The 57671-nt window shown below is 43.7% G+C and carries 50 protein-coding genes (2 of these 50 running past the window's edge); 39 read left to right on the top strand and 11 right to left on the bottom strand.

Annotated elements, in window-relative coordinates; genetic code table 11:
• Positions 1 to 408, top strand: partial view of a phosphoenolpyruvate carboxylase gene (gene ppc, locus AC787_RS13665; protein WP_054025291.1) — the 3' portion only. The gene continues 2397 nt to the left of window position 1, outside the view; the window shows 408 of its 2805 coding nt (coding positions 2398–2805); the start codon falls outside the window, past its left edge; the stop codon is at positions 406 to 408.
• Between the two features lie 329 nt (positions 409 to 737).
• Here the strand turns inward: ppc and AC787_RS13660 are convergent, their stop codons facing one another.
• Positions 738 to 1520 carry a phytanoyl-CoA dioxygenase family protein gene (locus AC787_RS13660; protein ID WP_054025290.1) on the bottom strand — a complete coding sequence of 261 codons (783 nt, stop codon included), beginning with the start codon at positions 1518 to 1520 and terminating at the stop codon, positions 738 to 740.
• Between the two features lie 202 nt (positions 1521 to 1722).
• Between AC787_RS13660 and AC787_RS13655 the strand changes: the two genes are divergently transcribed.
• A complete protein-coding gene (locus AC787_RS13655) occupies positions 1723 to 2550 on the top strand; it encodes an AraC family transcriptional regulator (protein ID WP_161807540.1) in 828 nt (275 codons plus the stop codon).
• Between the two features lie 36 nt (positions 2551 to 2586).
• On the opposite strand, the gene AC787_RS13650 is transcribed toward AC787_RS13655, so the two are convergent.
• A complete protein-coding gene (locus tag AC787_RS13650; RefSeq protein ID WP_054025288.1) occupies positions 2587 to 3426 on the bottom strand; it encodes a phytanoyl-CoA dioxygenase family protein in 840 nt (279 codons plus the stop codon).
• Positions 3427 to 3555: 129 nt separating this feature from the next.
• Here AC787_RS13650 and AC787_RS13640 point away from each other — a divergent pair, with 129 nt between their 5' ends.
• From AC787_RS13640 to AC787_RS13540, 22 genes are all read left to right on the top strand, one after another.
• Positions 3556 to 4455: a helix-turn-helix domain-containing protein gene (locus AC787_RS13640; RefSeq protein ID WP_161807539.1), complete on the top strand. Its 900-nt coding sequence runs from the start codon at positions 3556 to 3558 to the stop codon at positions 4453 to 4455.
• A 140-nt stretch (positions 4456 to 4595) separates the two neighbouring features.
• Positions 4596 to 5744 carry a S1C family serine protease gene (locus AC787_RS13635; RefSeq protein WP_054025285.1) on the top strand — a complete coding sequence of 383 codons (1149 nt, stop codon included), beginning with the start codon at positions 4596 to 4598 and terminating at the stop codon, positions 5742 to 5744.
• 406 nt (positions 5745 to 6150) lie between these two features.
• A complete protein-coding gene (sigW, locus tag AC787_RS13630) occupies positions 6151 to 6717 on the top strand; it encodes an RNA polymerase sigma factor SigW (protein WP_054025284.1) in 567 nt (188 codons plus the stop codon).
• A 210-nt stretch (positions 6718 to 6927) separates the two neighbouring features.
• Positions 6928 to 7566, top strand: a complete 639-nt coding sequence (locus AC787_RS13625; RefSeq protein WP_054025283.1) for a zf-HC2 domain-containing protein — start codon at positions 6928 to 6930, stop codon at positions 7564 to 7566.
• 142 nt (positions 7567 to 7708) lie between these two features.
• Entirely contained in the window at positions 7709 to 8551 is an 843-nt protein-coding gene (gene cdaA / locus AC787_RS13620; protein ID WP_054025282.1) for a diadenylate cyclase CdaA, read from the top strand.
• Entirely contained in the window at positions 8544 to 9941 is a 1398-nt protein-coding gene (locus AC787_RS13615; RefSeq protein ID WP_054025281.1) for a YbbR-like domain-containing protein, read from the top strand. The genes cdaA and AC787_RS13615 overlap by 8 nt, the downstream gene beginning before the upstream one ends.
• A 62-nt stretch (positions 9942 to 10003) precedes the next feature.
• A complete protein-coding gene (glmM, locus tag AC787_RS13610) occupies positions 10004 to 11344 on the top strand; it encodes a phosphoglucosamine mutase (RefSeq protein ID WP_054025280.1) in 1341 nt (446 codons plus the stop codon).
• A 204-nt stretch (positions 11345 to 11548) separates the two neighbouring features.
• Positions 11549 to 11728, top strand: coding sequence for a hypothetical protein (locus AC787_RS33780; protein ID WP_152970632.1), 180 nt, complete (start codon positions 11549 to 11551; stop codon positions 11726 to 11728).
• A 167-nt stretch (positions 11729 to 11895) separates the two neighbouring features.
• A complete protein-coding gene (glmS, locus tag AC787_RS13605; protein ID WP_054025279.1) occupies positions 11896 to 13728 on the top strand; it encodes a glutamine--fructose-6-phosphate transaminase (isomerizing) in 1833 nt (610 codons plus the stop codon).
• Between the two features lie 273 nt (positions 13729 to 14001).
• On the top strand, positions 14002 to 14826 hold the full coding sequence (locus AC787_RS13600) for a heteromeric transposase endonuclease subunit TnsA (RefSeq protein WP_054025278.1): 825 nt from the start codon (positions 14002 to 14004) through the stop codon (positions 14824 to 14826).
• Entirely contained in the window at positions 14823 to 17027 is a 2205-nt protein-coding gene (locus AC787_RS13595; RefSeq protein ID WP_235560977.1) for a Mu transposase C-terminal domain-containing protein, read from the top strand. Before AC787_RS13600 ends, AC787_RS13595 begins: the two co-directional genes overlap by 4 nt.
• On the top strand, positions 17024 to 18694 hold the full coding sequence (locus AC787_RS13590) for an ATP-binding protein (protein WP_063847527.1): 1671 nt from the start codon (positions 17024 to 17026) through the stop codon (positions 18692 to 18694). Before AC787_RS13595 ends, AC787_RS13590 begins: the two co-directional genes overlap by 4 nt.
• A gap of 12 nt (positions 18695 to 18706) precedes the next feature.
• Positions 18707 to 20482 carry a TnsD family Tn7-like transposition protein gene (locus tag AC787_RS13585; protein WP_054025276.1) on the top strand — a complete coding sequence of 592 codons (1776 nt, stop codon included), beginning with the start codon at positions 18707 to 18709 and terminating at the stop codon, positions 20480 to 20482.
• The gene (locus AC787_RS13580; protein WP_054025275.1) at positions 20470 to 22083 is read left to right on the top strand and encodes a Tn7-like element transposition protein TnsE; all 1614 of its coding nucleotides are present in this window, start codon (positions 20470 to 20472) and stop codon (positions 22081 to 22083) included. The genes AC787_RS13585 and AC787_RS13580 overlap by 13 nt, the downstream gene beginning before the upstream one ends.
• Positions 22084 to 22210: 127 nt before the next feature.
• Positions 22211 to 23440, top strand: a complete 1230-nt coding sequence (locus AC787_RS13575) for a DNA cytosine methyltransferase (protein WP_054025274.1) — start codon at positions 22211 to 22213, stop codon at positions 23438 to 23440.
• Positions 23441 to 23472: 32 nt separating this feature from the next.
• A complete protein-coding gene (locus tag AC787_RS13570) occupies positions 23473 to 25515 on the top strand; it encodes a sensor histidine kinase (protein WP_054025273.1) in 2043 nt (680 codons plus the stop codon).
• A gap of 2 nt (positions 25516 to 25517) precedes the next feature.
• The gene (locus AC787_RS13565; RefSeq protein ID WP_054025272.1) at positions 25518 to 26201 is read left to right on the top strand and encodes a response regulator; all 684 of its coding nucleotides are present in this window, start codon (positions 25518 to 25520) and stop codon (positions 26199 to 26201) included.
• Complete coding sequence (locus tag AC787_RS13560; RefSeq protein WP_054025271.1) at positions 26198 to 27139, top strand: hypothetical protein; 942 nt, start codon at positions 26198 to 26200, stop codon at positions 27137 to 27139. The genes AC787_RS13565 and AC787_RS13560 overlap by 4 nt, the downstream gene beginning before the upstream one ends.
• A gap of 520 nt (positions 27140 to 27659) precedes the next feature.
• The gene (locus AC787_RS13555; RefSeq protein ID WP_054025270.1) at positions 27660 to 28247 is read left to right on the top strand and encodes a chloramphenicol phosphotransferase CPT family protein; all 588 of its coding nucleotides are present in this window, start codon (positions 27660 to 27662) and stop codon (positions 28245 to 28247) included.
• Between the two features lie 283 nt (positions 28248 to 28530).
• Positions 28531 to 30057 carry a glycoside hydrolase family 32 protein gene (locus AC787_RS13550; RefSeq protein WP_235560976.1) on the top strand — a complete coding sequence of 509 codons (1527 nt, stop codon included), beginning with the start codon at positions 28531 to 28533 and terminating at the stop codon, positions 30055 to 30057.
• 39 nt (positions 30058 to 30096) lie between these two features.
• Positions 30097 to 32955, top strand: coding sequence for a GH32 C-terminal domain-containing protein (locus AC787_RS13545; RefSeq protein ID WP_054025269.1), 2859 nt, complete (start codon positions 30097 to 30099; stop codon positions 32953 to 32955).
• 204 nt (positions 32956 to 33159) lie between these two features.
• Positions 33160 to 34269 (top strand): glycoside hydrolase family 99-like domain-containing protein, encoded by a 1110-nt coding sequence (locus tag AC787_RS13540; RefSeq protein WP_054025268.1) that lies wholly within the window; start codon positions 33160 to 33162, stop codon positions 34267 to 34269.
• Positions 34270 to 34378: 109 nt separating this feature from the next.
• Here the strand turns inward: AC787_RS13540 and AC787_RS13535 are convergent, their stop codons facing one another.
• Positions 34379 to 34981 (bottom strand): TetR/AcrR family transcriptional regulator, encoded by a 603-nt coding sequence (locus AC787_RS13535; RefSeq protein WP_054025267.1) that lies wholly within the window; start codon positions 34979 to 34981, stop codon positions 34379 to 34381.
• A 392-nt stretch (positions 34982 to 35373) separates the two neighbouring features.
• On the opposite strand from AC787_RS13535, the gene AC787_RS13530 reads away from it, so the two are divergent.
• From AC787_RS13530 to AC787_RS13505, 6 genes are all read left to right on the top strand, one after another.
• Positions 35374 to 36543 carry an MFS transporter gene (locus tag AC787_RS13530; RefSeq protein WP_054027057.1) on the top strand — a complete coding sequence of 390 codons (1170 nt, stop codon included), beginning with the start codon at positions 35374 to 35376 and terminating at the stop codon, positions 36541 to 36543.
• Positions 36544 to 36578: 35 nt separating this feature from the next.
• Positions 36579 to 37640 (top strand): LLM class flavin-dependent oxidoreductase, encoded by a 1062-nt coding sequence (locus tag AC787_RS13525; RefSeq protein WP_054025266.1) that lies wholly within the window; start codon positions 36579 to 36581, stop codon positions 37638 to 37640.
• A gap of 62 nt (positions 37641 to 37702) precedes the next feature.
• Positions 37703 to 38641, top strand: a complete 939-nt coding sequence (locus AC787_RS13520) for an alpha/beta hydrolase (protein WP_054025265.1) — start codon at positions 37703 to 37705, stop codon at positions 38639 to 38641.
• A gap of 265 nt (positions 38642 to 38906) precedes the next feature.
• Positions 38907 to 39470, top strand: a complete 564-nt coding sequence (gene cysC, locus AC787_RS13515) for an adenylyl-sulfate kinase (protein WP_054025264.1) — start codon at positions 38907 to 38909, stop codon at positions 39468 to 39470.
• 23 nt (positions 39471 to 39493) lie between these two features.
• Positions 39494 to 40216 (top strand): Stf0 family sulfotransferase, encoded by a 723-nt coding sequence (locus AC787_RS13510; protein WP_054025263.1) that lies wholly within the window; start codon positions 39494 to 39496, stop codon positions 40214 to 40216.
• Positions 40217 to 40389: 173 nt separating this feature from the next.
• The gene (locus AC787_RS13505) at positions 40390 to 40929 is read left to right on the top strand and encodes a hypothetical protein (protein WP_054025262.1); all 540 of its coding nucleotides are present in this window, start codon (positions 40390 to 40392) and stop codon (positions 40927 to 40929) included.
• A gap of 73 nt (positions 40930 to 41002) precedes the next feature.
• Here the strand turns inward: AC787_RS13505 and AC787_RS13500 are convergent, their stop codons facing one another.
• Entirely contained in the window at positions 41003 to 41776 is a 774-nt protein-coding gene (locus AC787_RS13500; RefSeq protein ID WP_054025261.1) for a DeoR/GlpR family DNA-binding transcription regulator, read from the bottom strand.
• A gap of 250 nt (positions 41777 to 42026) precedes the next feature.
• On the opposite strand from AC787_RS13500, the gene AC787_RS13495 reads away from it, so the two are divergent.
• Positions 42027 to 42470: a DUF3888 domain-containing protein gene (locus AC787_RS13495; protein ID WP_054025260.1), complete on the top strand. Its 444-nt coding sequence runs from the start codon at positions 42027 to 42029 to the stop codon at positions 42468 to 42470.
• A gap of 154 nt (positions 42471 to 42624) precedes the next feature.
• Positions 42625 to 42978 carry a hypothetical protein gene (locus AC787_RS13490; protein ID WP_054025259.1) on the top strand — a complete coding sequence of 118 codons (354 nt, stop codon included), beginning with the start codon at positions 42625 to 42627 and terminating at the stop codon, positions 42976 to 42978.
• A 143-nt stretch (positions 42979 to 43121) separates the two neighbouring features.
• On the opposite strand, the gene AC787_RS13485 is transcribed toward AC787_RS13490, so the two are convergent.
• On the bottom strand, positions 43122 to 44324 hold the full coding sequence (locus tag AC787_RS13485; RefSeq protein WP_054025258.1) for an MFS transporter: 1203 nt from the start codon (positions 44322 to 44324) through the stop codon (positions 43122 to 43124).
• Between the two features lie 105 nt (positions 44325 to 44429).
• Positions 44430 to 45005: a TetR/AcrR family transcriptional regulator gene (locus AC787_RS13480; protein WP_414730937.1), complete on the bottom strand. Its 576-nt coding sequence runs from the start codon at positions 45003 to 45005 to the stop codon at positions 44430 to 44432.
• A gap of 174 nt (positions 45006 to 45179) precedes the next feature.
• On the opposite strand from AC787_RS13480, the gene AC787_RS13475 reads away from it, so the two are divergent.
• Entirely contained in the window at positions 45180 to 46736 is a 1557-nt protein-coding gene (locus AC787_RS13475; RefSeq protein WP_054025256.1) for an ABC-F family ATP-binding cassette domain-containing protein, read from the top strand.
• A 71-nt stretch (positions 46737 to 46807) separates the two neighbouring features.
• Here the strand turns inward: AC787_RS13475 and AC787_RS13470 are convergent, their stop codons facing one another.
• The 4 genes from AC787_RS13470 to AC787_RS13455 are packed head-to-tail and all read right to left on the bottom strand — an operon-like array spanning position 46808 to position 49461.
• Entirely contained in the window at positions 46808 to 47131 is a 324-nt protein-coding gene (locus AC787_RS13470) for a winged helix-turn-helix domain-containing protein (protein WP_054025255.1), read from the bottom strand.
• Positions 47124 to 47720 (bottom strand): hypothetical protein, encoded by a 597-nt coding sequence (locus tag AC787_RS13465; RefSeq protein ID WP_054025254.1) that lies wholly within the window; start codon positions 47718 to 47720, stop codon positions 47124 to 47126. Before AC787_RS13465 ends, AC787_RS13470 begins: the two co-directional genes overlap by 8 nt.
• A 35-nt stretch (positions 47721 to 47755) precedes the next feature.
• Positions 47756 to 48502, bottom strand: coding sequence for an ABC transporter permease (locus tag AC787_RS13460; RefSeq protein WP_054025253.1), 747 nt, complete (start codon positions 48500 to 48502; stop codon positions 47756 to 47758).
• The gene (locus AC787_RS13455; protein WP_054025252.1) at positions 48499 to 49461 is read right to left on the bottom strand and encodes an ABC transporter ATP-binding protein; all 963 of its coding nucleotides are present in this window, start codon (positions 49459 to 49461) and stop codon (positions 48499 to 48501) included. Before AC787_RS13455 ends, AC787_RS13460 begins: the two co-directional genes overlap by 4 nt.
• A gap of 223 nt (positions 49462 to 49684) precedes the next feature.
• Between AC787_RS13455 and AC787_RS13450 the strand changes: the two genes are divergently transcribed.
• From AC787_RS13450 to AC787_RS34365, 3 genes are all read left to right on the top strand, one after another.
• Positions 49685 to 51235: a hypothetical protein gene (locus AC787_RS13450; RefSeq protein WP_054025251.1), complete on the top strand. Its 1551-nt coding sequence runs from the start codon at positions 49685 to 49687 to the stop codon at positions 51233 to 51235.
• 639 nt (positions 51236 to 51874) lie between these two features.
• The gene (locus AC787_RS13445) at positions 51875 to 52273 is read left to right on the top strand and encodes a VOC family protein (RefSeq protein ID WP_054025250.1); all 399 of its coding nucleotides are present in this window, start codon (positions 51875 to 51877) and stop codon (positions 52271 to 52273) included.
• Between the two features lie 37 nt (positions 52274 to 52310).
• Positions 52311 to 52460 carry a hypothetical protein gene (locus AC787_RS34365; protein WP_162531871.1) on the top strand — a complete coding sequence of 50 codons (150 nt, stop codon included), beginning with the start codon at positions 52311 to 52313 and terminating at the stop codon, positions 52458 to 52460.
• Positions 52461 to 52532: 72 nt separating this feature from the next.
• Here the strand turns inward: AC787_RS34365 and AC787_RS13440 are convergent, their stop codons facing one another.
• A complete protein-coding gene (locus AC787_RS13440) occupies positions 52533 to 53396 on the bottom strand; it encodes an AraC family transcriptional regulator (RefSeq protein ID WP_054025249.1) in 864 nt (287 codons plus the stop codon).
• A 209-nt stretch (positions 53397 to 53605) separates the two neighbouring features.
• Here AC787_RS13440 and AC787_RS13435 point away from each other — a divergent pair, with 209 nt between their 5' ends.
• The 3 genes from AC787_RS13435 to AC787_RS13425 all read left to right on the top strand — a co-directional run.
• Complete coding sequence (locus tag AC787_RS13435) at positions 53606 to 54391, top strand: SDR family NAD(P)-dependent oxidoreductase (RefSeq protein ID WP_063847526.1); 786 nt, start codon at positions 53606 to 53608, stop codon at positions 54389 to 54391.
• Positions 54392 to 54413: 22 nt separating this feature from the next.
• Positions 54414 to 55511, top strand: a complete 1098-nt coding sequence (locus AC787_RS13430; protein WP_054025247.1) for a mandelate racemase/muconate lactonizing enzyme family protein — start codon at positions 54414 to 54416, stop codon at positions 55509 to 55511.
• A 67-nt stretch (positions 55512 to 55578) separates the two neighbouring features.
• Positions 55579 to 57671, top strand: the 5' portion of a protein-coding gene (locus tag AC787_RS13425; RefSeq protein WP_054025246.1) for a glycosyl hydrolase family 95 catalytic domain-containing protein. It continues 235 nt past the right edge of the window; 2093 of the gene's 2328 nt are visible here — the first part of the coding sequence; the start codon lies at positions 55579 to 55581; its stop codon lies beyond the right edge, outside the window.

Here is a 57671-nt window from a genome sequence, read left to right as displayed (position 1 = left end):
ACGCTGCGTACGATGTACGAGAAGTTCCCGTTCTTCCGCTCGCTAATTGATAATCTTCAAATGGCTCTTGCGAAAGCAGATTTGCTTATTGCTAAGGAATACGCAGATATGATTAAGGACAAAACGATCCGCGATCGTATTTTTGAGCAAATCGAAGAAGAATACAAGCTGACATCTGAGCTTATTCTTAGCATTACGGGTCAAAAGGAAATTTTGGATAATGTTCCTGTCATCCAAGAATCGATTCGTCTGCGTAATCCGTACGTCGATCCGCTTAGCTACATGCAAGTACAGCTGCTAACCGAGCTTCGTGCGCTGCGTGATAACGAAGAAGATGATCCGGAGCTGCTCCGCGAAGTGCTTCTAACGATCAACGGCATTGCCGCAGGTCTTCGGAATACGGGCTAACCTTTCAAACCCATCGCTTAGGCGAATATAGAGTATTTAGAAAGCCAACCATGGTAATAACTGTGGTTGGCTTTCTTTTCGTTGATGCTGCAATTTGCTTTGTGACCATCAAATGATGAATGAAAGTGCTTGACGACAATCAGTAGGGGAGAGTTGAAGTTGCAGCGGCGGGAGCTGGTTAGGGTGAAGGGATGTTATTTGAGTGAACGTGTATAGGATGCAAGGCGTGAAGGTAAGTCGGAAATAGAGGAGGTTGGCACGAGCAAATCGAGCGTCTTGATTCAACTAGAGACTACCCCAAAATCAGAGTAGTCTCAACATTCCAATACCTAAAGTCCGAAATTCTCGCAGCCTATGAAGCTCATATGGCGAGACGAATCATATTTAGGAAGCGGCAAATAATTGTTCGGTACGTCACCCTTATTGCCTCGCAAGTGATAAATAGGGTGATTTCCTTTTGTAACCAGTGTACTCGTAGGAATATATCGAATGGTCAAACCGCAACGGCGCTCAGGAGACAGATTCGCTTTAGAGCCATGGATGATGTTCGGGTGATGGATGGAGACGCTTCCCGATTTTAATATGAGATCCACTGCTTTCGACTCATCGACGAATTTCTTCTCGATTTCTGAGCTCAGCACGTTATCGACTTCGAAGCTGCCTTTCATTTCCTGCAATTGTAGACGATGTGTCTCGGGGATGACCCGCATGCAACCGTTCTCTGTCGTAGAGTCATCGACCGCAAGCCATAACGTAATGACTTTCATGGGTTCCAAGGGCCAATAGCTTCCATCTTGATGCCATAACACAGGCTGGCCGGTGAAAGCTGGTTTACAAATGTAATGGGAAGCAAACAAAGCAATATCTGGTCCGATAAAGGTTTGCGCGATATCCAATAGCCGGTCATCGCTTATAAGCCGTAGCCAGAATGGATCATCGTGAATCAAATTAGTATGAAGCTGCTCTGGACGAAGATTCGAATTTTTATTGATCAGCCATTGCACATGCTCCTTAGCTTCCCCCATCAGCTCCGCATCAAGGACATCTGGAAAAGTAAGATACCCCTTATTCTCGTATTTATTGTGCAATTCTGAGACTATTAAGTCTGTCATCGTTATCTTCTCCTTTAAACATTATTGAATATCATCTTCTCTTTAAATCTATTTCAATTTCGCCTTCCAGTCTTTGTACCTTCATGCCCTTGTTTTGTATCAGTACGCCATCATATAATTTATATGAGTTATTTATAACGGAATGGAGGCGTGACCCATCAACATCAACCAACTCAATTCGATGATTCACGAACTCCGGGACTTGGAGGCTGCATATCATGTTCATTATTGGGGCAGTATTCCTGAGCATTACACCCATGCTCTCCATAAGCACTCCTTCTTCGAGATCTGCTATGTCACCCGTGGCGATGGATTTTATCTAGATAACGGCATTCGGTATCCGTTGTACCCTGGCGACATGTTTCTCTCGAAGCCAGGTGTATGGCACTGTATTGAAGGCGGAAGCTCTGGCATCGGGCTCGTCTATCTTGCATTTGAATTAACAGAAGAATTGTCGGTTTCCGATATCGTAAGCAGATATCGCCGATTATTGATCACAGAACGGGTTTACGTGCCTTCAGAAACCCCGTCCACTGCCGCCTCGTTATGGCAAACATTGATTGATGGTGAATTTAATGGCTTAGGCAATCAACAATTGCTGCAACATATCGCTCTGTCATTGATCTTATCCCTATTTCAGTTATTTCTTAATGAGGACAATCCTCAAAGAAAAACGTCTATGCCAAGCGAATCCGTCATACTATATCAGGCGAAGTTATATATAACCGACAATTTATCCATACGGATTAAGTTTCAGGATCTAGCCAAGCATTTGCATATTTCGGAAAGGCAGCTTTCCCGTCTCTTTAAGGAAGAGCTAGGAGAGAGCTTTTCGGAATTTTATCTCAAGGCCAAAATCCATGCAGCTAATTCTCGCTTGGAAACGACCGGATTCTCATTAAAGCAAATAGCCGAATCCACCGGGTTTTATTCCATCCATCATTTTACGAAAGCGTATAAACAAGCGACCGGTTATACCCCTGGGCAATGGCGGAAAATTAAACAAAGTGAGGAACGGCTCGAACATTAGTCGATCATACAAAAAAGACGTAACGGCATTATGCCGTTACGCCTTTTTGTATATGACCGGGTACATGTCTCCCTGAACGATATCGCCATCTTTACCGCCTGAAGCCATGAATTGTTTGGTCGACAAGTATTGGTGTCGCTCATCGTACCGGAAGCGCGTATCGCCGGTCATTAAGTGAAGAGCCGACGAGCGACGTACCCGATCCGAAATGTTAGGCCCGCTTCCGTGTATTGTCAAGCTGTGATGGAAGCTGACTTGCCCCGCTTTCATGACGATCGGCATAGTTCGAAACACTTGTCCCTCAGGCACGTTCATTCCATTCTTTTGATTGTCTAAATTTTGTTCGTAAAAGTCACTACCATTTAGAAGCCCCCATTGGTTGCTGCCCGGCACCATCATCATGCAGCCATTCTCTTCGTCAACGTCATCGTAAGCCACCCATGCCGTTAGCAACGTCTCTGGGTTCTGAAAGCACTTCCAATACGTATAGTCCTGATGCCAACCCACGTTTGAAGCATGTCCTCCGGATTGTTCAGGCTTATGCAGCAGTTGATCGGCCCAGAAACGGATTGTATCCGTCTCCGTCAAAGCAGCGGCAATCTCGCCGATCACTGGATCGTGGGCGAGTGCGCGGATCATTAAGTCGGCATAGCTCGCCATATCTGTTTTGCGAAGCGTTTTCGGGTGACCTTTTTCGTAGCTCCAGATGGCTTCGGGAGGCGTTCCCGTTTCGAATTCGTTCCGATAAACTCTCTCCATTCTTTCGCGCAGCCTGGACAGCCTTTCATCGTCGATAATTTTCGGAGACACCCAGTAGCCATTTTCTTTAAAAAATTTAACGTCATCTTGCGTCGGTATTCCATTTGCATTTGGCACTTCAGCTCATCCTCTCGTCGCGAATTCATTCTCGCTATCACCATCATTATGACTTGAGTCGGGATATTCTGTCTTTGTCTGAAAATATTCAATTTATCCGATTGTATGATATTATTTTAATAAAGGTTGGTGATTACTTTTAATCATATATTTATTTGTCCATTTGTACGATTTGCGATACGTGTCCCCCTGCTCGCGGGCGATCGGCATGGTCCTCGGATCTGTTATGTCCCCTCCCTGTATCTCATCGAGTCCGGCTGTGGCAGCATCATCTACGAAGACCGCCCGAATATACAGTTGCAGCCAGGAACTTTGCTTTTTATCCAGCCTGGCGTATCCCACACTTGGGAGGTGGATGTGGATGGTCCACTCACGTTTCGTTGTGTATTCTTCGAATGGTCCTATCGATTGAAGACTGGGGTACGGATTCCCAATGATTTATTGTGTCAACGTTCCGAGAAATCAGATGACTGTTTGTTGGACGTGCAGCTCGACTGTGGGATTCCTTACTCGTTAGTCGTGGATTCGATCAGCTTATGGAAAGGAATGTTCGAGGCGGTAACGTCTGAGTTCGAGGTGGTATCTCCTGATTTATCTGTTCTCGATCACGAGGATTATCCGAATTCGCTAGCTATCACTGGTCATTTCAATCTCCTGCTTCACCAAATCTATCGGTTGGCTAGGCGTCAGTCCGATATCACAGATCCGCGTATTACCAAGCTGATAGCATCGATGGAACGGCTGGCAGGCGGTGAATACGAAGACGTCGAGGGTTGGGCGGAGAAGCTTGGACTCAGCCGCAGCCACTTCCATGCGCTTTTCCGGACGCATACCGGCTTTACACCCAAATGGTATTGGAATCGGTGCCGTATCAACAAAGCCAGGAACGACCTGCTGAGTACGAACGATACGGTAACGGTGATCGCCGAACGTTACGGTTTTTCCTCGGTTCACGCCTTTACCAAATTGTTTCAAAAGATGGAAGGCGTAGCTCCGACGGTCTTCCGCCGTCAATATCGATTGATCTAATGAATAACAATAGCCTGACCTTCTAATCTGGAACTCTATTTTCTTATGTTCATTTATAGTCCACTTAAGTTTTGTTTAAGGTACATCCTGCATGATAGGTACATAGGAAACAGACACCTACTTTTGAGAGGATGATAGAGATGAACGAGGAAAACAAGCGCTCAGATGCGAGTGATGATACTTACACGTCGAACCATACATCGAATGAAACGAACCGGACTCCTGTCACTACTTATATTTATGAATCAAACAAATCGACAAATGAACTTAAAGCTACTTACGAAAAGGAGCTTGGGATGGGACAAGATGGGAGCGGAAGCGGGCCTGCAGCAGGTTTTAAAAAGCGTTCAAAGCGTTCGGGAGGCAGCTCCGCGAAAACGCTGCTTGCATCGTTCTTGATTGGCGCAATTGTTATTGGCGGTTTCTCATACATGGCCGATAAAAACAATCTGTTCAGCGGAGGGGAGCAGACCGTGCAAAACTCCGGCTCCAGCATAGTAAGCAATTCCGCTAAGGAAGATGCTGGCTTGTCTACTGCATCGCTAAGTTCAAGCGAAGATATCGCTTCCGTCTACAAAGCAGCTAGCCCCGCGGTCGTGAAAATCGAAAATTATGCGGAGCCTGCACGTTCAAACTCCATGTTCGATGATCCGCGCTTTCAACAGTTTTTTGGTGATGGTGGGTCGGGTAGAAACGGGCAGCAGCAAGAATCGCAAGAACAGCAGCCGAGCAGTACAGATCTAGAGCTGGTAGGCTCGGGTACAGGATTTTTCTTCGAATCAGATGGTTATATTCTGACCAACGAACACGTCATTGCTGATGCGAAGGAAGTTAAAGTAACTGTCCAAGGTTATGATGAGCCTCTAACAGCAAAGGTGCTTGGTTCAAGCTATGATCTGGACTTGGCGGTGCTGAAGGTGGAAGAGCCGAATGGAAAAGCATTTCCTGCTCTTAAACTGGGAAGCTCTGATCAAACACAAATTGGTGACTGGGTCATGGCGATCGGTAATCCATATGGCTTCGATCAAACGTTGACCATGGGTGTGCTAAGTGCGAAAGAGCGGCCGATTACGATTGCAGATGAGCAAGGAAATCATGATTATGAGCATTTGCTGCAAACGGACGCATCGATTAATCCAGGAAACTCTGGAGGACCGCTTCTCAATGAGAAGGGGGAGGTTATCGGGATAAACACGGCTGTTAATGCAGAGGCGCAAGGTATCGGTTTTGCAATTCCTACAACGACGATTACGAAGGTGCTAGAGCAATTGAAAACAAATACACTTTAAAGAATATGAACTGCAAGAACAGAGAAGGGTCTGGGAACAATATGTTTCCTAGACCTTTTTTTGAATTATTTTAGAGTTCCTAGTCGAAAGTCGAAAAAACAACTAGCCTCAGGTCGATTGCCGACTGAACGTCAAACCTATATAATTATTAGATCAGTTAGTATTTTTTGGAGCAAACAGCAATGAAACCTGAACGGTTGATTGCATATTGTAGCTCATCTTTATGAACATTAAGACTAATTAGGGTCTATGCTCATAATGGAAGTATCTTTCTCAATTGTCTTGCTTTTTCAGTTCATGTGCATTACGATTTTTCTAGTGCGTATGGGTACGGGTGCAGACATTATGATTTTATAAATAGAGCAAGGCGATCAGCCGATCGAATGGAAGGTTTGGAGGAGTTTAGGTGATTGTATTGGAAGCACGCCTAGCGAAGTTATCGCTTAAAGGCGATCAGCAGGCTTTTGCTGAGCTTGTAGACCTCTATCAAGACAAGCTCTTTCATATGGCATATCGAATGTTAAACAGCCGCCAGGAAGCGGAGGATGTCGTACAGGATACCTTCCTTCGTGTTTACAAAAACCTGGATAGATATGATGAAACGTTAAAATTTTCAACTTGGATATATAGAATTGCTACAAACCTATGTATTGATCGACTGCGTAAACGCAAGCCGACCTATTCACTGGATGCAGAGTCATCCGATCATGAAGGGTTAGATGGTTATTCGATGATACCGAGCGATAATCGAACGCCAGAGTCAGAGCTTCTTCTATCGGATACACAGCGCATTATTCATGCGGCTATTGCATCGCTGCCACCGAAATATAAGAGCGTTATGACGCTTAGATATATGCAGGACCTGTCTTTGCAGGAAATTGGCGATGTGCTGGACATGCCTGTCACGACTATAAAGACACGGGTTCATCGCGGCAGAGAGTTTCTTCGCAAGAAGCTTGAGCATAAATTATAATACTAAATAATGATACGATCCGTTAAAGGAAAGCCATGTCTAGGACAGACATAGGCTTCTTTTTGGGAGAAATTCAAGCTTAATCCTTACCTGAAAATGATTACTTATGCGATTTCAAAAAAAAGTGAAACATCCTTCTTGCTAGTAACGTATCCTAATAGCGAGATAAGAACTTAATGCGCGAGCAACTGAAAGAAAGGACTGGCTGCTATGAATTGCAACGTCGCTATCGTATGGATGCATGATTATTTGGACGGCGAGCTGCCGCGTGAAGATATCGTTACGTTAAAATCTCATTTGCTTTCCTGTCCCGCTTGCCGCAGTCGGTTTGAACAGCTCCAGAAGACGGACGCCGCGGTGTTCCAGACTTTAGAAGCGATTAAGCCTGCCGCGGAGTATGACAAGAAGGCATCCGAGCTTTTAAACCAGCGAATTATGCAGCAATTGCCGAAGAAACAGAGCAAGCAGACCAACCGCATCGTACGTTTTATTTATCGATATCCGGGTGTTACTGCAGCTGCTGTGTTTGTACTCGTTATGTTAGGCAGCTTCTTCACGATGTGGGAAGAGGATACCAAGCTAATTGTAGCAGGCGAGGATCTTCAGCAGGTCATTATAGAAGGAAATACAGTTATTGTGCCGGAGGGTGCTCATCTAACGGGAAACTTGACCGTAGAAAATGGAGTAGCTGATGTTAAGGGCGAGGTGGACGGTAACGTTACCGTCATTGATGGAACCTTGAACCTGGCTTCGACTGGTCATATCGCGGGACAGAGCAGAACGATCGATCAAGCGCTCGATTGGTTCTGGTACAAAGTAACGCAAACTTTTGGCGGTAACGCTCGCTAAAGCAAGCTGCCTCCCTCTTGTAGGGGGGCGTTTTTTATTTTTTTTTGAAAAAAAGGATTTCCAATCCCATTTATAGAAAATAATAAAGTTGAAAACCGATAATTAGACAAGAATAAGGGGATCGGCTGTTGGGGGTTGGCAAATGAGTTATTTCTCAGATTTAACATGGCATGACTATTTAAAGGATATTATAGACGTTGGTATAGTTAGTTATATTATTTATAAAATGATTTTGCTTGTACGCGGAACTCGCGCAGTTCAACTTTTAAAAGGGATCGTTGTACTCGTTGCTGTATGGGCGCTGAGTACATGGTTCAATCTGTATACGCTGAAATGGCTAATGAATCAGATGTTCACATTCGGAATTGTGAGCGTGCTAATTATTTTTCAGCCGGAGCTGAGACGCGTACTGGAGCAGCTTGGTCGTGGAAAGCTGTTTGCGCGGTCGTTTTCACTTGATCGGGATGTCGTTAATGAACAAATTGACGGCGTAATTAAAGCTGTCCGTTTTATGGCAGAACGAAAAATCGGGGCGTTAATCGTATTTGAGCGTAGCACAGGTTTGAGTGAATTGATTGAATCAGGCATCCGCATGGAATCAAAAATTACATCGGAGCTGCTTATTAACATTTTCACACCGAATACACCGCTGCATGATGGAGCTGTCATTATTCGCTCTAATCAAATTATGGCGGCGGGCTGCTACTTGCCTCTATCGGAAAATCCTTTTATAAGCAAGGAGCTTGGAACTCGCCACCGTGCCGCTATCGGAGTAAGTGAAGTAACGGATGCGGTGTCCGTAACCGTCTCGGAAGAAACGGGACAAGTATCATTGTCTCTAGGAGGCATGATTGTACGAGATATTAATGAGGAATCGCTGATTTCGAAGCTCTTTGATGAGCTGACGCCGAAGACGACGGGTCGTACGAAGGAACGAGTTACGATAGCGTCTCTTTGGAAGCGGAAAGGAGGCAGTGATGGATAAATGGCTAAGTCACCCTACCTCGCTCAAAATTATTTCTGTCATAGTCGGATTGCTGCTCTGGGCTGTTGTACATATTGATCCGGACACATCACCACAGACAGCGACATCAAATATTGATACAAAAACGATAGAAGCATCGGTTATTACGGCAGATGGTCTGGATACTGATAAGTATGTGTTAACCGCTATGGAGCCTACCGTTGTGCGGCTTGATGTGCAGGGCAGGCTCACTGTTTTGTTTAATGCTTCTTCAAAAGATGATTATGTCGTCCAAGTGGACTTGAAGGGCGTAAAACCAGGGATACAGGAATTGCCTTTGACTGTGAAATTGCCTAAAGGAATTACGCTTGTGGAGATGTCGCCGCGCACCGTTACGGTTCAGATCGAAGAAATTATAACGAAGCCTTTCGAACCTCAAGTCATTATAGAAGGCAAGCCGGCTGAAGGTTATATCGTTGGAGCATCAACAATCGTAGCACCAACGACAGGGGTACAGGTTACGCTGCCTAAGGATGATATGAGCAGAATCGGTGCTGTAACGACGGAAATTAATGTCGAGGGCGCAGATAAAACGGTGGTTAACAAAAAGGCTAAAGTTATCGTATACGATGTAGACGGTATAGAAATGACAAATGCGATCGTTTCGCCTGAAACGCTGAATGTCGAGGTCAAGGTAACGCCTCCGCTGAAGATGCTGCCTCTGCAAGTGCGCTATACAGGCACTCTGCCTGAGGGACTAAGCTTATTATCAGTGAAGCCGGCTATCGACAAGGTGACCGTATACGGCGAGCAGAAGGTGTTAGACGGGCTGCAGGTTTACGATGGGGCCGTGCTCGATCTCTCGAAAGTGAAGCAAACAGGAACCATTCGAGTGAAGACGGAATTGATTGATGGAATAAAGGCAATTGATCCAGCAGAGGTAGAGCTCGATGTCGTTGTTGCTCCTGTGAAAACTAGAACCCTTACAGGATTGGATGTATCCATAGAAGGTGTTGCAAGCGGCTTGTCAGCGGCCATTCGAACGCCAGCTAACGGTAAATTTGATTTAACCGTCAGCGGAGCAGAACCGGTGTTATCCTCGCTTAAGGCAACGGATATCAGTATTATTGCAAATGTCGAGGGTCTAGGGCCAGGCATGCATGTCATAACGCTTCAGGTCGACGTGCCAGCGTATGTGCAGACGGTACTGGCTGATGGGCAAACTTTGACCGTAACCATTGAAATAACGGACAATTCAATCCCAGGATCAGGCGGGGACAACTCAGAGGAGGTTGGAGGCACTCCGACAGAGGAGCCTCCAACCCCAACTACGACACCACCTCCAGACACCAGTGAGGAGACTGGCAACGGAGACGGAAACGCAGCAGGCGGTTCAACTACGAATCCATAATCATCAGGAATGAATAAGCATAGAACAACGAAAGCAATATATTACAAAGGAGCTTTTTAAACATGGGGAAATATTTCGGTACAGATGGTGTTCGCGGCGTAGCCAATCGTGAGCTTACACCTGAGCTAGCATACAAAATCGGTCGCTGCGGCGGCTATGTTCTTACACATAAGGCTCAAAAGCCGAAGGTAGTTATTGGTCTAGATACACGTATTTCCGGACCGATGCTGGAATCCGCACTCATTGCGGGTCTATTGTCGATTGGTGCAAGCGTAGTGCGTCTAGGTGTCGTATCAACACCAGCCGTTGCTTATATTACACGTGAGCTGAACGCAGATGCTGGCGTTATGATTTCTGCATCACATAATCCTGTAGAGGATAACGGCATTAAATTTTTTGCTGGCGACGGCTTTAAATTATCGGATGATACCGAGCTCGAAATCGAACAGCTAATTGATGCTCTTACAGATGAATTACCGCGGCCTGAGGGCGGAGATATCGGAGCGGTATCAAGCGATAAAGGCGCTAAACAGCGTTATCTGGAATATTTGAAAACAACGATCAAAGGCGAATTCAAAGGTCTAAAAATCGTACTGGACTGCGCAAACGGTTCCGCATATGAGCTCGCTCCTTCTGTATTCCGCGAGCTTGGAGCGGACATTATAACAGTAGGCGCTGAGCCGGATGGCTTGAATATTAATGCTGGCGTTGGATCAACACATCCAGAATATTTGCGTGAGCAAGTACTGGCGCATGGCGCAGACCTTGGGCTTTCTTTTGACGGGGATGCTGATCGCCTGATTGCAATTGATGAAAAGGGCGAGGAAGTAGACGGCGACTTTATTCTTTGTATTATCGGCGATGCGATGAAGCGGGCTGGCAAGCTGAAAGAAGATACTATTGTAACGACGGTTATGGCGAATATCGGCTTCTTCAAGGGAGCGGAACGCATTGGTCTGAAAACTGCACAAACGGCAGTCGGTGACCGTTACGTGATGGAAGAAATGCGTCGCGGCGGCTTCAATCTAGGCGGCGAACAATCCGGTCATGTTATTTTCCTTGACCATATTACGACTGGCGACGGTATTCTTACTGCGCTTCAGCTCGTTGATACGATTGCAGCCTCCGGCAAGAAGCTAAGCGAGCTTAAAGGGCTTATGCGCAAATATCCGCAAAAGCTTGTTAACGTACGTGTAGCTGACAAGAGCTTGTATCAAGGCAATGCAGCGATTGAAGAAGCGGTTAAAAGTGTAGAGCTTGAGCTTGGCGACAACGGCCGCGTGCTTGTTCGTCCATCAGGTACGGAATCGTTGATTCGGGTTATGGCTGAAGGACCAGAGAAGGAACAGGTCGAGGCTTACGTTGCACAAATTGCTGATGTCGTTAAAAGTGAACTAGGTTAATCATAGAGAAGAATGATGTCGAAGGCCTGTCGGTTCTTGTAGCCGGCGGGTTTTTTGAGCATTATTTTGGAAAATGGACAAGGATATTTTCAGTGAAAGGTTGCACTGCAGCTGGAAAATGAATATGATAGGTAGTGTGATTCAAGAAGGAAAGCGAGGATAGAGGTTATTTAAGCAAGATAAGCGCCAGAGCTTGCGTGATGAATGATCGGTGGTAGAGCTGGATGGATCAGCTTGAAGCGGGTATTCATACGGGAAGCTGACGAGGTGAAGGTGTTCGAAACATTCGGCGGGGACCTTCCGGTATTACAAGCCAACCGAAAGCCGTTACGTAAAACGGCCGGGCGACCGGTCATACAATCGTGCGGCAGGCTTCGATTATAATTTACTCCCGTATGTCCAAGATGCCACCAGTAGGGTGGGCATGGGCAGTGGGGTTACATTTTCCGCAATCATTCGGATTATTTTGTGACAACTTCATATTGCCTGTGTCACGCATTGGCGGCATCCGATTAGGACGGGAAAATAACCTATCGGAGGCCTATTAAATTATGTGTGGAATTGTAGGATATATTGGTAAACGCGACTCGCAGGACATTTTGCTCGAAGGATTGAAGAAGTTGGAGTACCGGGGTTATGATTCCGCTGGTATCGCTGTCTTCACGAAAAACGGGCTCGAAATTACAAAGTCCAAAGGACGTCTCGCGAATCTTGAAGGCTTGCTGCGTGAAGAACCGCTGGAAGGTTTTGTTGGAATCGGTCATACACGCTGGGCTACTCATGGTAAGCCATCTGATGTGAACTCGCATCCGCATACGGACAACTCGGCTAAATTTTCTGTTGTTCACAACGGAATTATTGAGAATTACTTGAACTTGAAGGAAGAATTGATGACGAAGGGGCATGTTTTCGTATCGGAAACGGATACGGAAGTCATTTCTCATCTCATCGCTGATGAATATAACGGCAACATCGTAGAAGCTGTACAGCGTGCGGTTAAACGTATGCGTGGAGCATTCGCTCTTGGTGTTTTGACTGAGTTTGAACCTGATCGCTTGGTTGCTGTTCGTTTTGCAAGCCCGCTTGTTATCGGTGTAGGAGAAGGCGAAAACTTCATTGGTTCGGATATTCCAGCTATCTTGGAGCATACGCGCAACGTTTACATTTTGAACGACGGCGAAATGGCAATCCTGACACGTGATGCTGTCGAAGTAATGACGACTGAAGGCGAAATTATTTCCAAGGAAATATTTCATGTCGATTGGGATCTAGTAACGGCAGAGAAAGCTGGATTTGATCACTTCATGCTGAAGGAAATTCACGAACAGCCAAAAGCTTACCGTGATACGATGATGAGTCGAATCTCGGAGGACGGCAAATCTGTCGACTTAAAAGAGCTTGGGATGTCAGCTGAATATATTAAATCTATCCGTAAAGTACACATCGTAGCATGTGGAACGGCTTACCACGCAGGTCTTGTCGGCAAAACGGTCATTGAGTCGCTTGCACGTATTCCGGTTGAGACGGATGTGGCATCCGAGTACCGTTACCGCTCACCGATTATTACGCCGGATACGCTCGTTATCGTTGTAAGTCAATCTGGCGAAACTGCTGATACGCTTGCTGCTCTACGTGAAGCACAGCGCAACGGCGCTCGCGTGCTTGCCATCACGAACGTAGTAGGCAGCTCGGTTGCCCGCGAAGCAGATCATGTGCTTATTACATGGGCAGGTCTGGAAATTGCGGTTGCTTCGACAAAAGCATACAGCTCGCAATTGATTGCTTTTTATCTGCTGGGTCTACACATGGCAGGTACGCTTGAGACCAAAGAAGCTTCTTACATCGCAGAAGTTATTGAGGCTATGCATGAGCTACCTACACAGGTTGAGCGCATCCTAGAGCAAGCGCATGTGCTTAAACAAGTTGCAGAGTCGTTCTCGCATCACAAACATTTGTTCTTCATCGGCCGTGGCGTTGACTACGCAGTAGCGCAAGAAGGCTCGCTGAAGCTGAAAGAGATCTCGTACATTCACTCTGAGGCTTATGCAGCAGGAGAGCTGAAGCATGGTACCTTGGCGCTAATAGAGGAAGGAATTCCGGTTATCGCGCTTGTTACGCAAGAAGAGCTATACGAGAAAACACTTAGCAACATTAAAGAAGTAAAAGCGCGCGGCGCTCATGTTATAGGCATAGCGAACCAAGGTGCAGAGGAAGAAGTTGCGAAATCTGTCGATGAGCTATTCGCGATTCCGAAGACACTTCCGCTCTTGTCACCAGCGCTTTCAGTAGTTCCGCTTCAACTGATTTCCTATTATGCTTCGTTAGCGCTTGAGCATGACGTGGATAAACCGCGGAATTTGGCTAAGAGTGTTACGGTGGAGTAGGGATTGGTTTTCAATTATTGATAATTGTTAAAAGAAAATAAAGTGTTAGACTGAAAAATAAAGTATTAGACTAAGAAAATAAAGTATTAGACTGAGAAAATAAAGTTGTAGACTGGGAAAATAAAGTATTAGACTGACGTAATTGGCCATACTGCTACTAGGAGCTCTACTACTGTCTACAGAATCGACATCCAGAACAAACAACATGACTCTATTTGAGGCTGCCTTCGGGTAGCCTCATTTTTTTTAATTTCATTTTGGGGGTGGTTCGTAATGGCCAAACGGAAACGGGAGATCACAGAAGCAAAGATAGATCGCTTTATTAGAGAAGGAAGAGGTCAAGGGACAGGCAAAGATTATCTTCCATGGCTTCGAATTCAGGATGTTCCCTCGGATGGCAGAGCCACTCGTGGTGTGGGTTGGACAACGGGCAGAAGGCATGAGCTTCTTTCAGATATAGAACGTGATTATTGCTATCTATTGGATTATTCAGATAATGTGTCGGATATTCGTGAGCAGTTCCCTCTTCTTCCGTTGGAAGAAACTAAGTTGATAGCAGAAAAAATAGGCGTAAAGCACCCTGCTGATCCGAAGACAGGCGTGGACATTGTAATGACAACTGATTTTCTTATTACATATAAGGATAAGCACTACGCAAGAACGCTTAAGCCATTTTCGGAATTAGAAAATGAGCGAACAATCGCAAAATTTGAAATAGAGCGTGTTTACTGGGAAGAACGGCATGTTGACTGGGGAATTATCACCGATCAAGACTTGCCGGATGTTCTAATTAGGAATATTGAATGGATTCATAAAGAGTATCACAACGATGACGTCTTTGAATTAGGAGGATTCGTTATCACTAATTTACAGCGAATGCTTTCAACCCGTCTGAATTCCGGTGAGGCTATTTCCAGAGCTTGTTCATTCTGTGACGAACAACTTGGATTAGAGCTAGGAACGTCTTTGGCACTTTTTCGTCATCTTTTAGCACGTAAAATATGGTCTGTAGATATGAATGAAAGAATCATTCCAACGAATGCAGTGAGAGACTTCATGATAAATGCAGCAGTAGAGAAACTAGCGAAAGGTGGATGAAAGACATGCAATCACTCTATGAAAATATGGTTGTGGAATGGAAGATGTCTGATTCTGAGTATCGTTTTGTAGAACGTATAGTATGGATTTCGCCTGTCGAAGATATTCTCTTTAGTATTGCGATGGGTGATGAAAAAGCTTTCCCTATTATGAAAACTTACTCTGAGTATACAGCAGGCTTTGAAGCAGATCTGTTAAAACAGATTGATTGGATTAATGATAATGTCCCCCTATTAGATTCTAATATTGATAGTGAGCATTTAAATATTCGTGATAAATCATGGGATGCTATTAAGGATATAGTGCTTGATGAGCCAAGTTGTTTTGAAAAAGGCTTTAGGGGATCTCGCATCAAGGAAGTACAAGAACGTACAGGACTTCATAAAAGTACGATTTATCGTTATTTACGTAGATATTGGCAAGGTGGCAAGATGAAAAATGCATTATTGCCCCATTTTAATAATTGTGGAAGCCTCGGAAATGATAGAACACCTAAGGAAACTAAACGTGGCCGTCCAAGGAAATTTGAAGATGAACCTGTTGGGATCAATATTGATGAAGATATCAAACAATTGCTCAGATCAGGTATTCGGTTGTTTTACAACAATAAGGATAAATCTCCACTCAAGCATGCCTATCAGAAGACACTTGAAAAATTCTTTGCATCTGGTTTTCGTCAAAGTGGACAGGCGGTCGTACCTGTACTTCCTTCTCCAGATCAGTTACCAACCTTCGGACAATACAAGTATTGGTTCAAAAAAGAAATGGATCTGGAGGATACGATTAAAAGCAGACTAGGCAAGAAGAGATTTGCATTAGATTATCGCCCCATTCTCGGTAGTTCTACTTATGAAAGCTTTGGTCCTGGTTCCAGGTTTCAAATAGATGCAACGGTAGCGGATGTTTATTTGGTCAGTGAATATCGACGTGAATGGATTATAGGTCGTCCAATTATTTACATTGTTATCGATGTTTTTAGTAGATACATTGCAGGAATTTACATTGGCCTTGAAGGACCAAGCTGGATTGGTGCAATGATGGCATTGGCCAATACGACAACCGACAAGGTAAAGTTCTGCGCACAATATGGTATTGATATTGATCCGGAGGATTGGGTAAGCAGTCATTTACCGCAAAAACTAACGGCAGATCGTGGGGAACTTGAAGGAACTAGACCAAGCCAACTTATTGATGTTCTGGGCGTCGATGTAGAAAATGCTCCTCCTTATCGGGCAGATTGGAAAGGAATTGTTGAGCAGCAGTTCCGATTAACGAATCTGCGAAGCATACGATTTATTCCTGGAGCAATTAAAGAACGTTATAGAGAGCGTGGAGAAAGGGATTATCGCTTGGATGCAAAGCTGACCCTTAGTGAGTTTACACAGATTATGATTCATAACATTCTCTATCACAATAATGACCATCATATGTTGTGGTATGACAGGAACGAATTTATGGTGGCTGATGAGGTTACCCCTATTCCTAGAAATTTGTGGCATTGGGGGATTGTTAATCGTAATGGGCGTCTTAAAAAACAGCCCGAGCATATCGTAAAGCTAAACTTAATGCTTCAAGGTGAAGCTACCGTTACTGCTGCAGGAATTCAGTTCAAAGGCGTGCATTACGGATGTGAATTAGCGATGCGGGAGCAATGGTTTATAAAGGCCAGAGCAGAAAAAACGTGGAAGGTAAAGGTATGTTTCGACCCACGGTCTACAAATGAAATTTATTTGTGGTTGAACAATGGGCACCAATTCGAAACATGTACACTTCTTGAGCGGGAAGAAAGATATCTTAATAAAAGGTTTGAGGAAGTAGAAGATCTGTTAGAGATTGAGAGATACCAAGGAAGGTACCAAGATGTGAATAACATGCTGTCCAAAATCGAACTCGATGCTCAAACGAAGGCAATTGTTGAAATGGCAGCTAAGAAAACGATTGAAGCCATTCAACAAAGCGAAGAAAGCAATAATCAACGTTTGAAAGGAACTAGACAGCGTCGTACCAATGAAAAACTTGAAAACCGCAAACATGAAGCTTTTCAGTTATCCGATCAAGGTACTGCGTCGAATGACTCAACCAATAATGTAATTCCTTTAAAACGCGATGATGCTGTTGAGAAAAAACAAACGTATATCCCTCCTGCAGATAAGCTATCGAAAATAAAAGCATATTTGCAGGAAGATGGTGATGAAGAATGAGTGAGTTTGATATCCCGTTGTTTCAGTTCAGTCGTGGTGAATTTATAGAAGCGGACTACCAAGATCCTTTATTGGAGGATTATCGAAATAATCCATTACTAGAAGCACTCCCACCTATCTGGGATGATCATGCAGTAGTGAAAAGCCTGTCTTCAAGTCCGATTTTCAATCCTTCAGAACGTAATTTGCCGGTTCATCTTCGCATGCATTGCGTTCAGAGGATTTCAAGGGATTTCTTTCGGCCGCTATCCAGACATTTGGAATTGCAGCAAAGCCTCTCTAGATTGATTAGAGACGGCTATGTGGGGCGTAATCCACTGACTCCTAATTATGCTTTTAGAGCCCGTAAAGACGCGTATGAGCTCATTATGAAGGGGACTACAAACGGATACCCGGTCAATACCCCTACCTCTGCTGGATTCGCTCTAGTCGGTATATCTGGAATTGGGAAATCCAGCAGTCTGATGCGGATTTTGCAAATGTATCCGCAAGTCATCTTGCATCGCAAATATAGAGAGCAAGATATGCCTGCTCCCTATCAAATTGTATGGCTGAAAATGGATTGTCCACATGATGGTTCTATTAGAGGGTTATGTTTGAATTTTCTACTGGCGGTTGATAGTTTGGTCGGCACTAGATATTACAAAAAGAATGCGACTAAAACTCCGGATGAGCTGCTCCCAATTATGGCTCAGGCTGCTGCGGTTCATTGTCTTGGTGTATTGGTCATTGATGAGATTCAAAATTTGCAAGAAGCCAAAGATGATCGCGCAGCTCAAATGTTGAATTTCTTCGTTCAATTGGTGAATACGATTGGATTGCCTGTCATTCTTGTGGGCACATACAAAGCGCTCCCGGCACTAAATGGTGAATTCCGAAATGCGCGGCGTAACAGCGGTCAAGGGGATGCCACATGGCATCACTTCAAGAAAGATGATGAGTGGGAATGGCTGCTGCAAGGCTTGTGGAAGTATCAGTGGACAGACAAGAAGGTCGACTTAACTCAAGAGTTTATAGATGTAATGTTCGACGAATCTCAAGGCATATCTGACGTTGCAATAAAGCTGTTTATGTTGACGCAATGGCGAGCGTTGGATAAGGATATCGAGCATATTACACCAGAATTAATTCGATCTGTTGCAAAGGATCGTCTCATCTTAATCAAGCCTGCTTTGGAGGCCTTACGTTCAGGTAAGAAGAAGCAAATTCAGATGTTTGCTGATATTTACGATAGTGTTTCTGTGGATGATTACCTGGATCGGATTGAAGCTGAACAACGGCAAGCTGAAAGATTAGAAGTGATACGTACAGAGCTTGGTTATGATGTCAGCGAGCAGACTGTGAATGAAATAAGCGCTTGGCTAATAGATGCAGGCGTTGAACAGTCGGTTGCATTACAGTCTGCAAAAGAGGTTACAAAAGCACATTTGCATGAGTTGGATGTCGTTGATCTTCACAAAGAGGCGCTAAAGCTCGCATTACAGAAGCAGAGGAAAGTAACGAGTGAAGCCGCAGTGCAACGCAGTAAACGTACGCCTAAGGTGTTACCGACAGCACCTCATGATTTGCGAGTAATTATGACCCAAGGGAAAAAGAAGAAGCTACCAGCCTACGATTCACTTAGGGCTGCTGGATATATTAAAGATCCGTTGGAGTTTCTTGGCTGAGGTGGTGAGTAAATGAATGGATATGGTAGCGTGCCTCTCCCCTATCCGGATGAATTGTTGTATGGCGTAATCACTCGCTATCACCTACGTATGAACAACTCAAGTCCAAAGTGGACGCTAAGAGAAGTATACGGTACAGAAAATGTTATTCCAACATTGGATCTTCCCAGTCACTTGGATGATTTCACAGAGCGGAGTTCACAAACAGGAATGTCTTCCGATCAGTGGATTGATGAGCATACGCTATATCCGTTCTATGCACCCTTTCTTCCGATTGAACGCAGCAAACGACTAAAACAACTGATGAAAAGCAAAGATGGATCAGGTATTCATACGTTCGTTGGTATTACGGCTAGCACCATTGATCGAAGCGGTGAATTGAAGTTTTGTCCGGATTGTTATGAGGCTAATATTAAACAGTTTGGAGAACCCTACTGGCATCGTATTCATCAGATTACTGGTGTAATGGTTTGTCCATTCCACTGTGTTGTATTGCATCGAATAATATATCCTGTGGCGGAGCGACACGGTTTAACGGTGTTGCCAATTTCCAGATATTTATTTAAGTCGGAGCCGATTCAGAAGAATCTACCAGACAAGCTTTTATTAAAGTTGTTTGACATTGCGCTGGATGTTCAACGGCTAATAAGCGTAGGAAACTCGCTTGAGCTCTATAATCTCCGTGAGTCGTTACTTTATAAATTAAACGAACGCGGATGTTTGACGCCAGGTAAACACATTCGGCAACGTAAACTTGAAGATCAAATTATGGGCTACTACGGTCGGGAATTACTTGAAATGCTAGATTGTGTGATTTATGGGGAGCATTATTCATGGCTCGCAGTGGCAGCTAGGAAAGCTCGTAGGGCTGTTCATCCGTTGAGAAATCTATTGCTGATACACTTTCTATTTGGATCCTTCTCGGACTTCTTGGGGCAAATGAAGACAGTCTACTCCCCTTTCGGAGAAGGTCCGTGGCCATGTCTCAATAAGGCTGCGGTTCATTACAGAAAATCTATTATTGAAGGTATACGGATTACTCGTTGCACGGACACAGGTAATCCGGTTGGCACATTTACATGCAGATGTGGTTTTTCATATTCCAGAAGAGGACCAGATCATAATATTGAGGACCGTTTGCGAATTGGTCGTATTAAAGCTTTCGGGCATGTCTGGATGAATCAATTGAAGGATCATATGCAGGATGGTTTATCCTATCGGGCAACAGCCGCGAGATTAGGGGTGGATACGAAAACAATCATTAAATATGCACGCTATGATCAGGAAATTCAGAAAGCATGTGGTGAAGAGTCCCCATCATCTCAAAAAACTATAAAAGTACAGCATCCAAGAAATAAGCTTGCCGTAGGTTACGTTCGGGTGGATTGGGAAAAACGTGATCTCGAATTAAGCTGGGAAGTTGAAGAAGCTTGTAAAACGCTGCTTAATGAAAGGGAAACTAAGCCTGTTCAAATCACTATTGCCTCAATAGGCAAGCGTATTGGAAGACTGTCGTTGCTTGAGAAACATAAAGAGAAGCTTCCTGTCACAATAGGAATCCTGTCGAACTATCTGGAGTCAGTGGAACAATTTCAAATTCGAAGAGTTAAATGGGCTTCGGAACACATGAAAGACGAGTTTCCTATCAAACGCTGGAAGATTTTCAGGAAAGCTGGTTTAAAACCAGGTTATTCACACACTGTTTCTGAAGCACTTGAACGCTATAGCGGCTATGGATTACATACATCGGAATACACAAATGAGGTGACGACACAGTGCGTTCAATAGGATTTCGACCTTGGACATTTTTAGAAGATGAAGATGTCGAGTTGTTTTGGTTTGGCTCGCCTTATATGAATTATAGGAGAGATTGGAGTGTTCGAATTGCATTTAAAAGGGCTTCCGGTGATCTAAACATCCTGTCTCGCCCATGGGGGGCAATTCCACTCTTAAGACTTGGTCAGATTTATACAAATGGTAACTTGAATCAAGTTCGTCCGATGAGCGGGTCAGCCTACAATTTCACAATATCTTCTCTAGATTCAGGGGTGATTGTGAATTCCTTTAAACTGCCAAAGCGGCTAATTGATTTTGGCAAGAATCCTGAGCTCGGTATGCAAAATATCATTCAATTTTCTATAAAGGATTTAACATTTTGTATTCCTGTTATGGAGCTTCTTAGAGCAATGTTTATTAATTCAAGCCTATTAGCTAATTCTTTGCTAGAGCCACATGGCTTGGAACAACTTATTGATAAGTGTGAGTTTGAAAGAAATGTTCTTCACTTTCATCTGGGCAACCGTGTTTCTAGTGCGTTGGCTACGGAGAGTAATGCTCGTCTCATGTCGTGGATATATTTGGACTTCAAAATAAAAGCTATGTGGGATTCTGTATATCGAATTTTGTTTAGTCAAGCCGTGAATGGAACGCCTATAAATCCTTCCATTACGTTAAGGAGAGGCATTCCTCTTAGTGTAGAGTTGCCACCCACAGGCCCAATTGAAATGACAGTTCGAGGCGAAAAGTTTTTAAATACAATTTTGGTTAAAGAGATTATTGGTTTGGGGGGATTCACACATCCGGCCAATGAAATTGAATTATGGCATCATTCCAAGAAGCGACAGGAGCCTGTTTTCGGCGAAAAACGTTTACGGATAACGTCTCGTAGTAAAAATGACGACATTGTGATTAATGATGAAAGTGAAAATGCAAAAGAAGATACCAATCAGGATGTGTTTGAGGCCCCTCCCACCTACATGAAGTTTATTAATTTTCCAGTAGTAAGGACTCGAAAGAAAAGCGTGAGGCGAACGAATACAGGCAACGATGTTGTTGTTAACTCTGGTAAAGGCGGCAAATCATCGGGGGATGCAAAGGAAGTGAGCGTGCAGGATTCGATCGTAGGTGGAGATACACCGCCGATTGATTTTCAAACGTTAGAGATGGTTTCAGTTTCAGAAGCAGTTGGCTTAGAAGACTTTTTTAAGATGATTAGTATGCTGAAGGAAATGACTTCGTATTCTATTCGGATGTCCGTAGTACGAGTTCCTCCAGGTAAGCGGTTCTCAATTTGTCCGAATGGAGCTCGTCGGACTTGTGCTATCGTTCAGGTATCTAGCACAGTTATTACTAAATATATTGTCGAGGTTGCTAGACCTGATGAATGGTCGATATCGACGCTTATTTTGCAACCACTGAAAGAAATGTCATTCAAGGCGATCGAAAATGAAATTAAGTTCCTTTTGGACGGTTTAGTGCAGAGAAGTGGTCATTGGGATAAGAAAGTTTTAGAAATTCGCGAAAAATTGTTAATAGAAAAAGTGAAGCATTATCAGAATGATTCCGTAAGTGATTGGGCATCTCGCGTACAGGATAAGATTCATCACTAATTTTAACGAATTTCTCTAGTAGGTCACGAACATCTCGTGTAGAATAAGTGTGATACAGTATTTTCCTCCTGGTCAAATAGTCTTACCTGTGATATCCTGGTTCAAAACAAAGAATAGGTGGAGCTTAATGAGCGGTCAAGTATATAACGTTCTAGATTTGTTTTCTGGAGCTGGCGGAATGGCTGAGGGTTTTCTTCAAGCAGGATTTAAAATACCCAATGCATGTGATTTTAGTGCCGAAGCAGCATTAACTTATAAACATAGGCATCAACAATTAGGCTACACAGATTTAGAATTTTTTCAAGGCGATATTAGGAAAATAGCAACACCTAAAAAGATTAAAGATTTTCTAAATGGCAATGAAATATCAGTAGTTGTAGGCGGGCCACCGTGTCAAGGATTTAGTTTGACTGGAAAGAGAGATCAAGATGATCCACGAAATTATCTTTTTATTGATTATTTAAAAATAGTGAAAATTGTAAAACCAAAATACTTCGTTATAGAGAATGTAGAGGGAATCCTCTCGTTTAAAGTAAGCAAATTAAAGGCAATAAGTCGTACAATTTATGATAACGTAACAGTCCCTGAAATAATTGTTAAAGAAGCTAAGAAAATTGGTTATAGCGTAAAATATAAATTGTTAAATGCTAAAAACCATGGTGTTCCTCAAAACCGCCCCAGAGTTATTTTTTTAGGGCATCAGATTAAACGTGAAAAAGGAAAGATTATTGATGTTGTACCTCCACCGGATTTTCCTGTAATTCATAATAATATAACAACTGTTTCTCAGGCTATTTCAGATTTAAGGTTTGTGAAAAATGGAGATGCAGCAGAATCATATAACAATAGATATAAAAATTCCCAATATCAAATAGCATTAAAAAATGGTTTAACTCCAAATATAAATGGTGATGGAATAACGTCAGTTAGACTAACTAATCATTCTGCTTCTAATCATACAGAAAAAGTAGTGAAGCGATTTAAAAAACTAAGACCCAATGAGAGTATCGCACAATTATTAAACCGAATAGACGAGAAAGAACTTGAAGAATACAATACTAAGAAATATAGATGTACGAAACTTCACAAAGACAAAGTCTCCCCTACTGTTCTAACATTGCCTGACGATATTATTCACTATGATCCACAGAATCCAAGAATACTGTCTGTTAGAGAATTAGCAAGATTACAATCATTTGATGATTCTTTTGAGTTTTTAGGTAAAAGGACAACTGGTGGAGATAGAAGGAAGTATGAAACTCCGCAGTATACTCAGGTCGGAAATGCAGTGCCACCATTGTTTGCTAACTCTATTGCAAAAGAAATAATGATTGCACTTAAAGGTTCAAATGTTTGATTATTATAGTTGCTTGTAAATGGGGGATGACTATGCCTATATTACATTTTAGCTCTTCAACAAATATTAAAGATTTAGTTGGAAGAAGATTGGTAACGAATAAAATTTCAGCGATATTTGAACTCGTAAAAAACTCTTTTGATGCAGATGCAGAGGGAGTAACGGTGACAATTGATCCAGAGAAAGACGTATTAATGATCGAAGATAATGGGACTGGGATGGATTTAAAGGATATACAAGAAAAATGGATGGTTATTGGCACGGATCATAAAAAAGGAACTAATGTGACTGCAAAGGGAAGACCTCTAAATGGTGAAAAAGGAATAGGACGATTTTCAGCAGATAGACTTGGCAACAGGCTGTATTTAATTAGTCGAAAAGAAAGTGAAGAACAAACAATCAGCGTGGAGTTTGATTGGACAGAGTTTGAAGATCAAGATAACAAATTATTAAGTGATATACCTATAATGTATTCATTAGATAAAGATAAAGATAAAAGAGATAAAAAAGGTACGCTACTAATAATCACTGGTTTACGAGATGCATGGGTAGTACGGGAGATAAAAACTTTAGAGAAACGTTTAAAAGGTATGTTATCACCATTTTCAAATTTGGAGAACGACCCTTTTGAAATTATTCTGGACTGTAAGATGTTTGGCTATGACAATATGGTTTTAGAACCTTATAATTTAAATGATATAAGTTCATTGTGGGTTGAGATGAATATTGACCCGTATAACTTAGAACAGGTGAATTATGAGGTTTATAGGAATGGAGCTCTCATAGAAGAAAAAAGTTATCGTAATAAATATAATTTTGGTCCAGTAAAAGTTGTTATTTACTCTTTTGATAAAGGGGAAAAACAATCATTTTATCACAGGTTCAAAGATCATGTTAAAGATTACGGTAACATCAGAATATATCGTGATTTCTTCCAAATATACCCCTATGGTGAAGCTCAAAATGACTGGCTTGAGCTTGAACTAAGGAAGTCTCAAGGGCATTATAGATTCCTTGGAGTTCGTGACATTATTGGTTACATTCAAATATATCGTGAGCATAATACTGAATTTATTGACGCTACCAATAGGCAGGGGTTGGAAGAAACAGAGGCATTAAGTCAACTGAAGGAATTTATTGCAAAAGAAGTGATGAAAAAATTAGAAGAGTATTTTTATTACAAGAAGTTTAAAACTACAGAAAATCAACATATAGAACATCGAGTTGAAATAACAGAAGCGACTAATAAATTAAATATAATGGCTAAAGAAATTAAAAATTTCTCTCCAGAACTAGCATTACAGGTAGTAGAACTTTCAAAAGTAATTAGAAGCAGCAATCAAGAGCAAGATAAAATTATTAAGAATCAACAACAGCTAGTTGAAGTTTACAAAAGATTGTCCAGTAAGGAGACTTTATTACAAGGAATTATACATCAGGTTCTAATAAGGCTACAAAATCTTGATACATCTATCTGGAATCAAAAATCAGACTTATCGGATTTTATTATAGATGAAGATATTTCTAAGATAATCAAAGAAAATGAAGATTTTATTCTTGAGACCTCGAAGGAAATTAAAAGTTATCTTCTGGACGCAAGAAACTATCTTCTTAGGAAACGAGAAAAAGTTGAAGTTAATCTATACGATCAACTCAATAAAATATGTAAATCTTTTAGTTCAACTTTAATTAATGAATCAATTAGTTGCTCAATAACTGGCCAAATGAATGTACGATTTAGAATTGATATAAATGATCTGAAAATAATTATTGAAAATTTAGTTTCAAATTCTATAAAGTCATTCAAGATTATAGATGACAGAGAAAAAGTTATCTCTATTACATATGAGGTATCAGCTACTACTTTGAATATTATCTTTAGAGATAATGGATTAGGTATAGCAGAAGATATTATACCTCATATCTTCACCCCTTTTTATTCAACAACAGAAGGTGGATTTGGAATGGGGCTATCAATTATTGATGAATTAGTAAAAACAAACAATGGAGAAATTAATCTGATTAAATCTGATATTGGTGCTGCTTTTCAGATAAGTTTCGGCTTGGGGGATTAATTGTGGAACATCTTGTGCGCAACGTAATGATAATAGATGATTCTAAAAATATACTGAGGGAGATTAAAGCATATAATCGTATATTCGAAAGTATAAAGGAACACAACAAAATCGAGTACAGTATTCAATTTATTCCAATTCAAAAATATGATGAAGCTATAAATTTATTGCAACATGAAAGTGAAGTTTTTGATGTATTACTAATTGATTATGATCTAAGGCAATCAGGGAACACTGAGTACGGAAGTGATTTAGTTAGAGAGATTAGAAGTAAAATTAATAAACATTGTAAAATTATTTTCTATACGATGGGTGATCTTGCAGTTGTTTTTTCAGATAGAAATGAATTAATAAGTTTGTTTAATGAAGGGATTTATAAGTTTCTTTCAAAGGATACTATCTCTATGAGTGAAATACATCATGGGCAACCAGAATTACAACTTCGTGTAGAAACTATAATAGAGGCAATAAATAGTATAGATTTTGTACAAGTGACTTTAGAGAGGTATTTTGCTGAGTATGGTAAAATAATTTCTGATGAGCGGATATTAGTTAATAATAAGGAGTATACAATTAATGAAATTATTTCACTTATTAAACGAGATGAAGATACTGGTAGAATATATAAAAGTAATTTAGCTGAATCAATAATTATTCATAATATTATTTCAGGTGGACAACGATGAAAATAATACATTTCTATCCTCGCTCATCAGGAATAAATTTCCTCAGATTGTTTAGAAGTTTTTTAGTCGAGACTTATGAAGAGCAATATGTACATTATGATAAATCAGAAAATCTTCTAATTGAGTTAGCAGATAGAATAAATAACACTGACATTGTAATTTTCACTGCCCATGGTACAGAGGAGTACGTTATAGGTGATTCTGTAAGAGGACAAGTTGTACAACTTGATAAAGATAAATTAGTTAATTTAAGAAACTCATTTGTTTTTGCATTTTCGTGTTCTACAGGTAATTTGGGAAAGGAATTGTGCCTAGATCATAACGTTCTTTCATACGTAGGTTTTGATGATGTAATTGATTTAGTAGTCAAGTCAAGTATTGCTGCTTATAGAGATGAACTTTCAAAATTGCTTAAGCACATTTATAATGATGCTTTACAAGCATCATTTAAACAATTTGCACAAAAAAATTGTAATGTAACTCAATTTGAATTGTTAATATCGTTAAATTTAAAACGAAGTTTCTCTAAAGTGCTTTCTATGCGGGCGAGTGAATTAAGCAGGCAATTTAGTATTAGCCTTGTTGTTGCTAATAGCACAGTTTTTATGAAAAAACTCCATAGCGACCTTTTAACTACAATTGATTCGGTAAGGTCAAGAATAGTTGTTCATGGGGAAAGGGAATTTATTCCTTGGACATTTGTAGGGAATGATCATGTTAGAATCGGTTCTCTTATTCACGATTTGGAAAACTGTGTTTATTCTGATTCGAATGAGTATTATCGATTATTTATGCTGGCATACTTGTATTATAAGCTAAATAGAAAAACCCTAGCGTTCAATTACTATATGAAATCAAAAGAATTGTATCCTGAATATGAGCCATTGAAATTGCTTTCTTTTGAGGGTCAAATATTTAAAAAAGAAAAAAATGCTTAGGTTATACGGTAGATTTATATGTTAGTCTAATACTTTATTTTTCAGTATGTGACCCTTTTCCTCAAAACAAATAATATAAGTCTAATACTTATTTCTCAAAAGCTGACGATTTTTCAACTCAAAAACCGCGTCAAATCAACAACTCCAGTCTACAACTTTATTTTCTTCGTACAATAATTGTTAGAAGAAAATAAAGTATTAGACTCATTTGGGTGCTTCGGCATTTTAACTCCAGACATCATAGGTATGACCCCGTAACTTGTTTACGGGGTATTTTTTTTGAGCTGATCCGGATGAACCATGGGGAAAAGATTAGATATATACGAATGTCCAACTGTCAAAAGAAGATAAAGTCTTAGACTAGGAAAATAAACCATTAGACTGACTGTGTTTCATTAAGCTAACGGGCAGGATAGTTCAATCGTTTCTCGAATATTTTCTGAGTTGGATAATTTTATGAACTTTGTGAATATAACATTATCTGAAAGATACGCAAATCTTATATGTGAGGATGATTCGTTTGAAGCAAGGAATCATTGTGTTGATGAACGGAACTTCAAGTTCAGGAAAGACTAGTATTTCTATTGAACTGATAAATCAGAAAGAGATTCTTTTTCATCATTTATCAATAGATGATTTTGTCAAAGATTTTTTTAATAATAAATTTTCAGATATTGAACCTACAAGAGAAGTAGATGAGCAAGTTATCGCACAAATAATGTTTGATCCCTTAATCTCAATGTACTATTCGACAATTAAATTGTTTTCAGAAATGGGTTTGAATGTAATAGTAGATACTGTAATCGAGAATGACAAGTGGTTTAATGAGTGTCTTGATCTATTTTTCGATCAGCCTACATTATTTATAGGTGTAATATGCTCGAAAGAAGAACTCATAAGAAGAGAGCAAACAAGAGGAGATAGAAAAATTGGACTAGCAGCTTCACAGTTCAGCAAAGTATATTGCATTGATGAATATGACCTCGAAGTAAATACTGAAGAGATGAATCCAATAGAATGTGGCGATAAGATATTAAGTTTTATTAAGTCCAATAAGGAATACTCGGTATTTAAGAAATTAAGTAAAAGAAATGTTAGTGTTTCCTAGATGGCGTATCCATCAGATAGCACCATATTCAAGCATTGGGGCTATCGCCCCTCGGTCTGCCCGAGGGAATTCAGAATTAAGCTAGCGGGTAACGATAGATCAATAAATCAGTGGCAGTCATGGATTTTATTTTCTCATCCACGGTTACCGCTGTTTATATAGTTGGGTCCGGGAAGCCTACGACACTTTAGTGGAAGAACCTTGGGTCGTGAGACGGAACGGTTATTACTACATGTTCAGTTGGAAGCAGAATTGAAAGCGTTTTATCGGAATTACAGATGAGGTGTCGGACCATACTTTGCTTTGGGCTAATTCAGAAGCGATGATTGAAGACGAAAAACCGTTTCCGCGCGTTCGAGCAAGAGAAAAGGGTCTTCTCGACGGCTGTGGGACGGAAACAAAAGGAGTGAAGAATTATAGACCGAGGTATCACTTTACGCCGCCACACAATTGGATGAACGACCCCAACGGCCCTTTTCAATCGGGCGGAGAATATCATTTGTTTTACCAACACAATCCTTCTGCACCGGAATGGGGTGATATCCACTGGGGACATGCCAAAAGCCTCGATCTGGTGAACTGGACACATTTGCCGGTTGCGCTCGCCCCTTCACTCGAGCTCGGAGAGCTTCATTGCTACTCGGGTTGTTCCGTCATAAACGGCGATGATGTGACGTTGTTTTATACGAGCATCGGGGAAGGAGAACGAAACCCGACGAGTGGAGCCCAGCAGTGGGCTGCCAAGGGGAAAGACATGCGAAACTGGCACAAGCCGGACATCAATCCCGTATTGACCGCGGAGCTGCACGGAGAGCTTCGGATTACGGAATGGAGAGACCCTTATGTCTGGAAAGAGCAAGACGGATGGCGCATGTTGCTAGGAGGCATAGAGGGCGACAAAGGCTGCAGCTTGATTTATCGTTCCGATGATTTGGAAAATTGGAGCTTCACGGGGATTTTCCATCAGGGAGACGAGTGGATTTGGGAGTGTCCGCATCTGTTCCGCTTTGGCGATAAGGCCGTTCTGTTCTATTCCCCGAGCGGACCGGTTCGCTACGTTTCTGGAACAATAAGCGAGGATAAGCTGACGGACGTGATGAGGCATGGCACCGTCGACTTTAGTGGCTGGGAAGGCTATTATGCCTCAACAGGCTTCATTGACGAGAGAGGTCGTCGCATCCTGCTCGGGTGGGTTCCGGAAGGAAGAGGAGAGGATTTCCCGGCGAGCTTGGAATGGTCGGGGGCGCTGGCGCTGCCGCGTCTTGTCGACCTCAAGCCGAATGGCACGCTCGCGATGTCACCGGTTCCTGAGCTGGAGATGCTGAGGGGCGAGAGTCGAAGCTTTACGAACGTTTGCGCCCGGCAAGCTCCGATGAATACTGGCGTGCATTCGACGTCCTTCGAGTGTTTGGTGGAAATCGATAGACGGACCGCGGGGACGGGCGAATTGATCGTTTCCATATTCGCTTCGGCGTGCGGCCTTGAGTATACGGACGTGTGCTTGGATTTGGCGACGAATAAGATCGTCATCGACCGTTCAAATTCGAGCTTGTTTCCGAACGTACATAAGTCGCCGATCAAGGGGGATTTGCCGCCCGCTGATGGCGCCGAGTCGCTGAAGCTGCGAATTTTCGCAGATCAATCGATCGTCGAAGTGTTTGTCGATGACGAAACTTGCCTTTCGGCGAGAGTCTATCCTTCCTTGGATGGCAGCGACGGAATCGAGCTGCGTTCGACCAGCGACGCGGTCGTCTGCAAAGTGGAAGTCTGGGAGATGAAAGCGGCGGAAATCCGTACTGAAAAGCTATAGTTGCCAACTACTTTGAAATGCGAAAGGCGGGAGGAAGATATGAGAATAAGGAATACAGTGACAATAACGCAACGTTTTATCCATATGCCCATTCACAACGATGCTCCGCTCAGCTTAATCAGATTGATCCGGGACGGAGTTGAAATAAAGCAATTCAAACTAAAGCTTGCGGCGAAAGAAGTTCATTCCTGGTTTACACTGGATCTAAAAGATTACAAAGGGTGCGAATTGGAAACAGAATCGAGTAACGAAGTGTTTCGCGCGGAGCACGTCATTTTTCAAAACGATCAAGCGGCAGAAGGAGATTTATACCGGGAGAAATATCGTCCTCAGTTCCATTTTTCAATGAAAAAGGGCACGATTAGCGAACTCATCGACTTCTATCATGAGCATGGACAATGGCATCTATGGTATGAACATAGCCTCTACGAAAATAGTGAATCAGATAAGTTTTCGGGTTATGCGGTCAGCAAGGATTTAATCCACTGGAATGAAGCGGATGTGGATTATAATCTACTACAAACGCAAAACAAGAAGCGCAATAGGAAGTACGCTTCCAGCTTATTGGAGATGCCGGTGGACGGCAATAAAGAACAAACAAAATGGCTTTGTGTTCATGAGGATAACACGTATTCGATAGGACATTTATCAGGTCATCGTTTCATCGCCGAGAGTGAACGCGTTGCGTTGTGGTACGGATTCCATTCCGAATTATTGTCTTATAAGGCTGATAATAACCGCTGTTTTCTTATCGGTTTTAGTCAAGGAATGAGTTGTTTGGAAATGCCGTTCAATCAACAAATGCTCATTACCGAGTTGAACTTGCGAAAGACGGAGGATGGGATCAAGCTTCAAGCTGCGCCAGTCAATGAACTTCAAAATTTACGTGTATGGCAAAGATGCTGGTCGGAAATCACATGTAATGATGGGCAAAGCTTTGAAGAGGACTTACGTTTTAGGATCGCTCCTGATGAATGGCCGGGCATTCGTATTTTGCCAGCCGAAAGAAAACCGGACGATATTTTCTCGGATATGCTGGAAGTACTGCTGGAGCTAGAAATAGAAGCGGATAGTCTTCTTGAAGTTCAACTCTATGGAATAAATATCGTATTGGATAGGGCCCAGCAATCAATCGAATGTCGGGGCGTAGTCGCTCCGTTAACACAAGATAGTGGAAAGATTAAGCTGCAATTGCTGCTAGATAAAGCATCAATAGAGATTTTCGCCTGCGAGGGCGAAGTGGTGATGTCAATTGCCGTAGAACCCTTATATGAACAACGGAAAATTCGATTGCTGTGTCATAGAGGGAAAGTAAGGGCGGATTCCGTGGAGGTATTCGGGCTGCGTAGCATTTGGTCGAATTCGGAAGAAAGACTGCTGATAAACGAGGCGGTTAAAGACAATACGATTGTCTACCGATCGGATAGCTACACGATTTTCAAGCATCGAGTAGAAGACTCTGTTTATGGAGAACCACCTGCTTACGTGCCCGATCGCAATACGATTATTTCTCCAACCCGTGCAATCGAAGAATTTAGCTGGCGCCGAACCGAGTGGAGCGATATGACGCGCGTCATTGATCGCGACAATGTGTGGCAACCTCAGCATGGAATTGCGAGGTTGCCGGATATCCATACGGGTCATGCGACGATCGATGCAGCGTACCGTCTTGCTTCCGACATTTTTTATCGCTGCGGTTCGAAAGAGTTTGCCCGGCCGGGCGAGGAAGGCATGTGGACCGCGGGGCAATTCCAGGGTCCGGGCGATGGCTTCGGCGTGTGGGTAAGGGATACCGCGCATGTTGCCATTCGAACAGGGAATATCTTGGATCCAGAAGGGGCTAGAAGATCGTTGCTCTTTACGACGAAGGGCGGCTTTGATAATGGCGTTGATGGCACAGCGATGCCGATTGTCGGGATATGGGATTATTATTTGGCGACGGGCGATCTGACGTTAATCAAAGAAACCTGGCACAGCCTTAAAGTAAGGATTGCCAAGCTTGAAGAAAGCTTTGACCCGGATCAAGGATTAATTCCTGCCGATCAATCAACCTCTAACGATGCTTTTCCAGAGCCGGAATGCGGCGGATTCAGCCTTGCGACCGAAATTTACTTCATGGAGGCTTTCCGTGCGATGTCGCGCATGGGAGTATATATGGGGGAATCGGAGAGTCAAATTAAAGATTGGGCCGATAGAGGTGAGCTCATTCTTGGCCAGATTCAAAGCCAATACTGGAAGGAAGAAGTAGGCTATTTTACAAGCGGTCCGATCGGCAGCGAGAGCCATCAACATGGCTATTGGGAATCCGCTGGACAAGAGATCGCGATGTGGCCGCGCTACGGAGTGGCGACTCCGGAGCAGAGGCGGAGCATCTTGAATCGGCTTCCCGAGGTTGCGATGAACGAATTCGGAGTAAACGTATTTCCTTATCGTCAAGAATCCAATCACTTCTGCAATTCGGCGTGGGTTGTATGGACAAGCGGGATGGCAGCCGCTGCAGGGCGAGAAGGGAGGTTGGATCTCCTCATGACATTCATTGCGCAGCAGACGCGCAATAGCGTTATGAATAAGACTTTTTATGAAGCGATTGATTATCAAACAGGAAGGGCATGGCGCTGGCCGGGTCAGCTCTGGCATGCCGCTGGCTTTATTTCCTATTTTCACTTGGGTGTTTTGGGTATGGAATATGATGAACAAGGCCTTACCTTTGCACCAGCGGTGCCCGAGACTCTACGCGATCTGAGAGTAGAGAATCTTCGTTATCGGATGGCGATATTCGATATCATTGTCCATGGTTGGGGTACAGAGTTTGTGATGAAATGCGATGGCAATCAAGTGGATCAGCTTCCTGCCGAAATTAACGGCAAGCATTTAATAGAGTTCTGGGCTGTACAATGAAACGTTATCTTCATGAATAAAGGATTAAACTAAGCCGCTATTACTCTTGTACCCGTTCCTTCAGAAGTATTTCATGAAAGGTCTTGTACTCGGGAGTGTGAAGGGGTAAAATGACCGGCATCGATTTGGCGATAATCCTGAATTACGAAAGTCCACTGTAACAAGTGATATTGTATAAACTTATACTAGGAGAAGAGGAACGACATGACGCAGAAATACGATATAGCCGCATATATATGGCCTGCCTATACAGGTGACGAACCGCGAACGAGAATGTTCTGGCCGGAAGGTATGGGTGAATGGCAGTCCGTCAAGAACGCCGTTAAGAAGTTTCCTGAGCATAATTGGCCTCGCAAGCCGCTATGGGGGTACTGCAACGAAGCAGATCCTTATGTAATGGAAATGCAAATTAATGCAGCAGCGGATCATGGCGTCAATGTATTTATTTATGATTGGTATTGGTATGATCGCCGTCCTTTTCTTGAGAATTGCTTAAATGATGGTTATTTGAAGGCTAAGAATAACGATAGAGTGAAATTTTATTTAATGTGGGCTAACCATAATGTCAATAATACTTGGGATATTCGCAATTCACATGACCAAGATAATATGATATGGGATGCTGCTGTTGATCGCAAGGAATTTGAGGTTATTGCACACCGGTTGATTAATCAGTATTTTAAACATCCGTCTTATTACACAATCGCAGGTAAACCTGTGTTTATGATTTATGATTTAGCGAACTTAATCAAGGGTTTAGGCGGGGCACAAGAAACGAAAGAGGCATTTGAATGGTTTAGAGCATTGGCTGTTAGCGAAGGATTGCCTGGGCTTCATTTACAGCTAACGAAATGGGGGGAGGCCAATTACAATTTAAGTGGAGTGGATGAGGGCGAAAAAGTGACCTCAAATGAAATCGCCAATTTCCTTGGATTTGATAGCATGACCCATTATCAGTTTGTACATTTTGTTGATATAGATCGTGATTATAATGAAATTATGGTGGATGTTGTTGCAGAATGGGCGCAGATTGAAGCGAAGCATGATATTCCATACTATCCTCATATTTCATTAGGCTGGGATAATAACCCTAGATTCAAAAATTTAGTGAATGGAATTGTGAAAAATAATACACCTGAGAATGTTCAATTAGCTTTTGAACAAGCAAAAGCTTATGCCGATGCTCATCCAGAACAGCCCCCATTAATCACCATAAACAGCTGGAATGAGTGGACGGAGACGAGCTATCTATTGCCTGATGATTTGTATGGCTACGGGTATTTAGAGGCCGTTAAAAAGACGTTCCTCAAGTAGCAAGCGCGATGGCGTGGAGGCAGGGAGCAGTAATGAATTGATATTTTTGCGTGCTGAAGCCCACCGACCAATAGGTCAGTGGGCTTCATATTTATTTACGCGGCCCGGACTACTTGCCTCGGACTGGAGCTTCCTTAAGCTGTGTAAGTATCACATCTATCGTATTATCAATAAATGATCGTTCTGGACGAGCTTTCATGATTACGGTTAATCCAATTAACGATACGATTAGCGACTGCGATAAAGCCTTCGCGCTTACCTCGATTTCGAGCTCACCTGATTGTATACCTCGTTCAATCGTTTCTTGAAAGATGACCGATAGGTACATTTGATGTTCCCTTGTAAGAACTTCAAATTTCTCATCATGTGGTGCAAGTTCGACCATGGTATTGATGCAAAAGCAGCCTCGGCTGCGATCTTCTGCATATTCCTCTGCAACTATACCTTCAAAAAAAGTGCGAAATGCTTCTTTTACAGTAGGATGGTTCTGAAGTCTAGTCCGGATAAGAGATGCGCGCGACATCGTGTATTTGCGCAGCGCAGCTTCGAATAACTCTTTTTTATCACCAAAAGCCGAGTATATACTAGGTCGTTGAATTCCCATTTTGGAAGTTAAATCGCTTAATGAGGTAGCCTCATATCCCTTCTCCCAAAATAGCTGCATAGCTGCTTCTAATACTTTTTCTTCGTCAAACTCGCGGGTTCTTCCCATAGTCAAAACCTCTCGTTACTCTTAATTTTCCAACGATTCAAATGTAAAGCCAACTATCTTCATTTACGTACCAATTGGTATATTATTATTTTATATTTTGCGGTTTACATTGTCAAATATATGACGGATTTTTCAACAAATAAAAATCGGATTTCAAACTAAAACCAAGTATATCTAATATTTTCATTGACAGGAATAGTTTATATGAGCTATATTTACCGAGCTGAATAACGTACTGATCGGTATGATATTAAGCTCGGTATTGAAAATGAATTTAGAAAGGAGTGTTCCAAATAGAAAAGGTTAGAGAAAAAGCAGTAGTCAATAACAATGTAAAGGTGAATTCGTCACAAGGGGCGCTTATCCATTTTGATTCCGTTCATGCTTCTTCCATGTCTCGATATGTGACACTATTGTTTGCGGTTGCTTGCGGGATGTCTGTTGCCAATATCTACTACGCACAGCCGCTGCTTAATAATCTGTCGATTGAGTTTGGTATTGACTATTCAACCATTGGCATTTTGATTACAATCACCCAAATTTTTTATGGATTGGGACTGTTGTTGCTAGTACCGCTTGGAGATTTACTGAACCAGCGCCGACTGATTATCGGTCAAATGTTATTATCCGTGATAGCTCTAATTATCGTTGGCATTGCCTCCTCCAGCATGGTGCTTTTCGCAGGTATGGCTATGGTGGGACTACTTGCTGTTGTAACGCAGACTCTTGTGGCGTTTGCAGCGACAATGGCTGCCCCTGCCGAAAGAGGACGTGTCGTTGGCATGGTAACAAGCGGAATTGTAATTGGCATCCTTCTTGCTCGAACCATTGCAGGAGTATTAACTGATCTTGCGGGTTGGCGTTCCGTTTATCTATTCTCTGCAGCATTGATGCTTCTTGTGGTTTATGCCTTATTTAAGGTATTGCCAAGTGTTAAGCGGGAGGTAAAATCACTGTCCTATGCAGAGCTGCTTAAGTCGGTGTTTATGTTGCTCGTCCAAGAGAGAGTTTTACGCATCCGCGCTATTTTGGCTATGTTGATTTTTGCGGCTTTCAGCATATTGTGGACTTCATTAGTACTGCCTCTTAGCGCACCGCCATTATCTCTTTCGCACACTGCAATAGGGGCGTTTGGCCTCGTAGGAGTTGTTGGAGCGTTAGCTGCAGCACGGGCGGGGCGGCTAGCCGATCGAGGTTACGGACAGAGAACGACAGGTATAGCTTTGATTCTATTGCTGCTATCTTGGTTGCCAATCAGCTACACAGAACGGTCGCTGTTCGCCTTGGTCATTGGCATTGTTCTGCTTGATTTGGCTGTGCAGGCCGTGCATGTCACGAATCAAAGTATGATTTTCGCATTACGTGCGGAGGCTCGCAGTCGGCTTGCATCTGGATACATGGTTTTTTATTCCATTGGAAGTGCCGTCGGTTCAATCTCATCGACCCTTATCTATGCACGTTATGGCTGGGACGGAGTATGCTTGCTCGGGGCTTCTGTTAGTGCTTTAGCGCTTCTGTTTTGGGCAATGACCAACCGCGCTACCGCTGCCACATTAAAATAAAACTTATATAACCATTTGAATAGGAGAGATTGGCCATGGAGATAGGTATAACTTCGTTTGTAGAAACAAAACCGGATATGCAGACTGGTGTAGTGATAAGTCACGCACAGCGATTGCGTGAAGTTGTTGAGGAAATTGTCCTTGCCGATCAGGTGGGACTTGATGTGTTTGGTGTAGGTGAGCATCATCGGAAGGATTATGCAGCATCTTCACCAGCAGTTGTGCTGGCTGCGGCTGCATCACAAACGAAACGGATTAAGCTAACGAGTGCAGTAACGGTGCTTTCTTCATCTGACCCGGTACGTGTTTTTCAGGATTTTGCTTCGCTCGATGGTATTTCAAATGGACGTGCGGAGATTATGGCTGGCCGGGGTTCCTTTATCGAATCTTTTCCACTGTTTGGCTGTGATTTGAATGACTATGATGAGCTGTTCGAGGAACATTTGGAATTGCTTCTAAAAATACGAGGGTCCGAAAAAGTAACATGGAAGGGCGGGCATCGGCCAGCGATTAATGATTTAGGCGTTTATCCACGGCCTGTTCAGAATTCTTTACCGATATGGGTTGGCAGTGGGGGCAATCGGGACTCTGCAATCCGTGCAGGTCTGTTAGGATTGCCACTGATGCTGGCGATCATTGGTGGAAGTCCGATGCAATTTGAGCCGCTCGTTCAGCTTTATAAGAAAGCGGCTGCGCACGCTGGCCATGACGAATCGCGCCTTAAAGTTGGGTCTCATTCCATAGGTTTTGTTGCAGAGAATACGGATCTAGCGGCAGATACATTTTTCCCTTCTACTCAAGCAGGTATGAATAAACTCGGCAAAGAGCGGGGCTGGGCGCATTATGATCGTTCCAGCTTTGACGCAGCCCGCAGCTTTGAAGGAGCACTTTATGTTGGTGATCCGGAGACTGTTGCCCAAAAGATCATTCATCTTCGTAAAAATGTAGGCGTTACACGCTTTATGATGTATGTGCCTTTAAGCACTATGCCGCATGACCAAGTGATGAGAGCCATTGAGTTGCTAGGCACAGAGGTAGCGCCCCGGGTTCGAGAGGAAATAGCCAAGTGGGAAGCTGAGATGGAAAAAGAATCATAATTCAATTGTAGTTATTAACTACAATGTATCCGAAAATAAATTTAATTTTAGGAGGAAATCTCATGAGTTTTGAAAGTCGAGTATTGCCGGAATTAAGGCCCGTATTAGCACAGTTTCCTGGTTTTCAACTGGAGGAAAATTTAGAGTGGAGCAGAAGTTTGTTGGCGAGTTCTCCGATTGAGAAGTCGGAACATGTACATACGACAAGTCGGATGATTCCGAGTGTAGCAGGCGAGATACTGGTCAAAATTTACGAACCAGCCGGGCGAACGGGTGCTAAGCTTCCTGCCATGCTGTGGATTCATGGGGGAGGTTATGTGATGGGGCATCCTGATATGGACGACGCTTTGTGCGAACGATTCGTGCAAGCGGCTAATTGTGTCGTCGTTTCTGTCGATTATCGACTTGCCCCTGAGTTTCCCTATCCAGCTGCCATCAATGACTGTTATGCCGGTTTGACGTGGATGACGGACGAAGCTGATTCGCTGGGCATCGATTTGAATCGGGTAGCAATTGCCGGTGCAAGCGGGGGCGGCGGTCTAACCGCAGCGCTTGCAATAATGGCTCGTGACAAAGGCGGACCAGCCCTCATCTTCCAAATGCCGCTGTATCCGATGCTCGACGACCGCAATATTACGGCATCAAGTTATGAGATTACGGCCGATAATGCAACCTGGAACCGGACGAATAATTTGGCGGCCTGGAACATGTACTTAGGCGAGCGTACTGAAGACAGCGAAGTATCTTCACATGCTGTGCCGGCAAGGGTGGAAAACTTGGCGGGGTTGCCGCCGACCTATACATGCATAGGCCAGCTCGATCTTTTCCGAGATGAAACGATCGAATATGTCACACGCCTAGCGGAAGCAGGTGTAGACGTCGAATTTCATTTATATCCCGGCAGTTTTCACAGCTTTGAAGTAATCGTTCCACAAGCGGAAGTGAGCCAGCGAGCTAGCCAAAGCTATGTGGACGCAATTGCGAGAGCACTTAATCCATAAATAATTAAAGGAACTGTCTCCAATGGTCAGAATGGACCTTGGAGGCTCATTTCCTGAGTAAGATTATTTACTATATCGCTGACAGCGCGTGCCGATACCAATCGGTGCGCGCTATTTCAGTTTGGCTTGAAAGTGGTGGAAGTATCTCTCTCATAAACGGCTATAATGAATCATTACCTTGCCCGTATACATCCCAATTTTCTATACTAGAAACAAATAGATGAAATGGTGGGCTGCAGCTCCACATAGAAAGGAGAATGCTGTGATGCAGAGGACGAGTTGGGAAAAGTGGAATGGTCATAACGGAGCGATTTTCTGGCTAACGGGGTTATCCGGTTCGGGCAAAACGACGCTCGCATGCGGGGCGGAGAGTGAACTGCTCAGGCGTGAGATCAGATGCGTCATCATTGACGGCGATCGGTTACGGCTAGGCTTGAATCGTGATCTTGGGTTTACGGAAGAGGCTCGATTGGAAAATATGCGTCGTGCTATGGAAGTTGCGGACATGTTCCTAGAAAAGGGTTTTGTCGTCCTTGTGCCGATGATTTCCCCCTATGAATCGTTCCGAAAACAGATCAAGCAACGGTTTAAACCAAATGATTTTGCTGAAGTTTATGTAAAATGCTCGCTGGAGGCATGTGAACAACGTGATCCAAAAGGGTTGTATCGCAGAGCTAGATCCGGAGAAATAAAGGATTTTACGGGAATCGATTCTCCCTATGAGCCGCCCATGCAGCCTGATATGATCATCGACACGGAACGGCATAACGTAGATGATTCTATAAAAGCGCTTGTTGCGTACATCGAATCCCGATTGAACAATACATAGAATATAGAAAGGGTGATATACGAATGATACCGGAACAAAGTTATACGATATGGTTTTCACAGCGAACAGGGAGTACCCTGCTGAACGAGGCTCTTTCATCAACTGGAGTAGCTGGAGATCCTGGGGAATGGCTGCTTTCCAAAGACCCCAAGACGATGACGCTGGAACAAATGGAGCAGATGTGGAAGGATGGCACTTCGTCCAATGGTGTTTTTGGTTTGAAGACGAGTTTAAATGCCGAGTGGATTACTGCATTTCGAAACATTTTTCAATTGCCAGAGACAGCGACAAAAGCAAGCGTCTGGCGTGCAGCTTTTCCAAATTGCAATAAGCACATCTATATGACAAGAAGAAACAAGGTGCGATTAGCCGTATCCTGGTGGCGAGCGATTGTATCGGGGGAGTGGCATAGGCAGCATGGTCAAAAGCCGCAAGAGCATGATATTGCCGATAAGTATAATTTTGATGCCATCAACCATTTGTACATCGAAAGCTCGCTTCGGGAAGCTGCGATGGAGGACTTCTTCTCGGAAGAAGGGATCGTTCCACTGACGATCGTTTATGAAGATTTTATCCTCGAATATGATGCGACAGTACGGAAGGTACTAGAGTTTCTGAACATCCGGGCTGAATCAGTAAAAGTTGCTCCGCCTGCTTTTGACAAGTTAGCTGATGATGTCGCAGAGCAGTGGGTGCAGCGCTACCGTCAAGAGCGGCAAGCTGATTGGGAAACAAAAGCGTGGTGATCGCGATTAATTGAGGATACTTATTTTTAAAGGCAGCGGCAGTTGTTGAGTTTTAAACTGCAGCTGCTTTTTTGTGCAGATTATATGACAAAACAGTCAAAGATTGAAACAAAAGGTTCAACTGAATCGTCTGAACTATTGTGATTATTTGGAAATAAGAGGGAGGGAAGTAGTTGAGAAAAACATTTGTTGTTAGCTTCTGTTTAGCTATACTTTTTGTTATTGCTGCATGTACGAATGAGCATGAAAATAATACAAAAAGTTTATCAGAAATAGCAGTCAAAGCAGGGAAAACCGAAATCCAATATGTTGTAAAATCGCAGGACACGGGGACTGTTGGTTCTAAAGAATCGGTTTCTTTTGAATCTGCGATGAGTAAGGTAGATGCTGCCGTCCCGTATGTTGAACTGGGTGAAACGATACATATTGAAATGAAAGATAAGAAATCAGATGCGTACGAATTACTGGATTATATTTTGAAAGAGGATGGTACGCTTAAATATAAACCGTTACCGACAAACACCAAGACTATAGAATTCGATAAGGGAAAGGGCTCCTTTGTTCTTAATGAAAATATATGGACGTCTCTTAGCTCCCAGTTTAACGATTATGAACCAGGTGCAACCATTCGCGGATTTCGGCTGATCAATAAAGAAGATAAAACAAAGGAGTTTACATTTATTGTTCGCACGGATGCAAATAAACGTAAGTGATCCTTGCAATCTTCTACTCTAGGTTGATTATTAGGAAGAAGGAGCTGCAGCAGCAGCCCCGATCGAAGAAGGATTAAGAAACCTCGGCAGACTGAGCAATTAACACTTTTACACCTTTGTTCTCAATATCCTCAATGGCAGCTATGCTAGCTTCATTATCGGTTATCAATAGATCCATATCGGTAATGGGGCCTTCTTTTGCAAAAAAATCGATTCCTAGTTTCTCATGAGGGGCTAGGCAAATTCGTTTTCTAGAAATTTCCACCGCCGTTCTGCCTAATGAAGCAACTTCTGGAGAAGAGGTGCTTACCCCGTTTTTGGAAATGCCGCCCCCAGTAACGAAGCATAGGTCTAAAGTGAATTGTCTAAGAAACTGATTAGCGAGTGTATCGGAAATGTTTCCCGAGCTTTTCACTTTGCCGCCTATCAAATATACATCAATGGCTTCACGATCCTTCAAAGCGTCAGCCACTCTTATTGCATTCGTAACCACAGTAAAAGGTACGTCAGGCAGAAACTTTAACATGCCGTAATGAATGCCCGCACTGCCTATAAAAACAGTATCCTTTTCTTGTATAAAAGAGGCTGCTAATTTCGATATTGCATCTTGATGCGGTGCCCCCTCTTTGTAGCGAAGGTCCGGCGGGAGCGGGGTGCTGCGAACTTTAGATGCTGGTATTGCGCCACCATGCGTACGTTTAAGCAGTCCTTTCTCCTCCATAATGGATAGATCTCTTCGGATCGAATCAATCGATAATTCAAACATATCCGCTAGTTCCTTTGCAAGTACACGACCATTTTTCTGTAGCAGTTCAATAATCTTGTCACGACGCTCATCAGTAAACAAATCGAATCGCCTCCTTTTGGATATCATAACCAGTTACAATTCCATATTATGCGTTTATATTCGGCTTTGTCAATGAATATATTTCATGTTTATTCTGTTTTATGCACGTTTTGAATGAAGGACTATGTGTTAGGGGCAACAACAGTCAACATTAACGATCTTAACGATCTATCCACAAGACAACTCTTTTACATAAAAAGAATCTCTTTAGGCATACTTTACACAACGTTCACTAAGGAGACTCAGCCCTATGAAAAGAAGAGTGGTTGCGATTGTTCTGTTCATTGCAATGCTGATTATAATGCAAGATCCAAGTACGGCTATGATGGATGAACGACCGCAAGATTCAAAAGAGCTGATGTTCCAGGACATGCTGATGCTGTTTCTGTTACCGCATATCGATAAGAAAATAGATGAGATTTATTCGAATATATTGACTGAATCACCACAGGTCTATCCTTATTTTGTGAATGTTGAAAAGGTACAGCGCGTGAATGGGTTTAGAGGTTTTCATTTTTCTATTACACTTGATGTCATTCCTACGATTGGTCCGCACATTCCCGTCGGAGAGGATCAATTAACATTCGACATATCTCCAGTGAATCCGGATAATGTAAAGCTGGTCAGCTGGAAGCATGTAAAAGGGCCGCAGAAGAGTGATTTTCCTCCTAACTGGGCAGATATTTTAAAATGATAACGATTCTGCAAAGTATGTCATTAAAATAACAGTCAACTAAAAAGGTACAAATTTAAGCTTTATAGATGATTAACTATACCGATAGAGGATGACTGGCATATTTTGAAGTAGTCCTATTTCAACATTACTAAGAAAAGGAATGTGATTCGAAGTGGAAAGAAGAAAAAGAGCTCGTATAAGCGCAATTCTTCCTACTGTAGATGAACCATTTAATGACTTTAGTCAACCGGTTGATTCTACTTTTGAGCCTACTTTTGAAAGAGCAGGTTCTATGTTTAGTCGAATCGGTGGTATTGATGGAATCATGTCCATGATGGGAAGAATGCAGCAGTTGTTTGGCTTCGTTCAACAGATCCCTCCAACTTTCAAAGTAGTTGGTTCGTTTTTTGGACCGAAAGCAACCGTCAGCAGCCTATCCAGTAAACAGGCAAGAATGAAAAATAAAAAATACGACGCAAAATCACGGGTAGCCGCAACTTCGCGTCGCACAACAAAAAGTAGATAAAGTAATTTAGAACAATCATGTTTTTAAAAAAAGTGCTAAATATATGCCAAACCATGCGGTTTGGATCTAATCTCCCATCTAACTTGCGAGTTCGTCTTTTCGCGAGAATAGTTGGGTGTTTTCTTTCATTTTAACCCTAGCGGCTAGTGCTTCATTTTACTCAAATGTTTTGGCTTTAATTTGCTTATGATGGGCAGCGTTAGCAGCAGTACGAAGCTGGAAGTCCCGTATACAAAAATCAAGGAGGTCGCTTCTTTCAAAAACCCTGAGCAAAACGTACCGATTAACATAAACCCTATAAATACAGGAACCATCACGCCGTTAACGCGGCCAACATATTCATCCTGTACGGATTTAATAAATAACATATTAAGCAATACTTGCAGTACGGTATAAAAAACACCTACCAGCAGATGGAACGACGCGGTTAACCATACGTAAGTGGAAAGCGCCTGAACAAGCACTCCTGTCGCCGTTACAATAATAACAACGGTAAATATTTTTCGAGTTTCAAAACGATTGCCTATAGCGGCAGCCATTAATCCCCCTGCTAACATTCCGACTCCATATAACATGCTGAACCATTGTAGATTTTCTTTTGGTAATTGCAGTCGCTCCGTCAATATAAATACATCGAGTGGTTGAATGAGTCCCCAAGACAGACCGTCAATGGCAAACCAGACGGCGATGACAATCAATATTCTATTGTGGCGAAGGTAGATCATTCCCTCTTTGATTTCTTTCAAAACAGAGCTGTTTTCTTTTTTCTCTTCACGGGTTTGTTTAGGAAGAAACGAAAGAAAGGTGGCAGAAAGGGCGAACAGAATCAATAAGCTGTACAAGGATACCATTAAGCCAAAATTAACGTAAATAGCAGTACCGATCACAGGTCCAATAATCATGAAAATCGAGTTCATGCTTTGCGTTAAACCAACTGCTGCTCCAACATGCTGTTCTTCCACATAACGTTTAATGAGCTTAATAGATGAAGGCTGAGAGAACTGTGTAATAATAGTCGATACGAAAGTGGCGATATAAATGGCTGGCCAAAATCCTAAATCTAAAACGCCAATGATGAGCAAAATAGATACGATACTTAACAAATCAGCTATAATCATCGTTTTTTTGGGATTCCACCGATCAACGAGTGCCCCGCCTACAAGGGCGACTGCAAAGATAGGAAAATATTCTATAACCGTTAGCATCGACACAGCAACAGGGTCATTATTTGATTTTTCCAATACGAAAAAGAGCAAAGCAATATTCCGTATCCATGTACCTATATTTTGTAATAAATCTGAAGCCGTCACTAATAAATAAACGCGATTTCTAAATAATGTTTTCATGATGTTTCACCTATTATGTTTCTATAAATTTAATTTGAACTTGTGAAACTATTTTTGTTTTTATAGTTTTATGGTGGTTTTAAAAAAGAATAAAAGCGTTGGCTTTTATTCTCCCCCTGTATCTCTTGGCACTAGACCAAATAGAATAATATCGACAATGGTGGATAAAGCTTCGGTAAGCGTAATATCATTTTTTTGATAAAAGCGTTGATCAAGTGTTGAGTTTGCTGCGTCGATCATTAACTTCATGATGATAGAGATATTTTTGGAAACAATGATACCTTCGTGAATGCCTTGCTCAATTACGCTGCGCAATGCATCCCAGTCATCCGTCAGCGCATCATCAATTTTTTTCCATTGCTCTGGATAGTAACGCTTCATTTGCTCCAAGATACGTATATCATATAATTCATAATGTTTGGTTAGCAGCGTCACTATGCCTCTGATTTTCTCTATAATGGATAAGTTTGTGTCTTGAACGATCAAAGCTGTTTTCACATCGAATTCACTTAAAGTCTGCTCAATGATTGCATCCAAAATACTTACCTTAGAAGGGAAATGCTCATACAATGTTCGTTTGCTAATTCCAAGCCGAGATGCTAAATCGTCCATGGTGAATTTAATTCCGTTATTATGAATCTCTTCGATAAATGCTTTCATAATACGATCTATCAAGAACATACCCCCTGAGAGAGAACTTTTAGACTAGATAAAACTAAAAAAACTAAAATAGTTTTATTAATCAATATTACCTGCTTGCCTTGTTATTGTCAATCGCGAACTGCGCTTATTGAGTTGTAGGCCCCTTAACGTTTATAATAAAATGATAATATTCCAAAAGAAAAGGTGTCATTCATGAGCATATTAAATGTAGAACGACTAAGCCACGGCTTTGGAGATCGTGCGATCTTCAATGACGTATCCTTCCGCCTGCTAAAAGGCGAGCATATTGGACTCATCGGCGCTAACGGCGAGGGCAAGTCCACTTTTATGAACATCATTACAGGCAAGCTTCAGCCTGATGACGGTAAGGTAGAATGGTCCAAGCGCATGCGCGTAGGCTATCTCGATCAGCACGCGGTTCTAAACAAAGGAATGACGATGCGCGACGTGCTGAAGGGTGCTTTTCAGTACCTGCTCGATATGGAACAAGAAATGAACGATATGTACGGCAGAATGGGCGATGTAACGCCAGAGGAACTTGAGCAGATGCTTGAGGATGTTGGAACGATTCAGGACACGCTGACGAATCAGGATTTCTATATGATTGATGCGAAAATTGACGAAACGGCTCGAGGACTCGGGCTTACCGATATTGGACTTGATAAGGACGTTAATGATCTGAGCGGAGGGCAGCGGACGAAGGTGCTTCTAGCGAAGCTGCTGCTGGAGAAGCCGGACATTTTGCTTCTGGATGAGCCTACGAACTATCTCGATGAGCAGCATATCGAATGGCTGAAGCGTTATCTGCAAGAGTACGAGAATGCTTTTATTCTCATCTCGCATGATATTCCATTCCTAAACAGCGTAATTAACCTCATTTATCATATGGAAAATCAAGAGCTGAACCGCTATGTTGGCGACTATGAATACTTCCAACAGGTTCATGAAATGAAAAAGCAGCAGCTTGAATCTGCTTATAAGCGTCAGCAGCAGGAAATAGCTGATTTGAAGGACTTTGTTGCGCGTAACAAAGCGAGTGTAGCGACCCGGAACATGGCGATGTCGAGGCAGAAGAAACTTGATAAAATGGATGTCATTGAGATTGCGAAGGAAAAGCCGAAACCTCAGTTTAACTTCAAGGATGGAAGAACTTCCGGCAAGCTTATATTCGAGACGAAGGAGCTTGTTATCGGTTATGACAGTCCTTTGTCCCGGCCGCTCGACCTTCGTATGGAGCGCGGTCAGAAGATTGCGCTCGTAGGGGCGAACGGTATTGGTAAAACGACGCTTCTGCGCAGTATTTTAGGCGAAATTCAGGCTTTGTCAGGCACTGTTCAACGTGGAGAGCATCAACAAATCGGTTATTTCCAACAGGAAATTAAGGATACGAATTATAATACCTGTATTGAGGAAGTATGGAAGGAGTTCCCTTCTCTTTCCCAATTCGAAGTGCGCGCGGCACTCGCGAAATGCGGGCTTACGACAAAGCATATTGAAAGCAAGATTGCGGTGCTCAGCGGTGGCGAGAAGGCGAAGGTTCGCCTTTGCAAGCTCATCAACAGTGAGACGAACCTGCTAGTACTGGATGAGCCGACCAATCACTTGGATGTGGATGCGAAGGACGAGCTAAAACGTGCCCTAAAGGCGTACAAGGGCAGCATTCTGCTTATTTCTCACGAACCTGAGTTTTATCGTGATGTTGTAACGGATACATGGAACTGTGAATCTTGGACGACGAAAGTATTTTAATCCGTCCTACAATGTCAAAAAAGCCTATCTAACCTTTAATGGTTAGATAGGCTTTTTATTATGAGGGTTAGCTATTCGGATTCTTTCTTTATGAGGCGCGTCATTTGAATGATTTTTTCCAATCCCTCGACATATTGCTGAAACATGTCTAGACCCAGCTGGGTGGGTGAGCAGATCGTTTTCGGCCGTCTTCCGGCGAACGTTTTATTCACCTGAATATAAGCAGCCTCCTCAAGCACACGGATATGGTTGCCCAAATTTCCTTCGGTTAGGTTTAGTTCGCCGCGAAGAAAGCTGAAGTCGCATTCGCCATGTACAATAAGCAAGCTCATAATGCCGAGGCGCGCTTTGGCATGTATAGTATCATCGATTGCATCCAGCAGATTGTCACTCATGACGCCCTCTACGCAGCTGCAGCCATACCCCTGCTAAGATGACGCTTCCGCCACCGAGCAGTCCTAGTACCAAAAATTGATAGTCGAGAAAAAAGAGCCGTGTCGCTGCGGAAAGCACAATAAACCATATGCCGATCATCATCGGACCTTTTCCCAAGATCGCACCCATGGAGACATACAAAATGCCAACGAGCATGAACCAGAACAAAGGGATGTACTGGGTGTTCACCATGCCCGTCGCCATCATAAAAAATCCCGCCACCATCATAACCAGGAAAGGCAGCCCAAACATCCAACCGTTGGTGCCGCCGGTTCGTGAGGCGCTATGACGAGATTGCCGAATACCGATAAAGGCGGAGAGAATAGAACCCGCGACCGAGCCAATAGGCCAAAACCACATCGGCCACGTTGTGCTGTCGAACTGCATGCCTATCATCCCCAGCATCAGGTAGGTTCCCCAAATGAATAAATAAGGCGGGGATTGATCTATTTTCTTCTTATTTCTTGTTATGATTTGTTTTATAAAATCGATATCGCGCAAAGCCTGGAGAGACTCTGTAGCATGTGCCGCATCCTGCTCTTTGTTCAACCTAACCACTCCTTAATCGTAAAACAAATCTCACCTTATTTCTCCCATCTGAACAGGAGAAGCGCAAGCACCCAGCAGCAAATCGCAAATCCAATCATAATAACAAATTCAAGTCCAAACGACGTAATGGGTTCACCCAGCCATACGCCACGAACAAGATCCACATAATAGGACATGGGCAGCCATTCGCTTACTCTTTGCATGAATGTGGGCAAAATATCAACGGGCATGGCAATGCCAGATAGGAACAGAGTTGGGAAGAATACGGCCATAGCTAAACCGCTAGCTGCACCTGCTGTATTGGTAAGGCCAGACAAGGCAAAGCCAAGGCTGAAGAAGCTGAGACAACCAAATAACAGGCAAACGAAGAGCAGGAGCATGGAAGATACAGAGAACTTAATATCCCAGACTAAGCTGGCGATGACGATAATCTCGATGGCACCCGCCATTACGAGAATGATGCCTTGAATGGATTGGGATAACAGTACCGCACTCGAACGAATGGGGCTAACCCGGTATCTTCGCAGTATACCGCTCTCCCGCTGCGTAATCATATTGATGTTCAGCGTGAACACGGATACGGTTATGACATTCATGCCACATAGTGCGGGTATATAAGAATCAATGAAAAGAGCGCCTTCCACCGCACCAGCTTGATTGCCGAATATGGAACCAAAAATAAGCAGCATCAGAATCGGATACACGAGCATCCAAAATATCGTCAGCCAATCGCGCAAATACAATCGGAAATCAAAAGCAATAAGACGCATTAATGCATTCATCTCACAGCCCCCTTACCTTGCAAGGTCATTTCGGTAAAGACATCGTTCATAGAAGCATCCTCGAGCCGCAGCCCGCTGACCGTCCAATCATCCTGTGCAGCCAAGTGAAACAGCTGTTTTAATGTTTCATCGATATCGCTCGAATGCAGCCTGATCATATCTGGTTCGTACTCGACAGAGGCGACATACGCAAGCTCAGTGAAGCGTTTTTTGTCTGCTTTTCCTGGGTTTTTGAAGCTGATACGCTTTGTTCCGCCCAGCATGGCGATTAGCTTCTGCGGGGTATCGAGGGCGACCAGCCTCCCACGGCTGATTACTGCAATTCGGTCACACAAATATTCAGCTTCCTCCATGTAGTGAGTCGTAACGACAATCGTCCGACCCTGCTTCTTCAAGCGATGAATCATTTCCCACATCTCATTGCGGGCGTTCGGGTCCAATCCCATGCTCGGCTCATCGAGAAAAATGATTTCCGGATCATTGATTAAAGCGAGTGCCAGCGATACGCGCTGCTTCCACCCGCCGGACAACGACTTGATGAAGGCGTTCTGCTTATCCTCGAGACCGAGGAATGCCGATATTTCACTTGGATCTACCGTTTTTTTGTATAACGAGCCGAACATGTGCAGCACTTCTTTAACTTTAGCTTTTTCCGGCATGGACGTGGATTGCAGCAGAACACCGATTCGCTGTTTAATTTCTTGCGAATGCTTGCGGATGTCCTTGCCTAAGACCAGTGCAACGCCGCTGTCTGCGGTTCGCAAACCTTCGAGAATTTCGATTATTGTTGTTTTTCCAGCACCATTCGGACCTACAATGCCGAAGATTTCTCCCTTATTCACTTGCATCGTAATATGATCGACGGCGATAGTGGTACCATACCGCTTGCATAATTGATCGAGTTTAATGACGGTCTGCATGGCTCCATTCCTTTCAAAGGTATATTCATTTATATTCATTCAGATAACTCTGTAATTCAGAGTAATCTGAATGAATATAATTGTCAATATTTGTTTTTATTAACATAGTGGACAGCCAATAGGAGGGGCGAAGCGAAAAATGCTCAGTATAGACAACACAGCAAGCAGATGCTAGGTTTAAAGCTGATGGATTTGACCTAGGATACTTGGATAGGGTCTGTTGTAATCCTTTTATTAAATTAAGCAAAGTAGGTTTAAAAGAATGAACAAGAGCGAACAGCCTATTTACCGTTTTAGCGAAGCGCCTATTTGGGAGCTCCAGCGTGCTTATTTTGAAGAGCAGGGCATTGAGGCATGGCAGAACGAGGAAGTGCCGCAGTACATTACGAATAATCCTGTGATCGCGACGGCTTATGCGGAGATCATATTTGGATTTCTGCAGGATAGAGCAAGACTGGACGGTATAGCGGAGGAACCAGTTACGATACTTGAGCTTGGAGCGGGTTCGGGCCGATTAGCCTTTCAAGTGCTTACGGAGTTATGTGAAATGATAGATTTTGCAGGTATAGAGCTTCCGCCGTTTCGTTATATCATAAGTGATTTGCCAGTCAAAAATATTACCTATTGGCAGCAGCATCCAAGCTTGCACCCGTTCGTCCAGCAGGGAATACTCGATTTCGCTAAGTTTGATGCGGTGCGGGATATAGAGCTGCAGCTGACGCAATCGGGCGACACGATAAGGCCAGCTGACTTGAAGCAGCCGCTGCTGATTATTGCTAATTATTTTTTTGACAGCATTCCGCAGGAGTTAATTTATGTAGATGAAGGCAACATTTTTGAATGCAGAGTTTCCTTGGAGTTTCCTGCTGCTGAGGCGGATGGAACTGCCGCATCAGACATGCTGGGGAGAATGGTGCCCGAGTATCATTATCGAAGAGCTGCTGAATATGAAGAGGAGTCGTATCCATATCGGAATGTGATCGAGCTTTATAAGCAAAAGCTTGAGGATTCGCATATCCTCTTCCCGGAGATTGGGCTGGACTGTCTTGAGCGGCTCGGACGTTTATCGCAAGTGGGGTTTGTACTTCTTACGGCAGATAAGGGCGATCACCGAATGGAGAACTGGGAATTTGCCGAACCTCCCAAGCTTATTCATCACGGGAGCTTTTCGCTAACGGCCAATTACCATGCGATACAGCATGTTTTTGAGCAAAAGGGTGCGTTATCCTATTTTACCGAGCATCACTATAAAAATTTGAATGTGGGCTGCATTATCATGCTGGAGCAGCCTGCAAGCTACGCTAACACACGTTTAGCTTACCGCCGTTTTGTCGAGCGTTTTGGACCGGATGATTTCTTTAGTATGAAGCTATGGTTCGACGAGCATCTTGAATCGTTGGAGCTGTACTCTATTCTAGCCTTCTGGCGATTGAGCCGCTATGATGCGCAATTGTTCATTCAAAGCGCTCAGCGCATACAGTTCCTGCTGCCGGAGAGCAGCGGCGAAGAAGCGGAAGATTTGCGACAAGGCATTCAAATGATGTGGGCTGGTTATTATCCGATGAATGAGCAGCATCATTTAGCTTTGGACTGCGGCAACCTGCTCTATGAGCTGGAGTTGTATGAGGATGCGAGGATGTATTTTGAGCAATCACTGAAGGATGGAACGATTACTGTAGAAGCATTCTACAAGCTGGCGGTTTGCTGCTATGAAGAGGGCGATGAGACGGAAGCGTCGGAATATACGCATCGCGTTCTGATGCTTGAGCCAGCGCATGAGGAAGCTAAAGCGTTGTTAACAGTCTTCAAGTAAGAGGCGTGCTTAAAGCCATTTCTTGTTGTTCCACACACGTCGAATTCGCTCAATAAGCACGTATGAGTGCTTACAGATGAGTAACATAGGATATTTTGTGGCTGTAAGCGCAAATACGTGCTTACAGCCATTTTTCGAGGTTCCGCACACGTCGAATTCGCTCAATAAGCACGTATGAGTGCTTACAGATGAGTAACATAGGATATTTTCTGGCTGTAAGCGCATATGCGTGCTTACAGCCATTTTTCGAGGTTCCGCACACGTCGAATTCGCACAATAAGCACGTATGTGTGCTTATAGATGAGTAACATAGGCTACTTTATGGCTGTAAGCGCATATGCGTGCTTACAGCCATTTTTCGAGGTTCCACACACGTCGAATTCGCTCAATAAGCACGTATGAGTGCTTACAGAAGAGTAACATAGGATATTTTGTGGCTGTAAGCGCATATGCGTGCTTACAGCCATTTTTCGAGGTTCCAGACACGTCGATTGGGTTCACCATAAATATTTTAAAAAAAGATTTTGCGAGCGTGTCGATTTTCTTGTCTCGCGTTCGTCGTTCATATAGAGGCCGGATCTCGGAGCGTATAAATCGCCTGTAATCCTGGTACAACCAAACCTAGAGAGGAAGATTTATATGAATGCAAAGTTAACTCCGTACATCGTTTCGACAGATGCTAGAGAGCAAGCCGAGTTCTACATCCAAGCATTGGGCGGCGAGGTTCAATCCTTGATGACACACGGCCAACTGCCCGGCGCAGCTGAGGGGATCCAAGACAAAGTGATGCACATGGTGTTGTCGGTAGCCGGAGGGAACGTGCTTTTTCTGTCCGATGCCTTTGGTCCGGTCGGCACGGAGGGAAGTCTCGCTTTCGGACTGGCCTTCGAAGACGTGGATACGGCACGCCAAGCCTACACCAACCTCGCGGAGGGCGGCACGCAGATATATCCGTTGGACCTGCAAGCCTGGGGGGCGTACTACGGCGAGGTCGTAGACAAGTTCGGGATCAAATGGATGATCGTGCAGCAAGGTTAATTCATTTCTACGAGACCATGATAGGGATTGAATTTCGATGAGCCAAACCGCCTATCTCGATTTGCCAGAAGGGCTGTTTGAAGGTTCTCCCGAGCGTAAGACGATCAAGTTTCGCCAACAGCAGTCGGTCGATCAAGTGCAGTTGTTTCCGCTGCTTAAGCACGTATGTGTACTTATAGATGAGTAAGATAGACTGCTTTGTAGCTGTAAGCACAAATTTGTGCTTACAGCTATTTTTCGTGGTTCCGCACTTGTGTGATCATTTCTCTGACTGAGGCTGCATGCGATATTGTTTTGGACTGGTACCATAGAAGGCACTGAAATGCCGAGTGAACGGATGGATAGAAGCATAACCAAGCCTGTCGGCAATGGCGGTAACACTCAGCTCGCTTTCGAGCAAGAGATGGGAAGCGCGTCTCATGAGCAGTTTGTGATGGTAAGCTTTTGGTGTGAGTCCGGTTTCGCGTAAAAACAAAGCATGAAAGTAGGTTCGCTTCAGGCCGCAAAACTCCCACCACGTCTCGACTGACTCGCGCTTCTCGGGATGAGCATTTAAATGTGTGAGCAAGCGAACGATACGATAGTCAGTAGGCCGATGCGTATGAATCGTATTATACCAGTTAAGAATCCATGCATAGAGCAAGCTGTTCATCATATCTGTTCGGTAGTATTGCGAATCATTATAGAGCTTAGCGAGCATTAAGAAGGAATCGTAGAGCTCTGGGTAAGGCTGCAATGAAAATACGCATGGCAAGCTGCCAAGTTCATCACACGCCAAAGAAGCTGCGACCGTATTCAGCTCGAACGGCTCTGGGGCGTAAATGAAGGTTCGATTGGCAGAGACGGGATTGGACTGTTCCCAGAGATCGCAATAAAGATTATACGAGGACAGCGGATGATCTGATGAAATATGGAAGGCGTGTGGCTGCTTTGGCCTAAGAAAGATTAACGTTCGATTGTTGATCGGATACATCTTTCCGTCAATCTCCATTTCCCCGGGACCATCTGTAAATAGATGAAAAGCATAGACGCTGCAAATGCGCAGCTTCTCGTTAGAGCTGCCATCATACAGGTAATACATAGAATCTCCGACATGAGGCGCGATCTCGTTCAGCTTCTTCAAGCGAACACCCTCTTCTTTGGTATAATCATATAAATTTTAGCGGATGAATTGTCAACTTAATGGATGTCTGATCAAATACACCTTCCTGTATAGATGATACAATAACAAAAATATTAGGGAATGAACAGTAATTGCTAATGTGGATCAATTAACAACATAAATCTTTTTATTAGCTAGGTTAACGATTGTGTGTAAACGGAGGAATGTCCTTGAGATTTAAAGATAAGGTTGTACTCATAACTGGCGGCGGTTCTGGCATCGGCGAGGAAAGCGCGAGGTTGTTCGCTGCTGAGGGAGCATATGTCGTTGTTGCGGATTGGGACGGGCCTGAAGGGCAGCGTGTGGCTGATGAAATCAATGAGCAACAAGGAGTTTTGAAAGGGTTTCCAAAAGTGCGTGCGATCGCTATTCAGACGGATGTATCATGTGCGATTGCGGTTGAGGCGCTCATGGCTGAAACGCTTCAAGCATTCGGCCAGCTCGATGTGCTGTACAACAATGCTGCCGTTATATTGCCAAAGCCGATTGAGGAAATCGATGAGCAGGCGTTTGATCATGTCCTTGCGGTAAATGTGAAGGGTGTGTATCTGATGATCAAGCACGCGATACCGCTTTTGCGACAAACCAAGGGCACGATTGTGAATATGGCTTCGCTGAACGGCCTTATAGGCCAACGACAGAATCCGATTTATGCGGCTTCCAAAGGAGCTATTATAGCGCTGACGAAGTCATTAGCGCTCGATTTTGCGGCGGATGGTGTAAGAGTCAACTGTGTGTGTCCGGCCGGTGTGATGACACCTTTATTAGAGGAATGGACGAGGCAGCAGCCTGATCAAGCGGCAACGATACTTGCGCTGAATGCGATGCATCCGCTTGGCCGGCCAGCAACTTCGGAGGAGGTTGCGCAGTCGGTGTTGTATCTGGCTTCGCAGCAAGCGGCATTCATAACCGGAGTAGCGCTGCCAGTTGAGGGTGGCGCCTCGCTCGGCTATTAACAAAACCAAGGGAGAGTTAAAAATGAAAATTACAAAAGTAGAAACTTTCGTGCTTCACGTGCCGATAGACCCGCCGATAACCGATGCCATTAATGTGGCGACGCATTGGGGGCTGTCAGGCGTTCGTATTTTTACGGATGAAGGTTATGTGGGATACGGCTACACGGGAACCTGCGCCCATGGCGATGATATGATCGTCGATACGATTGATCGTTACTATGCTCCTGAGTTGATCGGCAAAGACCCTTTTATGGTTAAGGAGATTTGGGAGACGCTGCGGTATGGAAAAATGCATTGGATCGGACGGGCAGGCATCACGCATATGGCGCTTGCTGCCGTTGATATCGCGTTATGGGACATTATGTCGAAGGCGTCTAACAAGCCGCTATGGCAGTACCTGGGCGGACATAAATCAAAAGGCATCAAAGCGTATAACACGAACGGCGGCTGGTTGAATTGGTCGAAGGAGCGTTTGCTGAAGGACGTAACGGACATCGTCGAGCAGGGCTTTACAGGGGTGAAAATCAAGGTTGGCAAGTCGGATCCGCATGAGGATTATGACCGAGTGAAGGCGGTTCGCAAAGCGATTGGCGACCAGGTGATTTTTATGATCGACGTCAATCAGCAATGGAATATCAATACGGCGATGACCTGGGGCAAGAAGCTGGAAGAATTTGATTTGTTTTGGCTGGAGGAGCCGCTTAATCCTGATGATATTCTAGGTCACAAGAAGCTGGCCGATGCACTGAATGTGCCGATCGCACTTGGTGAGCATGTGTACTCGAAGTACGCGTTCCGTGATTATATCCATCAAGGGGCTATCGAGTACTGTCAAGTTGACGTTACGAGGGTAGCGGGCATTACAGAGTGGCTGCAGGTCGCAGGGCTTGCTGCTTCGTATGACATTCCGATCTGCCCGCATGTAGGCGATATGGGACAAATTCACCAGCATCTGGTTGCTGCCACACCAGGGGCTATTATGCTTGAGTATATTCCTTGGATTAGAACGATATTTGTTGAGCCAGCCACCGTCAAGAATGGACAGTATGTACTTCCAGAGCTTCCGGGCGCTTCCACTGAAATCATTCCTAAATACTTTAATGAGTTCCGTATTCGATAAATAAGAAACTAGGAAAACGGACCAATTATTTCGTAATTAAATCTGATATTTAAAGGATGGGTACTGCATGAATCATTCAAAGCTTTGGTATTCAGGGCCGGCAGCCGGCTGGAAGCAAGGACTGCCGATAGGCAACGGAAGAATAGGCGCCGTCATTCACGGTGGCATTGAAAGTGAAACATGGAGCATGACGGAAATTACCTATTGGTCGGGTCAGGTAGAGCGTATTCAAGGAAGCGGAAACGCGAAAGCCAATCTGGAGCAGATGAGAGAGCAATTTTTCAAGGGGAATTATAATGAGGGTGACAGACTGGCTAAGCAAGCGCTGCAGCCTAAGAAACAAAACTTCGGTACAAACCTGTCTGTCTGCGATATCTCTCTGCGCTTCGAACAGCAAGGGGAAGACCTGGTACGCGAGCTAAGCTTGGAAAATGCGATCGCGCAGGTTTCCTATACAAGCTCCGGCAATAAGATTACCCGTGAAACGTTCGCCACGCATGCCGACGGCATTGTCGTATCGCGTATGAAGAGTGAGCAAGCTGGGGCGATATCCTTCTCGCTGAACATACAAGGGCGCACAGGAGATTTTGCAACGACGGTTACGAATAACGACACACTCGAGTTTCGCGGCCAAGCAACGGAAGAAGTGCACAGCAACGGGAAGTGCGGGGTATTTTGCGAGGGCAAGGTAAAGGTTGTTGCTGTGGGCGGCATCGTCCAAACCGGCGATAATGAAATCATTGTATCGCATGCGGATGAGGCATATATATATTTCGCCATGAATACGGATTATGGCAGGACAGATGAGGAATGGGCTTCGGAATGTCATGTGCAGGTCGAGGCGGCAATTGCCAAGGGATATGAGCGCTTGAAAGAGGATCACATTGCGGATTATCGCGATTTGTATGCTCGAGTGGCAATTGATTTAGGCGATACGGCGAGCGCGAAGCTTCCAACAGACGAGCGAATGAAGCATTTTCGGAATGGGCAGTATGATGATTCTGATTTAGTGGCATTGTTTTTCCAATACGGCCGCTATTTGACGATTGCCGGCTCGCGCGAGGATTCGCCGCTGCCGCTCCATTTGCAAGGCATTTGGAACGACGGAGAAGCGAATAGCATGGCTTGGAGCTGTGATTACCATCTGGACGTCAATACGGAGATGAACTATTACCCGACGGAAATAAGCAACTTGGCCGAATGCCATGTTCCTTTGATGAACTATATTGAACGCTTATCTGTCGCGGGCAGGCAAGCGGCTCAGGATTTCTACGGAAGCGAGGGCTGGGTGGCGCATGTATTCTCGAACGCTTGGGGCTTCTCGGCTCCGGGCTGGGAAACGGGCTGGGGTCTTAATGTAACGGGCGGATTATGGATTGCGACTCATTTGAAGGAGCATTATGAGTATGGGCTTGATCATCAGTTTTTAACGAAGCAAGCCTATCCGGTTATGAAGGAAGCGGCCGTTTTCTTCCTCGACTATATGACGGTGCATTCGGGCAATGGCTGGCTCGTAACTGGACCGTCGAACTCGCCCGAGAACAGCTTTTATACGAGCAACCGCGAGGAAGGCGCGCAGCAGCTGTCGATGGGCTCGACGATGGATCAGGTGCTGGTGCGGGATTTGTTCACCTTCTGTCTAGAGACTGCCGAGCTGCTGCAAACGGATCCGGAGCTTCAGGAGAAGCTGAAGCAAGCGATAGCGCTGCTGCCGCCGCTCATGATCGGGAAGAAGGGACAGCTGCAGGAATGGCTCGAGGATTATGAGGAAGCCCAGCCGGAGCATCGTCATCTAGCGCATCTCTTCGCCTTATATCCAGGCAATCAGATTACGCCGAGGCAAACGCCTGAACTAAGCGCTGCCGCTAAGGAAACGCTGCTGGGCCGAATGCAGACCGATGAACTTGAGGATATTGAATTTACAGCTGCACTGTTCGCTACCGGCTTTTCCAGATTGCATGACGGTGACCGTGCACTGCGGCATATCACCCATCTGATCGGGGAGCTGTGCTTCGATAATATGCTGACGTATTCCAAGGCGGGAGTTGCCGGAGCAGAGACGAATATTTTCGTCATTGACGGCAATTACGGTGGAACAGCGGCTGTGGCCGATTTGCTCCTGCAAAGCCATGCGGGTGAAATCCATTTGCTGCCGGCGCT

The organism is Bacillus sp. FJAT-28004, from assembly GCF_001280845.1.
Classification (GTDB): domain Bacteria; phylum Bacillota; class Bacilli; order Paenibacillales; family Paenibacillaceae; genus Pristimantibacillus.
This window is presented reverse-complemented; position numbering and strand designations above follow the sequence as displayed.

What these genes read in the sequence shown, in the direction of transcription:
- cysC (WP_054025264.1), top strand. Translation starts at nt 38,907, where the DNA reads ATGCAGAGGACGAGTTGGGAAAAGTGGAATGGTCATAACGGAGCGATT.
- AC787_RS13535 (WP_054025267.1), bottom strand. Translation starts at nt 34,981, where the DNA reads ATGGGAAGAACCCGCGAGTTTGACGAAGAAAAAGTATTAGAAGCAGCT.
- AC787_RS13485 (WP_054025258.1), bottom strand. Translation starts at nt 44,324, where the DNA reads ATGAAAACATTATTTAGAAATCGCGTTTATTTATTAGTGACGGCTTCA.
- AC787_RS13445 (WP_054025250.1), top strand. Translation starts at nt 51,875, where the DNA reads ATGAATGCAAAGTTAACTCCGTACATCGTTTCGACAGATGCTAGAGAG.
- AC787_RS13615 (WP_054025281.1), top strand. Translation starts at nt 8,544, where the DNA reads ATGGATAAATGGCTAAGTCACCCTACCTCGCTCAAAATTATTTCTGTC.
- AC787_RS13470 (WP_054025255.1), bottom strand. Translation starts at nt 47,131, where the DNA reads ATGAGTGACAATCTGCTGGATGCAATCGATGATACTATACATGCCAAA.
- AC787_RS13460 (WP_054025253.1), bottom strand. Translation starts at nt 48,502, where the DNA reads ATGAATGCATTAATGCGTCTTATTGCTTTTGATTTCCGATTGTATTTG.
- AC787_RS13635 (WP_054025285.1), top strand. Translation starts at nt 4,596, where the DNA reads ATGAACGAGGAAAACAAGCGCTCAGATGCGAGTGATGATACTTACACG.
- AC787_RS13570 (WP_054025273.1), top strand. Translation starts at nt 23,473, where the DNA reads ATGCCTATATTACATTTTAGCTCTTCAACAAATATTAAAGATTTAGTT.
- AC787_RS13475 (WP_054025256.1), top strand. Translation starts at nt 45,180, where the DNA reads ATGAGCATATTAAATGTAGAACGACTAAGCCACGGCTTTGGAGATCGT.
- AC787_RS13495 (WP_054025260.1), top strand. Translation starts at nt 42,027, where the DNA reads ATGAAAAGAAGAGTGGTTGCGATTGTTCTGTTCATTGCAATGCTGATT.
- AC787_RS13525 (WP_054025266.1), top strand. Translation starts at nt 36,579, where the DNA reads ATGGAGATAGGTATAACTTCGTTTGTAGAAACAAAACCGGATATGCAG.
- AC787_RS33780 (WP_152970632.1), top strand. Translation starts at nt 11,549, where the DNA reads ATGATCGGTGGTAGAGCTGGATGGATCAGCTTGAAGCGGGTATTCATA.
- AC787_RS13530 (WP_054027057.1), top strand. Translation starts at nt 35,374, where the DNA reads ATGTCTCGATATGTGACACTATTGTTTGCGGTTGCTTGCGGGATGTCT.
- cdaA (WP_054025282.1), top strand. Translation starts at nt 7,709, where the DNA reads ATGAGTTATTTCTCAGATTTAACATGGCATGACTATTTAAAGGATATT.
- AC787_RS13545 (WP_054025269.1), top strand. Translation starts at nt 30,097, where the DNA reads ATGAGAATAAGGAATACAGTGACAATAACGCAACGTTTTATCCATATG.
- AC787_RS13455 (WP_054025252.1), bottom strand. Translation starts at nt 49,461, where the DNA reads ATGAATATAAATGAATATACCTTTGAAAGGAATGGAGCCATGCAGACC.
- AC787_RS13600 (WP_054025278.1), top strand. Translation starts at nt 14,002, where the DNA reads ATGGCCAAACGGAAACGGGAGATCACAGAAGCAAAGATAGATCGCTTT.
- AC787_RS13595 (WP_235560977.1), top strand. Translation starts at nt 14,823, where the DNA reads ATGAAAGACATGCAATCACTCTATGAAAATATGGTTGTGGAATGGAAG.
- AC787_RS13510 (WP_054025263.1), top strand. Translation starts at nt 39,494, where the DNA reads ATGATACCGGAACAAAGTTATACGATATGGTTTTCACAGCGAACAGGG.
- AC787_RS13540 (WP_054025268.1), top strand. Translation starts at nt 33,160, where the DNA reads ATGACGCAGAAATACGATATAGCCGCATATATATGGCCTGCCTATACA.
- AC787_RS13590 (WP_063847527.1), top strand. Translation starts at nt 17,024, where the DNA reads ATGAGTGAGTTTGATATCCCGTTGTTTCAGTTCAGTCGTGGTGAATTT.
- glmS (WP_054025279.1), top strand. Translation starts at nt 11,896, where the DNA reads ATGTGTGGAATTGTAGGATATATTGGTAAACGCGACTCGCAGGACATT.
- AC787_RS13560 (WP_054025271.1), top strand. Translation starts at nt 26,198, where the DNA reads ATGAAAATAATACATTTCTATCCTCGCTCATCAGGAATAAATTTCCTC.
- AC787_RS34365 (WP_162531871.1), top strand. Translation starts at nt 52,311, where the DNA reads ATGAGCCAAACCGCCTATCTCGATTTGCCAGAAGGGCTGTTTGAAGGT.
- AC787_RS13430 (WP_054025247.1), top strand. Translation starts at nt 54,414, where the DNA reads ATGAAAATTACAAAAGTAGAAACTTTCGTGCTTCACGTGCCGATAGAC.
- AC787_RS13625 (WP_054025283.1), top strand. Translation starts at nt 6,928, where the DNA reads ATGAATTGCAACGTCGCTATCGTATGGATGCATGATTATTTGGACGGC.
- AC787_RS13520 (WP_054025265.1), top strand. Translation starts at nt 37,703, where the DNA reads ATGAGTTTTGAAAGTCGAGTATTGCCGGAATTAAGGCCCGTATTAGCA.
- AC787_RS13480 (WP_414730937.1), bottom strand. Translation starts at nt 45,005, where the DNA reads ATGTTCTTGATAGATCGTATTATGAAAGCATTTATCGAAGAGATTCAT.
- AC787_RS13585 (WP_054025276.1), top strand. Translation starts at nt 18,707, where the DNA reads ATGAATGGATATGGTAGCGTGCCTCTCCCCTATCCGGATGAATTGTTG.
- glmM (WP_054025280.1), top strand. Translation starts at nt 10,004, where the DNA reads ATGGGGAAATATTTCGGTACAGATGGTGTTCGCGGCGTAGCCAATCGT.
- AC787_RS13660 (WP_054025290.1), bottom strand. Translation starts at nt 1,520, where the DNA reads ATGACAGACTTAATAGTCTCAGAATTGCACAATAAATACGAGAATAAG.
- AC787_RS13450 (WP_054025251.1), top strand. Translation starts at nt 49,685, where the DNA reads ATGAACAAGAGCGAACAGCCTATTTACCGTTTTAGCGAAGCGCCTATT.
- AC787_RS13575 (WP_054025274.1), top strand. Translation starts at nt 22,211, where the DNA reads ATGAGCGGTCAAGTATATAACGTTCTAGATTTGTTTTCTGGAGCTGGC.